58 protein-coding genes (2 of these 58 running past the window's edge) are annotated in these 56547 nt (G+C 54.7%); 34 read left to right on the top strand and 24 right to left on the bottom strand.

Features of this window, described 5'->3' with window-relative positions; all coding sequences use genetic code 11:
- Together BUB27_RS02140 and BUB27_RS02135 are read right to left on the bottom strand one after the other, a co-directional pair.
- Window positions 1-4278: the 5' portion of an RHS repeat-associated core domain-containing protein gene (locus BUB27_RS02140; RefSeq protein ID WP_143157896.1), read on the bottom strand. 1455 nt of this gene lie to the left of the window's left edge; only the first 4278 of its 5733 coding nucleotides appear in the window; its start codon is at window positions 4276-4278; its stop codon lies beyond the left edge, outside the window.
- Window positions 4279-4637: 359 nt separating this feature from the next.
- On the bottom strand, window positions 4638-4967 hold the full coding sequence (locus BUB27_RS02135; protein WP_143157895.1) for a hypothetical protein: 330 nt from the start codon (window positions 4965-4967) through the stop codon (window positions 4638-4640).
- A 431-nt stretch (window positions 4968-5398) separates the two neighbouring features.
- On the opposite strand from BUB27_RS02135, the gene BUB27_RS02130 reads away from it, so the two are divergent.
- Complete coding sequence (locus BUB27_RS02130; RefSeq protein ID WP_159434740.1) at window positions 5399-5719, top strand: IS30 family transposase; 321 nt, start codon at window positions 5399-5401, stop codon at window positions 5717-5719.
- Between the two features lie 551 nt (window positions 5720-6270).
- Here BUB27_RS02130 and BUB27_RS02125 read toward each other — a convergent pair.
- From BUB27_RS02125 to BUB27_RS02080, 10 genes are all read right to left on the bottom strand, one after another.
- Window positions 6271-6657, bottom strand: coding sequence for a hypothetical protein (locus BUB27_RS02125; RefSeq protein ID WP_143157893.1), 387 nt, complete (start codon window positions 6655-6657; stop codon window positions 6271-6273).
- Between the two features lie 426 nt (window positions 6658-7083).
- Window positions 7084-7497, bottom strand: a complete 414-nt coding sequence (locus BUB27_RS02120; protein WP_143157892.1) for a hypothetical protein — start codon at window positions 7495-7497, stop codon at window positions 7084-7086.
- A gap of 627 nt (window positions 7498-8124) precedes the next feature.
- The gene (locus tag BUB27_RS02115) at window positions 8125-8895 is read right to left on the bottom strand and encodes a hypothetical protein (RefSeq protein WP_143157891.1); all 771 of its coding nucleotides are present in this window, start codon (window positions 8893-8895) and stop codon (window positions 8125-8127) included.
- A 161-nt stretch (window positions 8896-9056) separates the two neighbouring features.
- Window positions 9057-9605 carry a hypothetical protein gene (locus BUB27_RS02110; protein WP_143157890.1) on the bottom strand — a complete coding sequence of 183 codons (549 nt, stop codon included), beginning with the start codon at window positions 9603-9605 and terminating at the stop codon, window positions 9057-9059.
- 18 nt (window positions 9606-9623) lie between these two features.
- A complete protein-coding gene (locus BUB27_RS02105) occupies window positions 9624-9860 on the bottom strand; it encodes a hypothetical protein (protein ID WP_143157889.1) in 237 nt (78 codons plus the stop codon).
- A gap of 43 nt (window positions 9861-9903) precedes the next feature.
- The gene (locus BUB27_RS02100) at window positions 9904-11565 is read right to left on the bottom strand and encodes a portal protein (RefSeq protein ID WP_143157888.1); all 1662 of its coding nucleotides are present in this window, start codon (window positions 11563-11565) and stop codon (window positions 9904-9906) included.
- A gap of 211 nt (window positions 11566-11776) precedes the next feature.
- Window positions 11777-11962 carry a hypothetical protein gene (locus tag BUB27_RS02095; RefSeq protein WP_143157887.1) on the bottom strand — a complete coding sequence of 62 codons (186 nt, stop codon included), beginning with the start codon at window positions 11960-11962 and terminating at the stop codon, window positions 11777-11779.
- A complete protein-coding gene (locus BUB27_RS02090) occupies window positions 11959-12309 on the bottom strand; it encodes a hypothetical protein (RefSeq protein ID WP_143157886.1) in 351 nt (116 codons plus the stop codon). The genes BUB27_RS02095 and BUB27_RS02090 overlap by 4 nt, the downstream gene beginning before the upstream one ends.
- 19 nt (window positions 12310-12328) lie before the next feature.
- Window positions 12329-13936, bottom strand: a complete 1608-nt coding sequence (locus BUB27_RS02085; RefSeq protein ID WP_143157885.1) for a terminase large subunit — start codon at window positions 13934-13936, stop codon at window positions 12329-12331.
- 324 nt (window positions 13937-14260) lie between these two features.
- Complete coding sequence (locus tag BUB27_RS02080) at window positions 14261-14656, bottom strand: terminase small subunit (protein WP_268793963.1); 396 nt, start codon at window positions 14654-14656, stop codon at window positions 14261-14263.
- 556 nt (window positions 14657-15212) lie between these two features.
- Here BUB27_RS02080 and BUB27_RS02075 point away from each other — a divergent pair.
- From BUB27_RS02075 to BUB27_RS02045, 7 genes are all read left to right on the top strand, one after another.
- Window positions 15213-15641, top strand: a complete 429-nt coding sequence (locus BUB27_RS02075; protein ID WP_143157883.1) for a hypothetical protein — start codon at window positions 15213-15215, stop codon at window positions 15639-15641.
- 835 nt (window positions 15642-16476) lie between these two features.
- The gene (locus tag BUB27_RS02070) at window positions 16477-16929 is read left to right on the top strand and encodes a hypothetical protein (RefSeq protein ID WP_143157882.1); all 453 of its coding nucleotides are present in this window, start codon (window positions 16477-16479) and stop codon (window positions 16927-16929) included.
- A gap of 3 nt (window positions 16930-16932) precedes the next feature.
- A complete protein-coding gene (locus tag BUB27_RS02065; RefSeq protein ID WP_143157881.1) occupies window positions 16933-17373 on the top strand; it encodes a hypothetical protein in 441 nt (146 codons plus the stop codon).
- A 12-nt stretch (window positions 17374-17385) separates the two neighbouring features.
- On the top strand, window positions 17386-17838 hold the full coding sequence (locus BUB27_RS02060; protein ID WP_143157880.1) for a hypothetical protein: 453 nt from the start codon (window positions 17386-17388) through the stop codon (window positions 17836-17838).
- Between the two features lie 62 nt (window positions 17839-17900).
- Entirely contained in the window at window positions 17901-18440 is a 540-nt protein-coding gene (locus BUB27_RS02055; RefSeq protein ID WP_143157879.1) for a hypothetical protein, read from the top strand.
- Window positions 18441-18455: 15 nt separating this feature from the next.
- Complete coding sequence (locus tag BUB27_RS02050; protein WP_143157878.1) at window positions 18456-18698, top strand: hypothetical protein; 243 nt, start codon at window positions 18456-18458, stop codon at window positions 18696-18698.
- Window positions 18699-18700: 2 nt separating this feature from the next.
- On the top strand, window positions 18701-18964 hold the full coding sequence (locus BUB27_RS02045) for a hypothetical protein (protein WP_143157877.1): 264 nt from the start codon (window positions 18701-18703) through the stop codon (window positions 18962-18964).
- Between the two features lie 509 nt (window positions 18965-19473).
- Here the strand turns inward: BUB27_RS02045 and BUB27_RS02040 are convergent.
- The 5 genes from BUB27_RS02040 to BUB27_RS02020 all read right to left on the bottom strand — a co-directional run bounded on the left by BUB27_RS02040 (window position 19474) and on the right by BUB27_RS02020 (window position 22560).
- Complete coding sequence (locus BUB27_RS02040; protein WP_143157876.1) at window positions 19474-19689, bottom strand: TFIIB-type zinc ribbon-containing protein; 216 nt, start codon at window positions 19687-19689, stop codon at window positions 19474-19476.
- Window positions 19690-19761: 72 nt separating this feature from the next.
- Entirely contained in the window at window positions 19762-20301 is a 540-nt protein-coding gene (locus BUB27_RS02035; RefSeq protein ID WP_143157875.1) for a hypothetical protein, read from the bottom strand.
- Window positions 20302-20522: 221 nt separating this feature from the next.
- Entirely contained in the window at window positions 20523-21104 is a 582-nt protein-coding gene (locus BUB27_RS02030) for a lipoyl domain-containing protein (RefSeq protein ID WP_159434739.1), read from the bottom strand.
- A 62-nt stretch (window positions 21105-21166) separates the two neighbouring features.
- Complete coding sequence (locus BUB27_RS02025; RefSeq protein ID WP_143157873.1) at window positions 21167-21517, bottom strand: hypothetical protein; 351 nt, start codon at window positions 21515-21517, stop codon at window positions 21167-21169.
- A 428-nt stretch (window positions 21518-21945) separates the two neighbouring features.
- Window positions 21946-22560, bottom strand: a complete 615-nt coding sequence (locus BUB27_RS02020; RefSeq protein ID WP_143157872.1) for a PEP-CTERM sorting domain-containing protein — start codon at window positions 22558-22560, stop codon at window positions 21946-21948.
- A gap of 153 nt (window positions 22561-22713) precedes the next feature.
- Here BUB27_RS02020 and BUB27_RS02015 point away from each other — a divergent pair, with 153 nt between their 5' ends.
- Window positions 22714-23790 carry a substrate-binding domain-containing protein gene (locus BUB27_RS02015; RefSeq protein ID WP_143157871.1) on the top strand — a complete coding sequence of 359 codons (1077 nt, stop codon included), beginning with the start codon at window positions 22714-22716 and terminating at the stop codon, window positions 23788-23790.
- Between the two features lie 419 nt (window positions 23791-24209).
- Here BUB27_RS02015 and BUB27_RS02010 read toward each other — a convergent pair whose 3' ends face one another.
- Window positions 24210-24980, bottom strand: coding sequence for a PEP-CTERM sorting domain-containing protein (locus BUB27_RS02010; RefSeq protein ID WP_159434738.1), 771 nt, complete (start codon window positions 24978-24980; stop codon window positions 24210-24212).
- Between the two features lie 353 nt (window positions 24981-25333).
- Between BUB27_RS02010 and BUB27_RS02005 the strand changes: the two genes are divergently transcribed.
- The 4 genes from BUB27_RS02005 to BUB27_RS01990 all read left to right on the top strand — a co-directional run bounded on the left by BUB27_RS02005 (window position 25334) and on the right by BUB27_RS01990 (window position 29588).
- Complete coding sequence (locus tag BUB27_RS02005; protein WP_143157869.1) at window positions 25334-26422, top strand: substrate-binding domain-containing protein; 1089 nt, start codon at window positions 25334-25336, stop codon at window positions 26420-26422.
- Between the two features lie 721 nt (window positions 26423-27143).
- Window positions 27144-27848, top strand: a complete 705-nt coding sequence (locus tag BUB27_RS02000; RefSeq protein WP_159434737.1) for a hypothetical protein — start codon at window positions 27144-27146, stop codon at window positions 27846-27848.
- Between the two features lie 416 nt (window positions 27849-28264).
- Complete coding sequence (locus BUB27_RS01995; RefSeq protein ID WP_159434736.1) at window positions 28265-28654, top strand: hypothetical protein; 390 nt, start codon at window positions 28265-28267, stop codon at window positions 28652-28654.
- A gap of 496 nt (window positions 28655-29150) precedes the next feature.
- Complete coding sequence (locus tag BUB27_RS01990; protein WP_143157866.1) at window positions 29151-29588, top strand: hypothetical protein; 438 nt, start codon at window positions 29151-29153, stop codon at window positions 29586-29588.
- A gap of 422 nt (window positions 29589-30010) precedes the next feature.
- Here BUB27_RS01990 and BUB27_RS01985 read toward each other — a convergent pair whose 3' ends face one another.
- A complete protein-coding gene (locus BUB27_RS01985; protein WP_143157865.1) occupies window positions 30011-30235 on the bottom strand; it encodes a hypothetical protein in 225 nt (74 codons plus the stop codon).
- A gap of 642 nt (window positions 30236-30877) precedes the next feature.
- On the opposite strand from BUB27_RS01985, the gene BUB27_RS01980 reads away from it, so the two are divergent.
- From BUB27_RS01980 to BUB27_RS01945, 8 genes are all read left to right on the top strand, one after another.
- Window positions 30878-31261 (top strand): hypothetical protein, encoded by a 384-nt coding sequence (locus tag BUB27_RS01980; protein WP_143157864.1) that lies wholly within the window; start codon window positions 30878-30880, stop codon window positions 31259-31261.
- 80 nt (window positions 31262-31341) lie between these two features.
- Window positions 31342-31683 (top strand): hypothetical protein, encoded by a 342-nt coding sequence (locus BUB27_RS01975; protein WP_143157863.1) that lies wholly within the window; start codon window positions 31342-31344, stop codon window positions 31681-31683.
- Window positions 31684-31995: a hypothetical protein gene (locus tag BUB27_RS01970; protein ID WP_143157862.1), complete on the top strand. Its 312-nt coding sequence runs from the start codon at window positions 31684-31686 to the stop codon at window positions 31993-31995.
- 129 nt (window positions 31996-32124) lie between these two features.
- Window positions 32125-32397: a hypothetical protein gene (locus BUB27_RS01965; RefSeq protein WP_143157861.1), complete on the top strand. Its 273-nt coding sequence runs from the start codon at window positions 32125-32127 to the stop codon at window positions 32395-32397.
- Between the two features lie 1011 nt (window positions 32398-33408).
- Complete coding sequence (locus BUB27_RS01960; protein ID WP_143157860.1) at window positions 33409-33882, top strand: hypothetical protein; 474 nt, start codon at window positions 33409-33411, stop codon at window positions 33880-33882.
- A gap of 57 nt (window positions 33883-33939) precedes the next feature.
- Entirely contained in the window at window positions 33940-34347 is a 408-nt protein-coding gene (locus BUB27_RS01955) for a hypothetical protein (RefSeq protein WP_143157859.1), read from the top strand.
- Between the two features lie 14 nt (window positions 34348-34361).
- Window positions 34362-34826, top strand: coding sequence for a hypothetical protein (locus tag BUB27_RS01950; RefSeq protein WP_143157858.1), 465 nt, complete (start codon window positions 34362-34364; stop codon window positions 34824-34826).
- Between the two features lie 120 nt (window positions 34827-34946).
- On the top strand, window positions 34947-35501 hold the full coding sequence (locus BUB27_RS01945; RefSeq protein WP_143157857.1) for a hypothetical protein: 555 nt from the start codon (window positions 34947-34949) through the stop codon (window positions 35499-35501).
- A 380-nt stretch (window positions 35502-35881) separates the two neighbouring features.
- On the opposite strand, the gene BUB27_RS01940 is transcribed toward BUB27_RS01945, so the two are convergent.
- Entirely contained in the window at window positions 35882-36925 is a 1044-nt protein-coding gene (locus BUB27_RS01940) for a hypothetical protein (RefSeq protein ID WP_143157856.1), read from the bottom strand.
- 2064 nt (window positions 36926-38989) lie between these two features.
- On the opposite strand from BUB27_RS01940, the gene BUB27_RS01935 reads away from it, so the two are divergent.
- The 6 genes from BUB27_RS01935 (at window position 38990) to BUB27_RS01905 (ending at window position 43003) form a co-directional block, all read left to right on the top strand.
- Window positions 38990-39655: an outer membrane protein gene (locus BUB27_RS01935; protein ID WP_159434735.1), complete on the top strand. Its 666-nt coding sequence runs from the start codon at window positions 38990-38992 to the stop codon at window positions 39653-39655.
- A gap of 1017 nt (window positions 39656-40672) precedes the next feature.
- On the top strand, window positions 40673-40993 hold the full coding sequence (locus BUB27_RS01925) for a hypothetical protein (RefSeq protein ID WP_143157853.1): 321 nt from the start codon (window positions 40673-40675) through the stop codon (window positions 40991-40993).
- A gap of 100 nt (window positions 40994-41093) precedes the next feature.
- Window positions 41094-41528, top strand: coding sequence for a hypothetical protein (locus BUB27_RS01920; RefSeq protein ID WP_143157852.1), 435 nt, complete (start codon window positions 41094-41096; stop codon window positions 41526-41528).
- Between the two features lie 47 nt (window positions 41529-41575).
- On the top strand, window positions 41576-42034 hold the full coding sequence (locus BUB27_RS01915) for a hypothetical protein (protein WP_143157851.1): 459 nt from the start codon (window positions 41576-41578) through the stop codon (window positions 42032-42034).
- A gap of 52 nt (window positions 42035-42086) precedes the next feature.
- Entirely contained in the window at window positions 42087-42470 is a 384-nt protein-coding gene (locus BUB27_RS01910; RefSeq protein ID WP_143157850.1) for a hypothetical protein, read from the top strand.
- Between the two features lie 92 nt (window positions 42471-42562).
- A complete protein-coding gene (locus BUB27_RS01905) occupies window positions 42563-43003 on the top strand; it encodes a hypothetical protein (protein ID WP_143157849.1) in 441 nt (146 codons plus the stop codon).
- 1047 nt (window positions 43004-44050) lie between these two features.
- Here the strand turns inward: BUB27_RS01905 and BUB27_RS01900 are convergent.
- Window positions 44051-45193, bottom strand: a complete 1143-nt coding sequence (locus BUB27_RS01900) for a hypothetical protein (protein ID WP_143157848.1) — start codon at window positions 45191-45193, stop codon at window positions 44051-44053.
- A gap of 366 nt (window positions 45194-45559) precedes the next feature.
- Here BUB27_RS01900 and BUB27_RS01895 point away from each other — a divergent pair, with 366 nt between their 5' ends.
- Together BUB27_RS01895 and BUB27_RS01890 are read left to right on the top strand one after the other, a co-directional pair.
- On the top strand, window positions 45560-46477 hold the full coding sequence (locus BUB27_RS01895; protein WP_159434734.1) for a hypothetical protein: 918 nt from the start codon (window positions 45560-45562) through the stop codon (window positions 46475-46477).
- Window positions 46474-46935: a hypothetical protein gene (locus BUB27_RS01890; protein WP_143157846.1), complete on the top strand. Its 462-nt coding sequence runs from the start codon at window positions 46474-46476 to the stop codon at window positions 46933-46935. Before BUB27_RS01895 ends, BUB27_RS01890 begins: the two co-directional genes overlap by 4 nt.
- 652 nt (window positions 46936-47587) lie before the next feature.
- Here the strand turns inward: BUB27_RS01890 and BUB27_RS01885 are convergent.
- Window positions 47588-48526 carry a hypothetical protein gene (locus BUB27_RS01885; RefSeq protein WP_143157845.1) on the bottom strand — a complete coding sequence of 313 codons (939 nt, stop codon included), beginning with the start codon at window positions 48524-48526 and terminating at the stop codon, window positions 47588-47590.
- A gap of 422 nt (window positions 48527-48948) precedes the next feature.
- Between BUB27_RS01885 and BUB27_RS01880 the strand changes: the two genes are divergently transcribed.
- On the top strand, window positions 48949-49236 hold the full coding sequence (locus BUB27_RS01880) for a hypothetical protein (protein WP_143157844.1): 288 nt from the start codon (window positions 48949-48951) through the stop codon (window positions 49234-49236).
- Between the two features lie 30 nt (window positions 49237-49266).
- On the top strand, window positions 49267-49611 hold the full coding sequence (locus BUB27_RS01875; protein ID WP_143157843.1) for a hypothetical protein: 345 nt from the start codon (window positions 49267-49269) through the stop codon (window positions 49609-49611).
- Between the two features lie 656 nt (window positions 49612-50267).
- Here the strand turns inward: BUB27_RS01875 and BUB27_RS01870 are convergent.
- On the bottom strand, window positions 50268-50948 hold the full coding sequence (locus tag BUB27_RS01870; protein ID WP_143157842.1) for a PEP-CTERM sorting domain-containing protein: 681 nt from the start codon (window positions 50946-50948) through the stop codon (window positions 50268-50270).
- Window positions 50949-51083: 135 nt separating this feature from the next.
- On the opposite strand from BUB27_RS01870, the gene BUB27_RS01865 reads away from it, so the two are divergent.
- Together BUB27_RS01865 and BUB27_RS19210 are read left to right on the top strand one after the other, a co-directional pair.
- Entirely contained in the window at window positions 51084-52193 is a 1110-nt protein-coding gene (locus BUB27_RS01865; protein ID WP_143157841.1) for a substrate-binding domain-containing protein, read from the top strand.
- 88 nt (window positions 52194-52281) lie between these two features.
- The gene (locus tag BUB27_RS19210) at window positions 52282-53745 is read left to right on the top strand and encodes a tetratricopeptide repeat-containing sulfotransferase family protein (RefSeq protein ID WP_327289311.1); all 1464 of its coding nucleotides are present in this window, start codon (window positions 52282-52284) and stop codon (window positions 53743-53745) included.
- Window positions 53746-54813: 1068 nt separating this feature from the next.
- Here BUB27_RS19210 and BUB27_RS01855 read toward each other — a convergent pair.
- Window positions 54814-55785 (bottom strand): alpha/beta hydrolase family protein, encoded by a 972-nt coding sequence (locus tag BUB27_RS01855; RefSeq protein WP_234991651.1) that lies wholly within the window; start codon window positions 55783-55785, stop codon window positions 54814-54816.
- A gap of 209 nt (window positions 55786-55994) precedes the next feature.
- Here BUB27_RS01855 and BUB27_RS01850 point away from each other — a divergent pair, with 209 nt between their 5' ends.
- Window positions 55995-56547 carry the 5' portion of an AraC family transcriptional regulator gene (locus tag BUB27_RS01850; protein ID WP_143157839.1) on the top strand. It continues 350 nt past the right edge of the window, so the window shows 553 of its 903 coding nt (coding positions 1-553); the start codon lies at window positions 55995-55997; the stop codon falls past the right edge of the window.

Below are 56547 nucleotides of genomic sequence, written 5' to 3'. Positions count from 1 at the left end.
GGCGGTGCGGCCAAGCGAGTCAAATGACTTGAACTCTTTCTGGCCGGAGGGCAGGGATTTCTCCGTGATGCCGCCTACCAGGTCATAGGCGTAGCTGGTGACACGGCTGGTGCCTCCACCGGAGGGTGACTCGGTGCAGGTGGAGAGCCTATTGAGCGAGTCATAGGTGCAGGTGAGAGTGCGGCCTGTCTGGCCGTAGGTCTGGAGCAGGGTATTGCCTGCCAGATCATAGGCCGTGGTGTGGGTGACGCCATTCGAGGTCTCGCTGAGGACGCGGTCGAGCGCATCATAGGTCTGGGAGACATTGCGGATTTCCTGGTTGGCGCTGGACTCGTTCGGGTAGACGACGGATTTCTGGCGGCCAGCCAGGTCATAGCTCATCTGGCGGTTGTCCGGATGGGTGGTGGTATTGTCCGGATCATACTCGACAGTCTGGAGGCGGAAGATCTCATCATACTCGTAAGCGATCTTCTGGCCCTTCGGGTCGATGGTGTGGGTCAGCAGGGCCGCATCGTAGTAGGAGTACTCGGTCTTCTTGCGCGCAGCGTCATCCGCATTCCAGACTTTTTCCAGCAGGCGGTTGAAGCCATCGTAGACGAAGCCGGTGACGTGGTCTTTCTCTAAATCACCAATCTCATCTCTGGCAGCGATCACTTGGACGAGATTGCCCACGGCATCATAGCTGTTTTCCACCACGATATCGTCCGCGTGAACCGTACCGTCCACCGGCTTGGTGGTCGGGTTGGTGGTGGTGGCGGCGAGGCGGCCAAGGGAGTCGTAGGTATTGAGGGTGACGTTGCCATTGGCATCGGTCAGCTTGGTGACGTTGCCGGCGGCATTGTACTCGCTCTTGGTGATGATGGCGGAGAGACCTAGCCCATCGATCGGCGCCAGCGGGGCGTGGGTCTCCACGGCGCGGAAGGCATCGTCATAATAGACGGTGCTGATATGGCCGCGCGGGTTGACGGTGTGGACCACATTGCCCACTTCATCATACTCGGTGGTCGAGGTGGGGCGTCTGGTCTGGCCGGTCTCGTAGTCAAAGACAGCGGGCTGGAGCTCCTGCACCAGGCGGTTCCGGGCATCGTAGACGTAATCCCAGCGCTTGTTGAGCGGATTGATCATGGCAGCCTTGTTGCCATTAGGCGTGTACTCGGTGAGGGTGACCGGGCGCTGGGTGCTCTGGCTGGTTGCATCATAGACCTCCGGTCCGATGGCTTTGACCGCGCGTCCAGCGGCATCGTACTCGACGTCATTGATGCGGGAGAAGTAGCCTCCCTGACCATTGTGGTCCGTCTGCTCCTCCGTCTGGTGCACGAAGCCCGTGGAGGTGTAGCGGCTGTAGACCTCAGAAGTGAGGGTAGAGTCCGTAGCTTGATAGGCCTTGGTCACCATGGTGGCGCGGTTGAGTCCGTCGTAGTCCGTGAGGACGGATTGCTTCTGCTCGGTGCCTACAGAGGTGGCTGTAAAGGTCATTCCATCCTGACTCTCAGTGATCTGGAAAGGATTTCTCCAGGTGGTAACGGTGAGGGCATTGCCTACCGCATCATAGGTGGTGAGTGACTTGCTGAAGTAGCCGTTCGTCTTGTCGTACTCCTTGTAGCTCTCCACCGGGCGGTAGAGGTCATCGTACTTGGCGTAGGTCCTGTAGCCTCTCGGGTCTGTGGCTTTGGTCGGCTTGAAGCCGGAGACATTGAAGGCGGATCCGCCGGCATTGTCCCCATAGAACATGCTGGAGACGTAGCCCGAGCCAGCATCTGGAGTAGTGTCTGGCAAGGTGTTCTCCTTTGGAGTGATCACCTTGGTCGGACGCACGAGGTAGTCATACTCCGTGACGGTGATATAGCCGCGGGTGTCTGTGGCAGCAACCGGGACGTTGAGATTGTTGTAGGTGACCGAAGAAATGAGGTCGGTATTTGTATCAATGCCGCTGAAGGTATTGCTGGTGGCATTGTAGCTCAGGTTTCGGTTCATGTCCCTGACGGTCGTCACAAGGCGGTTGCCAGCGTCGTAGACATAGCCGGTCTTGAGGCCCAGCTCATCGATATCCATGACTTTGTTACTGCGGTAGTCGTAGACCATCTGCTTGCTGGAGCCGTCCGGGTTGACCACTTTCACCAGGCGGTTAAGCGCATCGTAGTGGAAGTAGGTGGTATTCCCCTCTGGATCGGTCACGCTGAGCTTGTTGCCATTGCGGTCATAGGTGTAGGAGGAGATGAGGTCTCCGCTATCAATGGAACTGTTCCCATTCATATCCACCGCACTGCGCTGCACGCGTCCGTTAGAGTCCGCCTCATAGAGAGTGACGATGTCACTCACCCAGGCCGGGTCGTCCAGTTCAGGATTCGTGGCGAATGCCTTGACTTTGCTGCTAGACATGAAGGCGGCGAAGCCATTCTGGCCGTAGGCAAAGACTTTTTCGCTCATTTTGACACCCGCCGCATTGGTCACCACCTCATCGGTCCGCAGGCCATTGGCTGCGATGGTGTAGTTGGTCTTGCGGCCCAGTGCGTCCTCGATCTCCTTCATGACCCTGGTGGCAGAGTCATACTGGTAGTTACGCACTACATTGCCACCTGACGTGATTTTGGTTTCGCTATTCGGGTCGCCGTAGACAGAGAATCCTGATCCTCCAAAGTTTGACACTTCAGCAGGGGCCGGGTCCGTGTAATTGTAAGTAGTGGTATTCCCACTGAAGTCTACGACACTCTGCAAGGCGTAGCCAGCGCTTGGAGAGAAGGCTAAGGACTCGGTTCCACCTCCGTCATAAGCGATTGTCATCGTCTGATATCCAATGACGTGAGTCTTAGAAACCTGCTCGCTGTATACGTAGTCTAGATCTGGATCCTGGAATTCATTCACTGCGAATCCACCCCAAGTGTAGGTCGTGACATTTCCCTCCACATCCGCAACCATGGTCTGCCGGGCAACAGGCTCTATGCCGTCGTCGGTAGCCTCCACCAGATGTGTCCCACTGACACCCATGATACGGCCACCTGGAGTCTGGATATTTGAGACATCCCTAGGCAAACCGATGACTGGAACATTTCCTTTGAAGAAACCGATATACTCCAGTTGATTCTTTCCGTCCTTGAAAATAGGAGCGTACCTTGCCTCACGGACAAAACTACTACGGGACTCATCAAAGGCATAAGAAATCGAAGTCTCATTTCCATAGGCATCCTTGATGCTAGACAAGTTCACATGACAGGTATCGACTGAATACTGTTCATAAGAGCCATTTACCTCAGCCCATGCACGGATGTCATAGAACTGTCCGTTTTCTGATTCTAGAGGGGTATCTCTCGGATCATCCTCTACTGCTGCACTATATTTGTATTCGGCTGTTTGAATACCGCCACGGGTTACCGAGGCAAGCAGACTATCCGCAGGGTAGGCTTCTGCATCTCCACTTATGACGGCCCCGGAAGCGCCCTGGTAGCCATAGTTCACTGTATTTCCTTTTGGATCCACCACAGAAGTGACTCTTCCGTTCGTATCCTGATGTATCGCAATTCCCAGTGAAGGTCGGCTCGCCACGTAGATCTCAGCTGGTATCAGGTTGATCTCATCACGATAAGTATAGACAAGTTGCTCACCATAACGGTCAGTTACATTATTCAATCGCGAGTAGGTCTTCTTCGTATATTGCTTTGAACCATGCCTTCTATTGTTAGAAAGTAACTGATCGTAAGTAGAATTATCAAATCGAAGGGTCGTCCCAAACTTCTTCTTAAAGACATACTCTCCTCCGTCTAGCTCTAAAGTCGCCAGATAATTCTGCAATTGGTTACTGGCACTAGGCATAGGCATGAAGCGTGGTGCTCCGTTGTTATAGCCGATTACAAACTGATAACTCATACCATGCTCATCAATCACCGTAGCCGTATTGGCCTGCCCCTGGACCAAGCCTTTTTCCTTACGGGTCTGCTTATCCATCAAGGCCACTAGGTTTTCATACTGATCTACTTGCTCTGACAGAATGATTCGCGGACTCAGATTAGAACTCCAACCGGCCCCAAACGCCAAGTCCGGACGTTCCTCCGCCAAGAGCCCACCGTAAACGCCTCTCCCCTGAGAGTCCTCAGCACTACTCCAGGTGAATGGAGAAGCATTACGCCTGACTGCGAGAACCAACTCACTGGCTGGCACGGGAATGTAGAGATCCGTGGTAGAATGGCTGAAGTCACGAGTAAGAGCGTCAACGTAAGATTCCTCAGGCTCCTCATCGCTTTCCGCCTCGGACTGAGGCTTGCCGTCTCCTACCGGGCGCCCCAACAAACTGATCTTGCGATACTTAGCTCCAGAGGCTTCGTCGGCATTAACGGTCTTGTTGATGAACTTCGTAGGATCTGTCCCATTATCATAAACTAGTTCAATCGCTTTCTCATAGTTTACTGTATCATTATCATAATATAAGGACAGACAATTCCAGAGGAAAAGACAAGCCGCATCTCTCGTCCTGTTAGCCTTTAAACTCCACTCCTTCCACCACCCCTCCGGGGTGGCTTGAGGGGGGATCCTGTTCCCGGGGTGGCGCTTGCACGGGCAAGCTTACCGCCGCGCTACTTTCCATCACCCCTCCGGGGTGTGGACCTTGAGTAGGCAACTAATCATCTACGATGAGAATGAGACCATTAACAAGTAACATCAAGTATATCTTCCGAACTTAAGTTGAGAGCATTTACAATTTCAGACAACAGATTGTTTGGGTATGTTTTTCTGGGATCCACTGCTATAGCCGTATATTTATTCTGGGGAGCCATTACATAACGAAATAGTGCGCATTCAAATCTAGGAGCCACCAAATAGATCAGCTCTGTATCCCCCATTCCATCCGTCCAAAACGTCTGTACATGGAAGTTATTTATCTTTGCGATCTCTTCAGGAAGCAAAGTGAGGTAGCCAATTATTTCATCCGCCCCAAATGTACACTCCTTTCGGTCTGTTTGAATCAGTTTCTGCATATCACCTTAATACGGTCGCGCCCCTCTTATTTTTTGTACGCATCATTTATCACTTAAAGTGACACACAATTTCTGTGGTAAGGACAAGCAACATCACTCGCCCTGTTAGCCTTTGAACTCCTCTCCTTCCACCACTCCTCCGGGGTGGGTTCTGTGTGAGGGATCCTGGTCCCGGGGTGGCGCTTGCATGGGCAAGCTTACCGCCGCGCTACTTTCCATCACCCCTCCGGGGTGTTTCCGGGAGAGATGGAACGGGGAGATGTAGGATTTGCGCGACCCCGTTGGGGTCGTTTGTCGGGAGGGTCTGGGTCCCAGGGTAGCGGCCCGCTGGTCCGCAACCGCTGGGCTAACATGCGGAACCCCTTTGGGGTTCGACACTGCATCAAGCTGGTAATCTGAAGGAAAAAGTTTTCGCGTACGTTATTACGTGCGTGTCCTTTTATTATGCCCTCAAAAAATTCAAGACCAGGACGATCACCTATGACAATGGCACCGAGTTTTCAAATTTCCGGGAAGTCGCCAGCGCAACAGGTTCGAAGCCCTTCTTCTGCAACCCCTACCATGCCTGGGAGAAGGGGCTGGTAGAGAACACCATTGGTCTTATCAGGGAATACTTCCCTAAAAAAACAGGCAACCACCTGCCCATCGCCCCTGAAATCTACCAGCAGGTTCAGGAGGAAATCAACCAACGCCCGCGCAAGACCATGGGCTTCAGGACTCCTGATTCATTCATCAAACACTTGGCCGGATGACCACAGAACATCAACCTAACAAAACTATGAATTCGTGTTGCAGCTTGAATGTTAATCCGCACTGTCTCTTTAATACGCTAACAAAAATCCTACGACATCAATTCGGCAAGATCATACGGTCTCAAATCGGTGCGTAACAGCAAGATCATACGATCTCAAATTGGTGCGTAACAGATAACCGGAAGCACGGGCGACCGATGGCGTCGTAAAAAACAGGGCCGCATCCACCATCACACAGTGGGTGCGGCCTTCCGCATCATAAAAAACGGCTCATCGAGAGCCTGTGCCATGCCTCGGAAAATCCCGGGGTCTGGGGCAGAGCCCCATCGCCTGAACGCAAAAAGCATCATACCACCTCACTGTGTATGATGCTTCTGGAACCAGATTCTTATGAAAGCGTGGTAATCCCACAAAAATCCCACAAAAATCCTACGACATCAATTCGGCAAGATCATACGATCTCAAATTGGTGCGTAACAACTTCGTCGCTATCCATTACGGGGCATTGTGCAAACTAAGCGCAAGGCCCTCGCCAGGGGGCTTAATCGCCATCAGATAGTAAGAACCCCCGCTATCGGAGATTGCCCTTCAAAAGCAACTTCCGTCTCGTAGTGAAGAGGGAAAAGCGTCACTTTCTCTTTTCCAATTCGCTGACAGATCACCTTCAAACTCGATTCGATCATGTCCGGGAGATTGAGGTTGAGCACATGCTCGGTTCCATCAACAAAAAGACCGACAGCGTAATATGATTCAAGCCCAATCAAATAGCCTTCGAACGCGGTTCCGTCGGCCGCGACGAAATTAGCCTTAATGAACAAGGTTGGCTCATCCTTTGGCAGAGGTTGCCACTTGGTAAGTGGCTCGTGTTTTTCCTGCGCATCATCCCATTTCCAAACTGGATATTCTCGAAACGCGGTTGGTGATAGTCGTTTTCCCATAAGGTTTATCTAATTTTCCCGTGTTCTCGCAGCACTACATAATAAAAGACAATTCCCGAGGAAAAGACAAGCTGCATCTTCACGTATTCTGTTAGCCTTACCTCTTCTGATCCTTCCACCACCCCTCCGGGGTGGTTGTGTTGGGGGGCCTGTTCCCGGGGTGGCGCTTGCTCGGGCAAGCTTACCGCCGCGCTACTTTCCATCACCCCTCCGGGGTGTTTCTGGGAGAGATGGAACGGGGAGATGTAGGATTTACGCGACCCCGTTGGGGTCGTTTGTTGGGAGGGTCTGGGTCCCAGGGTAGCGGCCCGCTGGTCCGCAACCGCTGGGCTAACATGCGGAACCCCTTTGGGGTTCGCCACTGCATCAAGCTGGTAATCTGAAGGAAAAAGTTTCCGCGTACGTTATTACGTGCGTGTCCTTTTATTATTGTACCGTAATTTCTATAGGACCATTGTCAGCAGACAGCTTGTGTTTCACCCCGTTCACTATGACATGATGAATATCTGTGGACTGCCATTTCACCTCGTGATCAGATTCCGCGGTATGAAATACAACTCGAGACGTTTTAACGCTTTTGCTTCCACCACCACTGACGCTATCACTCATTGAAAACTGGCTTTGGCCCTCAGGAAAAGTTCCAGATACCATCAAGACCGCGACAGCCTCATCATTAATCTTTAGAACCCACGTATTGGGTGACTTCCCATTTGCCAAAACGATCACATAATCCAGATTAGGAGTTTTTTCATTATCACAGCCAAGTAATGCAAAGCACATTATGAGCAACAACTGGATCCAGCTTTTATTCATAATCATCGTGGGTAGTGTAGGTGTCATAGCCATCATCAATAAAAGGACAGTCAATTCCCGAGGAAAAGACAAGTCGCATCTTCACTCATGCTGTTAGCCTTTGAACTTCATTCCTTCCACCACCCCTCCGGGGTGTAGACCTTGGACAGATGCTGACTCATGCAGCGGGAGATGTAGGATTTACGCGACCCCGTTGGGGTCGTTTGTCGGGAGGGTCTGGGTCCCAGGGTAGCGGCCCGCTGGTCCGCAACCGCTGGGCTAACATGCGGAACCCCTTTGGGGTTCTCCTCTGCATCAAGCTGGTAATCTGACGCGGAGAGTTTTTGGGAGTATGTCCTAGGTGTTCGACGCGTAGATTACGATCCACCTAGTGAGGTTCCGTCTCGCCAGACTGCCTACTGCCTACTGCCTACTGCCTACTGCCTACTGCCTACTGCCTACTGCCTACTGCCTACTGCCTACTGCCTACTGCCTACTGCCTACTGCCTACTGCCTACTGCCTACTGCCTACTGCCTACTGCCTACTGCCTACTGCCTACTGCCTACTGCCTACTGCCTACTGATCACTCCCCAAGGGACAAACAAATCACCCCGGCCACGGGGAGTGGTCGGGGTGATGGCTTGGAGTTTCTTCTATCTTGTTAGGAAGAAATCCTACCCCTGCTGGAGCTGGGCGACTTTGCGCTGGATGCTTTGGTGCTGGGGGTGACTGCTGTCCCAGAAGGCGGCGTGGTCCGGGTGGGTGGGGCTGCTCATGATGTTCTGGGCTTCCTGCTTGCCGCCGGTGAACTGGCTGCCGGGGATGCCCTGGCTGGCCTGGTGGAAGCTGCCTTCGCTGAGTTTGCTGCTGACGGCGGCCATGAGCTTGACGAATTCCACGTTCTCGGTGAAGTCGGCGCGTTCCAGGTTCACGCCGGCGATGGAGGAGAAGACATCGTAGACTTTCTGTGCGTTCTGCAGCTTGGCGTCGAACTCGTGACCCCACTCGCGGCGGAGTTCGCCCACGGCCTGCTGGCGCGCTTTGGTGAGCGTGCCCTCGGCCTCCTGCGCCTGGCTGCTCAGGTACTCGAGGTGCTTGTCCAGGATGGCCTGAGCCTGGGCGGGAGTGGCATTGATGCCGTGGGCCAGCTGCTGGTAGTGCTCCAGCGCGCCCTCGGGCATTTCCACTCCGGCAGGCAGTTCCTCCGGCAGCTGCAGCTCGTAGCCGCCAGCTTCCAGCGGGATGTCATTGGCGCGGCGGAATGTTTCTACGGCCTTCTGGTCGGCCTCCTCGCCGAGATCGGGCACACGGCGCATGCGCTCGAGATTGGCGTAGCTGCGCGCCAAGTCCTCCGGGGTTTTGAATTTGCTCAGTGTCTTGCGGTAGTCGGCCAGCGATTCCTGCTCCAGCCAGTCCGGGTGGAATTCTCCGTTCTCCCCGGTCACGCTGAGTGGTACCGATTCTGCGGCAGGCTCTGCGGAATCTCCAGAGTCACTGTTAGATACGGATGCCTGCTCTGCGCCAGCTTCCTCCGCAGCGGGATTCGCGCCGCCGCCCTCGCCACCGAGCAGGGCTCCTGCGGCGCTGTATAGTGGGGTAAAGTATCTCACAGAGCCACCTCCTCACCATTGGCCGCTTGCTCGCGGTAGGCCTTCTTGCTGAGGCCGTATTTCTTCTGGAAGGTCTTGTGGTGCATGTTCTCCAGGTCCTCTTCTAGCTCTGCAGTTTCGCACGGCAGATTCACTGCTGGCTCGCCGCCTTCATTTTCGGTGCTGCTGTTAGCCTCTGTCTCTTCACCGCTGGCGGGGCTGTCCTCCGCGTGGGTGAAGAGCTCTGTGCCACCTGCTCCGTCTGTGCTGCCTGCTCCGTCTGTCCCGCCGGGAATGTCTCCCTGCGGGGTCTCTCCTGCCGTGCCGGCAGCTTGCCTCTCATGGTCATGTTCTAACATATCTGCTTCTTGCTTATCCTGCTCCGCATGCTCTGTGTCCTGCTGCAGGAGGTCCGCGTAGACGCGGACTGCGGTCTGGCGGGACTTGCGGTAGCATGCTTCAAATTCCTCATCGCTCGCATGCGCGACCATCCAGCGGAAGTACGCCGGGGTCAGGGTGCCCTCATCGGGATTACGCAGCGGCTTGGCTGCTGTTGTCTTACTCATCGCTTTCTGTCTTGGGTTTCATTTCTCAAACTCCCCAGCGGCCACCTGGCCGAGGAAGTGAATCACTGACTTTTGTCCGTCGTGGTAGAGCACGCGCTTGGTATCGAAGTCATTCATCGGCGCCGAGGGGACATCCAGGCAGAGATGCCTGATCACGATGTCTACCATGGCCTTGCCCGCGTCTGACTGCAGGCACTGCTTGACTGCCTTCACCTTGCGCTTGTGCTCCCAGCACGAAGTATCCGTTCTTTCCATACTCATTTAAAAAATTGCCACAGCTCTGCGGCTGGAGATCCTGCTAGAGCATGGCCTGGATGGCCTGGGCGGGATCGATCCCCGCCTTGCCCACGGCTTCCGCCGCCTGCCCCATCTGGGCCATCTGCTCTGCCTGCTGCTGGGCCTGGGCGCGCTGCTCGCGCAGCTGCTCCATTTCCTCCAGCTTGACGAGCCAGCGCTCCGGGAAGCCCTCATTGCGCGCCATGTCGCGCACCATGCCATCGAAATCAAAGTTATCTAACACACCGGGGTCATACTGGGCGATCATGGCGGCGCGCTGCATCACGCGATCCAGGCCCATGGTCTCCAGCTGCTTGATGGCGAGCGCCAGCTTGGACTGGTACTCGATGACCGGGGTATCCAGCGCCACCAGGCCCTCCTCTCCCGTCTCGCGCGCCAGTCCCTCCGGCGCCGGCGGGAAGTAGTCCTCCCGCAGCAGCAGGCTGAACATGCGCTGCATCAGCGGCTCCATGTCCGAGACAAACTGCACGAAGGAAGGGGCGAACATGAGCAGCTTCTCCGACTCCCGCGCCGCCACCTCCGTGGCTGTCATCTGCTTCTGCAGCTGGGCAAACATCTGGAACAAAGGCACGTGGAAGAACATCTCGATCTGCTCGTGCTCCTGCTCGATAAGGAACTGCCCGGCCTGGAAGCTGCCGCCGGTGCCCCACTCACGCGGGAATCCCATGGCCGCGGCCTTCTCAGAGACCACGGTGCGGCCGCCGGCGCGCATGTCCACATTGTGCTTCTGGTCCGCCAGCTCCAGCACGCGGGGCAGCGCCGCTGTCTCGCCCAGCAGCTTGAGGATCTTCTTCATGAAGTTCGCCGAGAGCACATTTGGCATGGCATTGTAGGCGGGGGAGAAGCCCCAGGGATGATTCCCCCAGCGCTCGTAGCGGGTGACCAGGAAGGGAAACTCGTAGAAGCCCCCCTCCTCCACCACCTGCTCATCCGTGCAGCAGATGTAGTGGGAGAGGTAGGCGCGGCTGTCCAGCTTGCCCGGATCGTGCTCCCTGTTAGGCTGGACCACGTGGATGAAGCGGTACTTGCTGGTCAGCTCACGGGAGTCCCCCGCCATGGCCTGCTCATACACGCTACGCAGCTTGGCGCCCAGCTGGTCCTTGCCGAACTTGTCCGCCGCCTGCATGACGGTGTACTCCAGCTCGCGCGAGAGCGTATTCACCACGCCGTCCTCATCCTCCGCCACGGTGTAGGTGCCGATCTCCACGTACTGGAAGTTCAGCGGCTTGCTCTTCCCCTTGTTGAGGAAAAGGCAGCCGGTGCCCAGGGTGGAGCGGTCGCGGAAGACGCTATTGATCACCGTGTAGAAATTACTCTGGCTAAGCATGCGGATGGCTACCTCCGTGCATTCCTTGAACCACGACTTGTGCTGCTCACTGCCGGACTCCCTGACTGAGGTGGCAAAGGCGAACCACTGCTCATTCATCGGCGTGATGTAGGACATGTGCCCCTGCGCCAGTACATTGGCGGAGCTGATGCCCTTGGTATCGTGGATGCGCGAGCGGTACACATTGCCCGGCGGATCCTGCCTGTCCATGACATGCGCGCGGTGCGGGGTGAACCACTCCTGCACGCGCTGCCAGCGGGTGTCCCATGCCGTACGCTCGCCGGCCCTCGCCTCATGCTCTGCTATCAATTGCCGAGCTTTGCTACTCTCCTCCATTCCCTGAATTTTTCTTTCTCTCTACTTACAAGTCTAAGCACACATGGCTTCCGGCCTGATAGACACTGGCATCCGCCCTCATCACTCCGGCATCCGCCCACGTACTTCTGTCTGGCTGCATCCCCTCTAGATGCTGCTCCGGCTCACTGCGGGTCCACACATGACCCAGCCGCAGCCGTTTTCTCTTTAACTAACAAAAACAATCCACCGCCTACTCGCCGCCGAGCAGCTTCTTGCGGTTCGGATTGTACTCGGACTGGTCCAGCATGGTGGCGCGCACGCCCTTCTTCTGCCGTTCCTCCTGGTCCACCTGCCTGCGCAGGTCTAACAATTCCCTGCCAGTCTGCTTGACTGGAGGAGCCGCCGGTGGCGGTGCTTTTGGTTTGGGTGTTTTCATACCTTGAAACTCTCCATTGAATGCAATTTGAACACACCGCGCCGCTCGTAGGAAAGATACGGAAGCGCGTAAGGCAGCAGGCTCAGCAACTCGCGCATCTCACCCACTGCTAGATGAATATGCCAGCAATCTGGGTATGACGTCAACTCATTAAATTCCGCCCCGTCTGCGGCCCGCGCATCAGTACAGTCGCAGATGGCCTCCGCCCCCCAGCTGGTGCAGACCGGGCGCACCATGGCAAACATGCTGGGCGAGGCGTAGACGTAGCCGTGGTGCACGTGCCAGGCCATGTCCTGCATGAGATCCTGCGCGCCCTCGCCGATCTCCGCGTAGAGCTGCAGCGCCATTTCCCAGGGTGTTAGAGTGCTATTCATAGAGGTCATTCAGTACCATGTTAGATCGTGTACCGGCCTGCGCCTCCATTTCCAGGCTGGAGCTACCCGGCACCAGGCCGCGCTCGTCCGCCTCTGCAAAGGTGCGGAAGGCATCGCATGGATGGGAGTAGATATCGTGGATGGGCTCCCGGCTCTGGCCCTCGTTTTCCATCGGCCTGTAGCGGTAGTTCGCCAGCGCATCCAGGAAGGAAACGCGCTTGCTACCGAACTGATAGACCCGGCCCAGATTCCCCGCATGCAGCACCATCTGGGGAAAGCGCTCGCGCACGTACTCGATCCCCATGTGCACGCGCGGGATCTTCGGCACCACGCGCACCTGGCGCAGGCCGCATTCCTCCAGCGACTCCGCGATGGACTTGTTGTAGGTCTTCCCCAGCCGCTGCCAGCCGCCATCGTGCGGCAGGTAGTGCGCCTCGATAAAGGCCTCGTTGTCGCGCTCCCACTGCTGCAGCCAGCGGGCGTAGTGCTCCAGTGTCTCGCCGCGGCCCATCATGCCATCATAGACGCGCAGCTGCAGGCCTACCCGCTGGATCAGGATGATGGACATCAGGTCGCTTTTCCCCAGATCCCAGAAGGAGAAAAAGGACTGCCGCACCCGCGGGTAGCGGATCACCCGGCCCTCCACCCGCGCCCGGTCCAGGTACTCGCCATAGACCGCGCCATCCACGGGCGAAAGGAAGATCTCCTCCAGCACGGAGGGGAATTCCTCATAGCGCTTCTCCCGCTTAGGCCAGGCCCGCTTGTAGTACCAGAGCCGCTGGTGGCCGGAGAGCTCCACCCCGTAGCGGCTCTCCAGCTGGGCGAAGTACTGCGCGCATTCCTCGGAGATCTGGCTCTGCTCCCCCTCCCACACGTAGGCCTCATCCAGCCACCAGGGGAAGAAGTACACCCGCCAGTCGCGCTGGCTGCGCTGCTCCTCCGCGATCTGCAGGGCCGGCTCCACCACATCTGTGTAGAGCCTGCCCGTCTTGCCCCCGCGCCAGGTGGACTCTACCACGGTGATGCCCTCCTTCGCCGAGGGCAGCGCGCCGTCCGCTATCTTGTCCGAGCGGCGCGGGTCCTCGAACTGGATCGCGCCCCACTCGGAGATCCACAGCATCTGGTGGGTGCCGCCGCGGGCGTTCTTCCCCGCATAGACGGTGGAGGCCACCTCGTCCCCCTGGGCGGCACGGCAGCGCAGCGTGAACTCCCCGTTGTTATCCACCAGCACGCGGTAGCAATCCCGCAGCGCCTTCGGCAGGTTCTCCCAGGCAAAGAGCAGCTTGCCGAGCTTCTTCACCGCGTCCTCCTTATTCTGGTCCACGATGCCGATCTTGTAGCCCGCGCGGAACAACTGCATGTCCAGGCAGATCAGCGCCAGCAGGGTGGAAAAGCCCAGCTGGCGCGCCTTCAGGATAGCCACCGCCATTTCCCCCCGCTCATACAGCGCCCGCAGGATCTCCTCCTGCTCCTCACGCGGCTCAAACAGCACTTTAGGCCGGTCGTCCGCCGGCTCTATGTAGTACAAATTCCAGAACCGCCATCGCCAGTCCCCCAGCCGCGCCTCACACAGCGCCGCCACCTCATCGTTCCAGGTCATGTATTGTCTATTCTTTAAGTGTTAGATAAGTTTTTCGGCCATCCCGGCCAGCTTGGTGTAGGAAGTTGCCATTGGCACCTTTGCGAACAGCCGTCCTGTTTGATGGTTAGGTATCGTAGCTAGTAGGGAGTAGTAAGTAGCCTCTCCGGGTAAACCTGAGAGCATTGGCTCATGCTAGCCGCATACTTGAAGCATAGAGAAATTTTCCTCAGGAAATTTCCGCTACTCGCTACTCCCTACCTGCTACAGATCCTACCCACCATTACTCCCTAACAAACCCGCAAGGGCTCCATCTAGCCGGAATCAGTAATCAGTAATCAGTAATCAGTAATCGCCCCTCGGGCTCCCCAACCTCATCTTGCCGATCAAGTCTGCGAGGCCGAGATCCACGTCCACCTCCTCCGGTTCGTTGTAGCCCATCATCCGAGCCTCATCCACTAACAGACCGCGCTTCACCGAGTCGGAAACATCCGGGTCATTCACCATCTCGTGGCGGATCCTGCGGATCTCCTGCCGCGTGAGATAGCCGTCCTTCTCCTGCTCCCTGCGCAGCCGCTGCAAATGCTCCATCACCTTCTCCTGTTTCAATAGTTTGCTGGCCGCACTCACCGCCGCCTCACCCCGGGACTCATAGCCCGCCTCCTCATAAGCACGCCCGGCCGCCATCCCAGAAAGATAAAGCTCCACAAACCGCGCCTGCCGCACATTCACACCTCCCATCACCACCATCCTACCCTAGGCCCGCGCCGCATGGCAACAGGGAAAAGTCGCCCCTTGCGGGGAGTATTGAGTATCAAGAATGCAGTATACAGAACGGCATGATGAAACTTGTCTCCACCACGAAATACACAGCCCCTACGGGGCATGACGGATTACAAATGACTGATTGCTGGCTAGATGAAGCTATGTTCCTCCACCCCTCCGGGGTGGTGTGTGGGTGGGGCGGGTACCCGGGGTTGGCGCTCACTGCGTTCGCTGACCCCGGGCTCTGTTCCCTCATCCCTCCGGGATGCTTGCTAGAGAACCTCAACGGGGTTCCGGTCCTTAGCCCGGCGGTTGCGAACCGAAGGATCGCTACCCCGGGAATAAAACCAAAATAGAACACGACCCCAACGCGGGTCGCGGATGTTTCATCTAGCAGGGATCCAGCTAGCCAGCCTTTTTCCTTTCTCCTTTATCCTCATCACTGCCCGCAGGGTTCCCCCTGCGGGCACCTAACACTTCTTGCTGGCATGGGGGGAGGTTTTCTCCTAGAATGCGGATTGTGCCCGACCCTGTGAAATACTATCGACTGCTGCGCCGCTCCCATCTGGTGCTGCTGGGGATGTGGGTCTTGCTGGGCCTGTACACGCTGGCCAGAGTGACCGGTGCCGAGCCAACCGATCCCTTCTTTATGGTCTTTGCTGCGGTGCTGACGTCACTGGCGGCGCTCCCTCTGCTCGCCTTCCGGCACAAGAAGGCCTTCGCCCTGCTCACGGTATTTTCCTCTGTCTTTTTCACCGGCCTGTTCCTGCTATTCGCTATCCCCTCGGCATCGCTTTACTGGTACTACAAAAGCATCGACTCCTATTATTTCGTGGAGAGTGACTCGTTCACCCGGACCATTACCTTCCTGCTTGTAATCGCCCTCTGGCCTGCCCTGCTCTATCAGAGCCTCCGCTACCTCCGCCTCATCCGCACCAAGAGCGGATTTACGATATGTTAGAGGGAAGTGGGGAGGAAAAAGGATAGAGGCCTGCGAGATGCAACCTAGCTATATGAAGCCCTGCTTGAGGGAACGTGGCCCCTGCGGGGCATTACTGATTACTAATGACTGATTACTGATCCCGGCTTGATGAAACTTTTTTACCACGAATTTCGCGAATTTCACGAATGCGGGCTAGATGGAACCAAGCCCCCTGCGGGGCATTACTGATTGGTGATTACAAATTACTGATCCCGGCTAGATGGAGCCCTGCCTGATGAAGCTATGTTCCTCCACCCCTCCGGGGTGGTGTGTGGGTGGGGCGGGTTCCCGGGGTTGGCGCTCACTGCGTTCGCTGACCCCAGGCTCTGTTCCCTCATCCCTCCGGGATGAAGCGCCCGCTGGGCGCTTGTCATGGGTCAATGGTCAGAAGTCATCGGGGTTTCATCCCGTCAGCCTTTTTCCTTTGTCCTTTATCCTTCCCACTCCCCGCAGGGGCGAACCCCAAGGGGGTTCCGTACGTTAGCCCGGCGGTTGCGAGCCGAAGGATCGCTACCCCGGGAAGAGGATTTAAAGAAAGAAACGACCCCAACGCGGGTCGCGTAAGTCTCATCTAGCCGGGTTCCACCATCCCGGTCTTCGCCCATTCAGTAATCTAAAAAAATCTGTCTAATCTGTGGCCAGAAATGCTTCATCTAGAACGATTCGTGAGATTCGTGGTAAAAAGGTTTCATCATGCTGGCCCCAATGACTCCTGACCCTTGACCAATGACTCCCCGCAGGGGAACCCTGCGGGGTTATCCTTGCCAAGCGGGTGGCTCTGGGCAGTATGTGAGGAGTCGTTACCTAGCAGTTCATGGAAGAAGCACGTTACTACATCAAAGGTCAGGAAGAGATCGGCCTGGTCGATTCCTCATCGCTCCACCAGCGCATCCTCAACCATTCACTGCAGGCTAATAGTCTGGTCAGGCTGGAGGACACCACCCAGTGGATCAAACTCGGCAGTCTGCAAGTCTGGAGAAATGCCAAGGCTCCACACATAGGGCAGCTCATGGACGAGCTCCCAGCCGAATCCTATGTCCAGGTAGAGGACAAGCTGGAGATTTCCATCACGATCTTCGCCTACATTGCCTTCCTGATCGCCTTCATCATTCTGGTACTGGGGATCAGCCACGGAGCTTTGACGCCAGCCCTCTTCCAAGCCGCGTCCGCAGTGCTCTCCGGTCTGCTGCTGCTTGCCGTGGCCCGCATTCTCCGCTACCTGCGCACCCTCGTGGAGCAGGGCAAGGCGAGGGCTCAGGAAGACTAAGCCATGAAAAACCTCCTCACATTCTGCCTGCTCCTCCTCAGCTTGCTTCCCATCCACGCGGGGCAGGATGAGGCCATTACCAAATTCTATCAAAAGCTCCAGCAGCACCGGATCAGCAAGGACATTCAATACAAGGGCCCCGCTAGTGTCGCCATACGAAAGCTCCTGCATGAGGTGGGTGCCGAAAAGCTAGGCATCACCCGCGTGCGATTCGATCACCTCATCATCCCCGAGCCCCTCCAGCAAGAGGCTGGCGGCTTTGCCGAGGGTGAACCCAAGCTCCGGGAGATCGAACTTCACTTTACCACAGGCGTACCCGCGCACCAGGTCATGGATCAAATCACTCGTCAATGCGGCTGGCACGTCGCCGAAATCAAGGACGGCATCCTCGTGATCAACACCCGCTACCGGCCGGATGCAGAAGACACTCCACAACCACAGTAATTACTTTTCACCTTGCCTAAAAAGCCTCCAAGCAAGCAGCAGCGCTACGAGCGCCTGACGCAGAGCTACCTGATGCTGCTCGCCATATGGACACTGCTGGTGACCATAGGCTTGCCATCCATCTTTGAGAAGCCGGTGGGCTGCCTGATTCTCGTCCTCATCACCCTACTGCTCTACATCCCCCTGATGACACGCGAGGACAAGAAGCTCAGCGCCCAGATACTGTTAGGCACTTGCGCACTCGTCTGCCTGCTGGCCGTGCTGTTCACCTTACCCCAGCTCATCAATGGCATCCGCGCCATGTGCCGGCATTTCTATCAGGAGGCCGTAATCACCGCCATGATCAGCACCGCGCCCCTCACCCTGATCTTCGCGCCCTTCGTGATCTCCCTCAAGCGCAGCCTCCAGTACCTGCGCACGCCGGAGGAACAGTCTATCTCACCCAGTGGGGACGAGGCTGCTTGACTCAGCGCCATGAAGCCCCTCTAGTGGCGGCCCTCATTCCCAACAGAACAGAAACCAACGAAATGAAGAAACTCGTCTCCAGCATCCTGCTGACCGCCGCCCTCACCGCCAGTGCCATCGCCCAGACCGCCTCCGATGCGGCCAAGGGATATTTCTCCACCTATCAGAAAAAAGAGTACGGCAAGAGCGCGGAGTACTTCCACCCGGAAGCTCTGGACCTCTTCCGCCAGATGCTTTCCTTCGGCAAAAGCCTGCCCGAGGAGAAAGCCACTGCCTTCTACAGAGACTTTTTCGGCCCGGAGGCCACCAAGGAATCTATCGAGAAGCTCGATAACCAGGCCTACTTCAGCCAGTTCATCGGCTCCATCATGAAGCTAATCCTGGAACCCGCCAATGTAGAATACACCAAGGCAGAAGTGCTCGGTGAAGTGAAGGAAGGGGAAGTCACCCACGTGCTGGTCAGACTTCACCTTAGCTCCAATGGTGTGGAATCCCAGGCCATGGAAGTGATCTCCTTCAAACAATACAAAGGCGAATGGAAGACGCTGCTCACCGAGAAGTTCGAAAGCATCGCCGAGTCCCTGCAGGAGAGCTTCCGTTAAGATACTGACTGAAGCATGAGCGAAGATACCCAGACAGAGAGCCAGCACAACGAGCCCTCATTGATCGAGATCCTACTCGGCCTTACGGGCTGCGGTATCTTCCTGCTCGGGCTCGTCTACACCTGCATCGTATTCATCAGCACAGGTTTCAACCTGACGGCCCTCATGGTGCTGGGCTTCTCCTTCACCGCCGCCATCATTTGCTTCGCGCTGCTGAGCGTCATCGGCCGCCTGCGCCGGCTGGATCAGAAATGGTGAGTGTGGATCCGGAATATTACCAGCGCTTCCAGCGCTCTGCCATGCTACTAGGCTTTCTCAACGCATTTGTTGCGTCGATAGGTCTGCCTGTCACGATCAGTTTACTGCTACTCTTACCACTCATGATCGCCTTCGCCGTGCACATCAGCAAGATGTTCTGGAAAGACCGCGGCCTGCTCGCTAGCTCTCCCTATTTCATCATCGGTTTCTTCGCTGGAACCTTCGTCGGTCATGGCATCCGCCTCTCCCTGCACTACCTCGCGTAGGGCAGGATAAGCCCCATCTCTCGTTCCCCCCTTCCACCACCCCTCCGGGGTAAAGCGCTCACAGGGCGCTTGTCATGGGTCAAAGGTCAGGAGTCATTGGGGCCGGCTAGATGAAGCATACGCGACCCGCGTTGGGGTCGTATTCTTATTTTAACCCTATTCCCGGGGTAGCGATCCTGCGGCTCGCAACCGCCGGGCTAAGGTCCGGAACCCCTTTGGGGTTCGCCCCTGCGGGGAGTGGGAAGGATAAAGGACAAAGTAAAAAGGCTTGCGGGATGAAACCCCGATGACCCATGACAAGCGCCCAGCGGAGGCTTCATACCGGAGGTACTCTATCTGTAATCCGTAATCACGAATCAGTAATTCCCCGCAGGGGCTCACCCCAGGAACCCGCCCCTAACAACATACCACCCCGGAGGGGTGGAGGAACCTTACGCAACTAGCCGGGCTTTTTCCTTTCTCCTCTATCCTTCTTACTCCCCGCAGGGGCTCCCCCTCAGGGGCCGGACTTAATCGAAGATATCGATCACGCGCTCCCACCAGCTTTCCTTGCGGTCGTCTTCGTGCTGGCCGTCGCGGTGGACCTGATGGCGGCCGGAGCGGTCCAGGATCTTGTCTAACTCACCGGCATCCAGCCAGATACCACGGCACTTCTGGCAGTAGTCGATCTCCACATCATTGCGGGAGCCTATCGTCAAAGGGGTCATGCATTTCGGGCAATTCATCGTCTCTTTCTTGTAGTTTCTTTTATTCGTTTCATGCAGCGGCCCGGATGGCCAGCCTGCAGTGGATTTTTTCTATTCCGTATCGACAGGAAGCATCATCAGCAGGCCCATGCGGCAAAGCGTCATCCAGCCCCAGCCAATCGCTAGGAAATAAATGCCTGCCATTTGAAAATACATCAGGTCAGCGGGTAACAGGATATCCAGTAGCAGCACGGCCAGCGAAATCAGCAGAGGCACCATCACCATCCACCGGCTCTCACGCTGAATTACCGTTACGAGCTCATGTTCAAAGCCCTCGTCCACCTTGATCATCTCCTTGGCCGCCTTGATCACAGATCGCTTGCGGAAGACATCAATGGCAAATCCCATCAAGGTCTTGGTGAAGAAGCGCTTCATGCCGTAGGCCATCACGCGTGAGATCCAGATCGAATTGCCAATGCCCATAAATAGCAACCCGGTAAAGAGCGCCCAGAACCAGCCCTTGCCAAGCAGCCAAGTAAGCATCATGAAACCTAGCAGCCCCGCGATAAAGTAGAGCCAGGTGTAAAGCTGCAGTGGCAGATCCTCCCTGAGCGGTGCGTATGCTCCCGCTTTGGCCATTGGTTTCTTCATGGTTTTATCACTCTGCTTCATTGTACTCTCGCTGGGATGTTAATTTCCTTCCTCCACCCTTCCGGGATGCTTGCTAGAGAACCCCAAGGGGGTTCCGGCCTTTAGCCCGGCGGTTGCGAGCCGAAGGATCGCTACCCCGGGAATAGGGTTAAAATATGAATACGACCCCAACGCGGGTCGCGTATGACGCTCCATCTGGCCCGATTGTTCCCTTCATGATTCTATTCGATCCTCCCGATAACCGTGCCAAACGCAGCTTCGGTGCCTTCCTCTTGCAGGATGCGTAGCGTGCCATTGGCAAAGGATTCCAGATCTAATGTCGCCTTGTCCGTCTCAATGAAGGCAATGTTCTGCCCTATTTTCACCTCGTCGCCATCATTCACCGTCCAGCGTACCAGCTTATAGGTCTTCTCTCCCGTTCCCAGATCCGGTAAAACAACATCCTCTCCAGTCTGCGCCTTAGCCTCCTCACTGTCTGCCACACACGATTTCTCCACTGTTAGCTTTTCCCTTTCTCCTTTTTCCTGAGAACTCCCCTCCTCCTGCATCGCCAGCATGAGGAGAAGGCGTTCACGCTCTGACATGAAAGACTGAAGCATGATCAAGATACCTAACAAACTGACGGATAGCAGGATCCCCACTCTATCACCTCCGCCGATCCACAGTGAGAACACCAGGTTGAGGAACATGAACCCTACGATCCAGTACGTGCGCTTGATCATCTTCTGGGTCTCCTGCAGTTTGTTCTCCAGCAGGTCCGGCCTACGTAGCAACCGGCGGTTCTCCGCCAGCTTCGTTTCCATGTAGGCTGTTCGTTTCCGGGTGCTAATCGCTGTTTCCCGGGCTATGCTTTGTTCCGTTTCGTTCATTGGGATTCTTCTGTTTTTGGGAGGGCCGTCTTCTTCACGCCCACCTCATGCTGCATGAGTTTCATCAGGGACAGAGTTCGCTTCTCACTTCTCAGCGAAGAGCACTGGATAAATATCATCAGTAGCATGAGCGCTCCAAAATAGTAGTCATTACCGTCACGCCCATTTACCAATCGCCAGACCATAAAACCTAGCATCAAAGCAAGGATAAGAAGAACGTAGAAGCGTATGACCTTGAGGGTTTTCTGGTTCTCCTCGATCCGCGCATCTAGCATCTTCGGGTCCCGCCACAGGCCCTGCAGCTCCCGAAATTCGTTAAGGTTTTTAGTTTGCTCCGTATCGTTCATTGGGATTCTTGGTGGTTTTCTTTATCTGCTTGAGCCAATTTCAATACCATAGGTTTCATCAAACAAGCAATCTGTTCCAATCTGAGTAATCTGTGGTTAGAGGCCCCATCAACCCGGGCTCCATCCTGCCCGTATTCGTTCGATTCGTGAAATTCGTGGTGGAAAACGTTCCATCAACCCGGGTTCCATCAAGCCAGCCTTTCTGTCCCTTCCGTGCATTCTGTGGTGAGAAAAGCTTCATCAGTCCACGCTCCATCAAACATGCCCCAATGACTCTTGACCCATGCCAAGCCCGCAGGGAGGGCTCCTATCAGTAATGCCCCGCAGGGGCCCTACACCTCATAAAAAATGAGGGCCGCCCTCTCCAGAGCGGCCCTCACACGCATTACACATACCTAATCGGCATGAGAAATTGTTAGCGCGTCCGATTATCTTCTGCGGCGCAGGAGAAAACCTACGCCGGCAAGACCGATCAATGCTGTGCTGGATGGCTCTGGTACCGCCACGGTAACCACGCTACCCTCGATCAAGAGACCGTTGCCTGCGGCATTGTTTGGCCCCAGTTCAAAGAAGCTCACCGCACCACTACCAGTCTCGGTGATTTCGAAGCTCACGGTCACGGAGCTTACGTTGTCCAGCCCGCTGGCATCCCAGGTCTGGGAGCCGAAGGCGTTGAATGTCTGGGTGCCGAGGGAATTGCCGTTCACGAAGGCTTCCACATCCACCTCAGCGGTTCCAGCAGTCTGGCCGAAGATATAGTTGTTCCAGGTGATGCTGCTCAGGTCGAACTCAGAGCCGGCCACGGCCGCGAACTCCACGGACTCAGTGATCGTGGTCTGCAGGCTGCCTCCAGCCATGCCGTACCAGTAACGGGTTCCATTCCAGCCGCCGTTATCAAAGTTATTTGTGAAGGTGTCTACCGCGGCATCTGTATCCACAGTCCACAGTCCACCACCGGTGGAGTACTGGTCATAGAGCACTGCGGCCTGTGCGCCGCTGGCCACTACACCAGAGAGGATTGTTATGAGTATTGTTTTTTTCATCTCGTTTACGTGTTTTTACGGAGGGGGTCTTCGGCGCACAAACGCCAGAAAACTGCCACCCTCCGCCTCCTATATCCTTCATAGACCACTCTGGATCAACACCCAGACTCATTGACATAGTGCTATCATTATGATAGCACTCATGCCTCCACTATGGCCGCCCCCAAGTTCCAGCACCACACCAAGCCCACTCTCCTGGCCCGCCAGATCCAGCAGGACATCCTGCGCGGACAATGGGTGGACACCCTTCCCGGCTACCGCCAGCTTGCCGCCCACTATGACAGCAGCCACCGCACGACCATGGCCGCCATCCACTTACTGGAATCCCAGGGCGTCCTCTCTGGCCAGACCCCGGGCAGACGCCGCCGGATCATCCCCACCAGCTCTCATAGACCGCAGCTGCAGAAGCTGCTCATACTCCTGGAGCACCATAGCGAACTGAATCTTGATTCCCGGGAGTTCATCCACGGCATCAGCGAGTACTGGAAGAACCGCGGCGGACACGTGGAATGGAAGGAAGCCCCCATGCGCCGCACCAGAAATGCGAAATCCTCAGTCCAGCGCCTAATCCGGGAGCACCAGCCGCTCGCCATCATGGTCTTTGGGGGAACCATCGGCTGGCTCAGCGAGCTGGTGGCCACCGGCATCCCCGTCTTCTGTGATGGCGGCGAGACCACTCTGCTCAAGGATCAGATTTGCGCCACGGGCTACTCCATCGAGAAGGCCGCCTCCACCCTGCTCACCAAGCTCCGGCAGATGGGCCACACCCGTATCCTCTTCCCCTACTACGGGAAGCACGACGATCTACTCGGCTACCTGAGAGACGGCTACACCACCAGCCTGGGAGACCTTTACAGCCAGTCGGAAATCGAAGCCTTCACCCCGGTCTTTGCGGAGCTCGTGCCCGAGGTCTGGCTCAGCTACTGGCGCACCCATCTCAGCAAGACCCAACCCACCGCCGTGATCTGTCACACCCAGCAATCCCTGCTCTCCCTCTATGGTTTCTGCAGCATGGCCGGCATCCGCACCCCGCAGGATCTCTCGGTCTCCGTGCTCGGCTACGAGCCCCGCTTCGAATGGCTCTGGCCAAAGCCCCACGGCTACTCCTTCCCCACCCGGAAAGCCATCCGCCTCTTCCAGCGCTGGGTGGAAAACGGCTTCCCCAGAGGCATCTTCAAAAACTATCCTCTCGAGGAAGTCCCAGGCGACTCGCTACGCCTAGGTGAGTAAGTTAGTAAGGGGGTAAGTGAGTAGGTGAGTAGGTGAGTACGTAAGTTGTCCTGTCCGATGGTGCGGAACCGTAGCCAGTAGCGAGTAGGTAGTAGCCTCTCCGGATAAACCGGAGAGCAGGCACGCAAGCAGTCGGGATCGATCAGGCATAGAAGAAATTTCCCACGGAAATTTCCGCTACCCGCTACTCCCTACCTGCTACGCCCCCTACCCACCCTTGATACCGCCTACTCCCCGCAGGGGCTCATCTAGCAGGCCCCAATGACCCCTGACCAATGACAAGCCCGCAGGGCTCCTCCACGCCGTAGCTCTTCCGGTTGAAATCATCTGCCATCACCCCATCGCGTAGCAGGATGAAAGCAACAAAAAGCCCCCGCCAGCGGACTGGCGGAGGCTCCTCAACTTGCTGCTAGAAAAGCTTAGCGGCGGCGGCGCATCAGCGCGAGCGCACCGAAGGAAAACAGAAGCGTGCTGGTGCCCGGCTCAGGCACGGCAGACGCGGTGAAATCTGAGACACTGATGTCATCCAGGTACACGCCTTTCACGTTGTTGCCACTCGTCAGGTTCACGTTGGAGCCTGAGTTGTCATTGATGGCGATGCGGAAAAGCACCTCTTCGCCACTGGCCAGCGTGCCCAGGGAGGACAAGTCATAGCTGTCAGAGGCGTGGCTCTCATCGAAGCCCAGTGCACCATCAAAGCCGAACTCGCCGCTGGCATTGCCCGGGTTGGTGTACGCGGCCTGATTGATAGAAAGCGTGCTGCCCAGTGCGGAACTCCAGTTGGCACCGTTGTCCAGGCTGTAGTAGACATTCACAAAAATACCCATCGCCCCGCCGGAGCCAGCACTCGTGAAGCCACCCACTGTCGTAGAGAAAGACGCGCCGCTGAAATCGATCCCGTCTGCACCGGCAGTCAGGCCGAACTGCACGTAGTCAGCCGCACTAGAGGCCGGGCTGCTGCCGTTCGTTATCTGACCCGGCACATAGGCACGCACCATCGTGGTGGTGGTGAAGTCTCCGTAAATGGAGTTGCTGCCGAGTCCTGTCTCTGCGAGATCAGTCACGCTGAATCCGCTACCTGAAGTCGTAGCCGAAAGATCCTGCGCCTCGAAGTCGAAGCTCAATGAGGCAGCCTGCAGCAGCCCTGTCGTCGCGAGCAGTACGCCCGCCTGGAGTAGTTGGTTTTTCATAATCATGTGTTTTGTTTTTCCCGGGCAGCCCCACCTGCACGATTCACATACGCTCAGAGACAGACGGCAAAATGCCCAATCCCATGACTAGCTCATCCACCACGCCTCCACCCACCCGATTCTGGATTATAATCTGCATAAAAGGATTCCCAGAAAGACCACATTAACCTACCGAGTCCGCGCACACGCCCCCCTCTTCTCATCCCCCATATAAAAAGGATTTCCAGCTAGACAGCACCCACATCTGCAAACATGATTATCCAGATACATTGGCGATAGAATCCCGCACATCGCCCGGTACAGTAGCTGACGTTTTTCTCTCATCACTCCACACCCACGCTCCACCGCACGCCATGAAAAAACTGCCCATCCACAGCACCCTGGACCTCATCATGGACGCCCTCCGGGACGAATGTGCCCAAGGCACCTGGCAGGACAAGCTCCCCGGCGCCCGCGTGCTGGCCCAGCACCTCGGCACCAGCGCCCCCACCGTGCAGAAAGCCCTGGCCCGGCTGGCCCAGGAAGGCGTGCTCGTCAAGCCCGGCGCCCGCCGCGCCTACCAGATCTCCCCGGACTGGCAGCAAAAGGGCAGCAAGACCAAGCGCTCCAAGCAAAAGACCCTCCTCATCCTCACCCACATGGAGGCGGACGAGATCCCGGACTCCTCCCGCCACACCCTCCAGCTCATCAAGTCCAGGATGCTGCAGAAAGGCTGGCAGGTGCACTCCCAGGTCATCAACTTCGTCCACGTCAAGACCCCCCAGAAAGCCTGGGACCAGTCCATCCAGGCAGACGAAAACACCGTCATCCTCACCCTCTTCGGCAGGCCTGCCATCGCCGAGTGGGCCGCGCGCCACGGCCACAAGATCATCTTCCTCGGCGGCATCGTGGATAACATCAAAGTCCCGCTCGTCGCCGTCAATGTCTCCAACCTCGCCCAGCGCGCCATGGACCTGCTCGTCTCCCAGGGTCACTCAAAGATCGTCCTGCCGCTCAATGACCGCACGGACAGCTTCAAAGAAAAACTCCGCCTCATCACCCGCCAGGCCGTGGAGTCCGCCGGCGGCGTCTACAGCCAGGCCTACCACAACCCCGAGAGCCCCTATTTCATGCCGGAAGTCGTCAAAGGCATGGTCCAGACCATGACCAAAGGCAGCCTCCCCACCGCCATCGTCTGCATCGACTGGAAGGAAATGCTCGCCGTGCAGAGCTGCCTCTGCCAGGCCGGCCTCCGCATCCCGCAGGACGTCTCCCTCGTCCTGCTCTTCGACCAGCCGGACGTCGAGTGGTTCGAGCCCCCGCTCACCCGCTTCCGCTCACCCTCCGAAGGCCTCGCCACCGCCGTCTGCAACTACCTGCTCAAAGGCCAGCTGGATGAATCCACCATCAGCGTCCCCGCTGAGTTCATCCCCGGCCGGTCGATCGCGCCTGCTAGGAAGTGAGTAGGTTGGTAAGTGGGTAAGTTGGTAAGTTGGTAAGTGAGTAAGTGAGTTGCCCTGTTAGAACATTCGAGACCGTAGCCAGTAGCGAGTAGCCTCTCCGGATAGACCGGAGAACAGGCACGCAAGCAGGCAGGATCAATCAGGCATAGAAGAAATTTCCCACGGAAATTTCCGCTACTCGCTACAGCCCCTGCGGGGAAAATTGAGAATCGGGAATACAGAATCAAGTCCGGGACAACGAAACGAAGCCCTGAGGGCTTTTGGTTGGTCAGGAGTCATTGGGGTTGGCCTCCGAGGACGTCATCTGTTAGGTCATTCGGTACCGTAGCCAGTAGCGAGTAGGTAGTAGCCTCTCCGGATAAACCGGAGAGCAGGCACGCAAGCAGCCAAGATGTGTCAGGCAAAGAAAATTTCCTCAATGGAAATTTCCGCTACTCGCTACTCCCTACCTGCTACGCTCCCTACCTTCCCTTGATACCGCCTACTCCCCGCAGGGGCTCATCTAGCAGGCCCCAATGACTCATGACCATTGACCCATGACAAGCGCCCTGTGGGCGCTCTACCCCAACGGGGTTCCGGATCTCAGCCCGGTGGTTGCGAGCCGTAGGATCGCTACCCCGGGAATATCCCCCACACAAAACACGACCCCAACGCGGGTCGCGCAGGATTCGTCTAGCAACGCTTCATCTAGCCCGCATTCGTGCAATTTGTGAGATTAGTGGTGGAAAAAACAAGCCACCCTCAGCCGTTTCACCTAGCCTGGCTCCATCAACTTGGGTTGCATCTAGCCAGCCCTTCTGTCCTTTTCGTGTATTCTGTGGTCAGAAACGCCTTATCTAACAACCAATACATCCATGAACCCAAGCTCGACTACGGCACTTTAGGTAAGGTCGTTTCTAATTTACAATTGCTTCGTGACGGGGAAGCTTACACAAGGATACAGGCTGGAAATCAGATACTTATCCAGCACTTGATTTTTGAAAACACTATAATAATCTTTGTTTTAAGACGTTTACATAAGTGTATGGCTGTAGGTAGAAAAATAGTGGTGAGAACGTTAATGGTACTTTTTGTAATCTACATTGGATGGGGGGCGTGTTCATTCAGTAGTAAAGTTAAAGTTTATGACGAAGTAGGATTAAATGAGACTCAGATAAACCAACTAATTGAGTTTGCTGATTCTATCGACAGTTTTCCTAATGAAGCTATTGTTAAATTAAGAAGAGATGCATTTCTAAGACCTTGGACTAAATCTGAACTGTTCATACATATTTCAGGCGATTCAAACGAGGTTGTGGTAACATCTGGATTCCAGAGTGGTGGTTTCTTTGGTGCTGGTAAAACTTTCGTAGCTAGGTGGATAGAAGATAAATGGATTATAGAATATGATGAACATGATGAACACACGCTAAGGTGGATCAGTTAAACGTACATCAAAATGAATAGGAGTGACTATCGTAGCAGTTGAACCCAGCAACCTGAAAAAGTGGCATATACCCCATGAAACTCGAAAGCCTCATACAAGGGCAGCAACACCTTTGACTGAGCCAGGAATCCTTTGATGCTGTACACAGCCTACAGCTGGTGTTAGGTGTATCTTGATGTCGTTAATGCGAAACTACAGCTGTGATCTAGAGCTGGGCTATAACGCCATAGATCAGACAAAAGTATATTTTCGCATAGCGGCGTATAAAAGTTAGTTTACAGAGTTCCACTAGAGCATTTATCCTTTGGTTTTAGATCTGAAATATATCCATCAAAGCTATGAAGTTGTGTTTGTTAGTCTTTTGTATCCAATTCGTATTCATCTCTGCCATCAATGGAGCTGGCTTTAAGGAGACGATGCGCAAGGTTGCTGAATCAAAAGTGAATTGTATTATAGTTACTCCCGAAGTCATACAAAGACATGGATCAATAAAGGTGCCTAAGCATGTTACAAGCCACAAAGTTGCAACGATTTGGGGAGATAGGTGTGAGGCATTAATAAAAGAGATGCAGAAATCTTATGAACGACTTCCATTTGATAAGGCTGCTGATGGCTCAGTCCTCATCATATTTCTTATGGAGGATCAACCGACTACTAGAGAGTTTATAATGTATGCAGACTATTACGATGAAGGCGTCATGCTGCGAATCGGGGGCAACCACTACATGACAACCAAGGAATTTAATAGAATCCTCCAAAAGGAATTATTAGATCTATCAAAAGGTGACAATAAAGAAGGAAAATGAACCGGCGCGATTAACGCCCACAGGTCAAGTCGTTTCTAATTTACAAATGCTTCGTGATAGGGGAGCTTACAGGAAGCCGTGGTACCGAGTGCCAGAGCGACCATGAGCAGCTGATAGATGGATACTGTTTTTCGGCGCGTTCGATCGTGCGGAACCGTAGCCAGTAGCGAGTAGGTAGTAGCCTCTCCGGATAAACCGGAGAGCAGGCACGCAAGCAGGCAGAATCGATCAGGCACAGAAGAAATTTCCCGCGGGAATTTCCGCTACCCGCTACTCCCTACCTGCTACGCCCCCTACCCACCCTTGATACCGCCTACTCCCCGCAGGGACCGGGTTTCATCATGCTGGAATCAGTCATCGACACGCCAAGCGCAAACCATTATGCTTCATGGTGTATATCGTTATTGCTGCCTAGCTCTCACGACCCTCAAGCCGCTGCGGAATGCCTGAGGGAAATAGACTAATCATACAGTTGGGCAAAAACTGAAAACACATCATGAAAAAATACATCTACGTTATCGCCTTTCTTCTTTCATTGGCAACGCCTTCGTGGTCGGACGAACTACCAGAGGGTGAGTTCATATTAACTCTAGAAGATAAGGGGCTAGTCGACTTACCTACAATTGCAACCATAAACACTAGAGATGGTAAGCCCTCTACGCTGAACTTTGAGCATAACCAGAAAAGTCATCGTGTTCCTATACACTTCAAAGAATTGGAGGGAGGTGTTAGTCGTCCTACCAAGTATTACAGTTTCAATGCAGTCGCCGTGGCAGATGATGCTTCATGGTCTATTGTCCTTTCGGGGATAGTAGGTAACAAAGGAGTGATGAGTGGCGTATTCCTGACTCATGAGTCTCTAACCGAAGTCGCCAATAGGGGAGTAAGTACGAGAAAATACTCTATGACTCTTACTCCTGTTAAGAAAAAATAGACTCAACAAGCCGACTGACACCAAAGGTCGGATTGACGCTAGATTCGAATTGTTCGCTGTAGGGGGGATCTTACAATTAAACTTTATGGAGTTTGTTCTAATCGCTCAAGTTAACGAATTCGCTGAAGCATTAAATGCAGTAAAATTACTGCATGATAATGCAGTAGAACATGCAGGAGCGGAGGGTTCGATATGCTATGGCATAGTTGTAGAATCGTGTATGGCGGAAAAAGCAGTCGAGGTTTTGAGCCGACATTTGCAAGAGTTTGAATCTTTAACCTTGCTCGATTAGTAATGTAAATTGGGATACACATTGCCCCCAATGCACAAGCTGACCCGCTCATCTTGTGTGTCCCCAGCAACCTAAGAAAGTGCCCCCCATGAAACTCAAAAGTTTCATGCAGGGTGGATATTTTGTCAGCTTACTTATACCAGACAGTGACTATAGCCAACATCTTGCCAAAGGAAGAATCTATAGAGATTATTTCAAGCTGAGGATTATTGTTGATCCATTCTAGCGCTTGTTGACGAGCTTGTTCAATGCGATCACGGTCAAATGCTGCTGTATGCAGGCCATTCTTGGTAGCTTCAAAATGAGCATACTTAACTGGTCTAGGAAGCGGTGGTGGTGATGAAGCCGAACTCATGCTTATTTGTCAGCGACGGAGTCGGTAGTGTCCAGCATCATTCGCGCTTGGTGTAGGGTGAAAGCTGAAGACATGTTAGACTTGTGTGTCGCCTATGAGCGAGGGGAAGTGAGAGAGCGACTTTGGCTCGTTTTGGATTGTTCCTTGATCGGAGAGGCGTACATGCTGTAGATCTAGCACAAAAGTTGAATCAAGGAGGGTGTAGTAAAAAATGTCAAAATTAAAAGCCAATCTGATAATTGGGAGCATATTGTTCATTTGCCAATCATGTTGTAAGAATGTGATGACAGACCAGCAGGCAGAAGAATCATGTTGTAAGAATCTGCTGACAGATCAGGAGACAGAAGAAATAATACGTTCTGTTTCGGAGTATACAAAAGATAGGGGTACACTTTCTATACCATTTGCCCCAAAACTAAAAAATGAAATTGGAGATCACGTCGAGGTGGTAGGCGGAACAGAGCGGGACAACCAAACAAATATGAAGTGAACAGACGCCACCAGCGAAGGAACTGGACCCACTTCAACTCCTCTCTCCAGCAAGAATCCCAAGATCGCACCTGAGAGAGTGCTCTTATTGTTAGACCTTGATCTTTCTCGATTTGGTTTGTTCCTTGATCGGGTGGGCTTACACAGCTACTCATGAATACCCGTATGAACAGAGTTTTGATAATATGCCTCGTGGTGATGATCCTAGTATTCGCCGGACAAAGTGTCTTCCTGGTTCACTTGGTACGAGACTCTGAGAAGAAAGATGAACGCCTGGTTGAGATGATCGCGACAATGGAGATGGCGCGCGTTCTGTCTGGGTCGCCAACAAATGAGCTAGAAAGAAAAGATCTAGGGTATCCTGAACTCGAAGACGTATTACTTGAGGAGCGGAACACTACGATAGACTTTATGATAGACTATGCCCCGAGGAATAAATTCTTTGAATCCTACATGTGGAGTTTCGATCATGAAGATAATTCAAAATCTTTGTCCCCTAAAGCGAAAGAGTACATGGAGACGCTAACCAGCCCCTAAAAACACCATAGAAAATTTGTCTCAGTGTAAGGTAGTTCTGGAATGTTACTAGCTGAGATCCATACAACTTTACCTCAGCAATGTTAGCTTTAAAAAATAGTATCAGTATTGCCATGCTGCTTACTCTGATTGGCATCACTCAAGTACAGAGTGAAGACAAATCCGGTAAGGCCACGCAAACAAATGATCAACAAGCCTTACTACAACTACAGATTAAGATAGAGAAGAACGATAATGGGGAAGTTACCTCTGTATACAGCTATTATCTGAAAGACGGGAAAGAAGTCCTTCACGGTGTGAAGTATACTTTCAAAAAAGTCATTAAACATAACTTGGAAGTAGAATCTGAGAGGAGGGATTATTACATACATGGCGAATATAGAGGTTTCCAAACTAGCGATAAAAAAACCATCGGACATTGAATGAATACATTCCCTCTAAAAATGCGAGATTACTGGAAACCCATCGGCTTTTTCATCTCTCTCCTGCTTGGGGTGGTTTTCACTTTCATGCCCTGGGGTGACGAGGGAGGTTTCCATGGAGTCGGCGTGCCGATCCCCCATGTCATCTGGGACAAGGGTAAAGATTATGTGAGTATCATCGGCATTCCTTTGAATATCCTCCTCTTCGTGGGCCTGTGGGCGCTTATCGTGCTGGCCGTGGCGACCTACTCGTTCCTCAAGAAATTACTCTCACGTAAATCAAGCCTGCCTAACAATCCAGAGACCCAGTGATGGAGAATGATCACAAGGTGAACGCGCGCTGGCATTAGATTTTGACACCCTTCAAGCGAAAGACTAGCAACGACACTGTCGTTTCACCCATCCCTTTCACAAATCACCGTCTCCCCTATCCATCAAACCATGAACATACTTTTGCGCATAGAAAATCCTAATCATGTTCCAGACAATATGGGTTTTGAAGAGGTTGTTGATGATGTATGGGTCTACGATTTCAACGATCTGATCACCGTAGATGAGGCTCTTATTCAGGTTTGTGAGCTGGCTCCTTTAGTTATTGGTGGAATGAAATTTTTTCATATCGCTTTGGAGCATGAACTGAATGAATATCTTCGATTTACACCCCAGCAATTAGAAGATTTGTCTCAGTGTAAGGTAGTTCTGGAATGTTACTAGCTGCGTGTCGCATCTGGCATTAGATTTTGGCATCCCTCAACTGGCGAACTAACAAGACTCTGACGTTGATATGGCTGATGATTTGTCAACTGGGTTCGCGGGTATTTTTCTAGCATGGCTTTGTTAGATCGAGTTTGGGGTAACGGCAGAGTAGAGGCGGGGAACGTGGCGGGCGTGGTGTGCTATTCGCGCAGACGTGGTATGCTGATATGCGAGGACTGATTACCTCAGTTTTTTGTCTTCACCTGGTGGCCTTGGTACCTCTCTCGAATCGAGCGCTCACGCCGTGTGTCCACGGGCTAGCTCATAACGTCATCGGGTGCCGGCCTTGCGCCTGTTGTTTTGTTTCGCGGTTTCCCCACCTCTATTCTGCCGTTGGGATTTGTTCTGTCAGGTTGCTTTATCGGTTTTGTACGGAGACTTCGTCTCCTCCTTTAAGCGGACTTTGTTTTTTGGAACCGCCCCCCGCCCCGGTAAGGGGTGGTTTATGGGTGGGGGCGGGTTCCCGGGGTTGGCGCTCCCGTTGGTCGCTGACCCCGCGCTGTGTTCCCTCATCCCTCCGGGATGCATTCTAGAGAACCCCAAAGGGGTTCCGTATGTTAGCCCGGCGGTTGCGACCCAAAGGATCGCTACCCCGGGAATAAGGTTAAAATAAAAATACGACCCCAACGCGGGTCGCGCAGGCTTCATCTAGCAAGGCTCCATCTAGCCCCATTCGTGCAATTCGTGAGATTCGTGGTTCAAAAGACGAGCTCTCCCACAGTCGCGCCACCAAGCAGGGCTCCATCTAGCCAGCCCTTCTGTCTCTTCCGTGTATTCTGTGGTGGAAATGCTTCAGCGTGCCGGAATCAGTCATCAGTAATCACAAATCAGTAATACCTCGCAGGGGTCTACCCCAACGCGGGTGCGTGGATCTTTAGATCGCTTATCCCAAAAGCTCCCAAATGGCTCACTCTGGCGACACCAAGAATAGCCTGTTCTTTTTGAGGATAAAGTACGAAGATCCACCTTATGCAGATGCTTTTCCGGAATTTCCTAGGAGCCTTGATGCTGCTTTTTCTGTCTTCCTGCGGTGTCGAGAAAGGAACTGATCAAGCATACAAGGCTGACTTGAACACATACGTCACCTTATCGGTCTCAAATGTCCGGCATGAGAATGATCTCATCACTTTCGACCTGGAAATTAAGAATGTTTCTTCAGAGCCGATAGAAATCAGCGATCATGGGGTTCAACTAGAAAAAGCATTGCTCAGCTCGGTCAGCATCGACGGCAAGCAGCATGCGCTAGAGAGTATACCATTCCCATTCAAACTGACAGCTGGAGAAGCGGAGGTGATCTCATGCAGCCAAGTGTTAGTCCCAGGTACTTCCATCCATGGACCCATCACTATCACCTTGGGGGTAATGAGCTGGAAGAAAGGAAGTACCGACTGGCACGAACGCGCTGAAGGCTGGACCTTGGAAGCAAAATATTCTCTGAAATAAGAATAGGACTACCCTCATTACCCACCTACCCTGCTTGCTATTCAGAAACATCCTAACATGAAGTGCCTTTATCTCACGCTGCTGGCGATGGTGTTCGCCATGATCAGTACTTGCAAACATGCCCCCAGCGAGGTGGAACTCGACCAGAGTTACTTCGAGCGATTTGAAATCGACCGGGATCGCTTCGGGCTGAGAGACGGCAAGGGCCTGGAGAGCGAAGTGACGACTACCTGCCAGTTCCATCTGGACCGAGAGCAATGGATGGAATTCCAAAAACACACCGAGGAGAAAGGCTTCAGCTCCTGGCAGAAAGGAGGCGTCAACTTCGGCCACTTGAATATCGGTGGTGCTGTGGAGGAGCAGATCTACTATTCAAAGAGACCCCAGGAGGGCAGCGGGAAAGATCTCATACTTTGCTACGATAAGGAGGCTCAGACGCTTTACTTCATCCTCTTCGGCTACTAGTGATTAATCCGGACATGAGCCATTTCACCGCACGATTCACCATCTCTGCAACGGACCTGTTTGCCCGCAAGTACGGCGGCACGGTTCGTTTCTGTGATGACGAGGAGTGGCGGATCGAGGCCGACTGGTGGAACGGGAAATACCGCCTCACTCATGACACCCTGCCCGAGATCCAGGACCAAAGCTCATTCTTCTCGCGCACCACGGATTTCAAGCAGCAAGGCGTCTTGCTCTGCTCCACCTATGAGCGCATGGGGGCTACGAACTGCCTCAGGACAGATGGCGTGAACACCTACTACAAGTTCACAAAAAAGGATGGGGACAGCTGGTACTACCAGAGTGAGGAGCTCGCCGTCTACATCCCTGCGAGGGACCATGAAGCGAGCATGGAAGTGATCTACCACCAGCCAGCCGACAAATGGAAATACGCCCTCCTCGCCCTGATGTCCTACCTAAACATCCAGCACATGGATGAATAGGCCGGCTTATTTGTTTTACGGGGTATCAGCTGTGCTCTAGAGTCAGCGTTCCTCTCTCTATTTGAGACAGGACCGAAGCATTTCTGAACCCCGTGTTGGCGTGACTCCCTAAGTGAAGCAATGAAACAGACACTCCCGATCATATTCTTCATGTATCTGCAGACGGCAGCCTTTCTGGCTGGCGAGCCATTACCGAGATCATTCAATGAAACTGCGGGCTGGTCTCAATGGCGCTGCGGCGATCTTGTTTTCCAGCAAACACGCTCCAGTAAAACGAGGAATCTAGCCCTCTTTGATGGTGAGGGTAAGTTTGTGTTAGAGGGATCTATCCTTAGTATCTACAAAGTCACGAAGAGCCAATTCATCGTTCACTCAGCTGCAGACTTTAGTGGGGAAATTTCAAACAGGCTCTCTGTTATTAGTCTCCAGAATGGGGCTTGGAGTGTGAAGCAGTTGTTTTTTTCTTCACTGAGCATGATTGAATTCAATGGTTTCACCGAGGAAGGCTGGGAGTTTAAGTTTACGCCTTTGGAACGGCATCCAAATAAAGAGCCTGAACAGTTTGTTGCGAGACCACCTCTCTTTCTCTTGATTGATAAAAAGCTACAGCTATCGCACCGCGATGACATCAAGGATAAAACCAAACCTGAAAAGGATCCCTTTGCAGACGAATGAGAGGCCACCAAAGGTACCACTCCCCTTCCTCCACCCCTCCGGGGTAAAGCGCCCGCGGGGCGCTTGTCATTGCCCCTTCGGGGAGAATTAAGAATCGGGAACACAGAATCAAGTCTGGGACAATGGAACGAAGTCCTGAGGGATTTTGGTTGGCCATGAGTCATTGGGGTTGGCCTCCGAAGGCGCTACCTGTTAGATCATTCGAAACCGTAGCCAGTAGCGAGTAGGAAGTAGCCTCTCCGGGTAAACCGGAGAGCTGGCACGCAAGCAGACAGGAGGGTTCAGGCATCGAAGAAATTTCCCCCAAGGAAATTTCCGCTACCCGCTACTCCCTACCTGCTACGCCCCCTACCTTCCCTTGATCCATGCCCCTCCGGGGCCTACTCCTGGTAAGGTAACCCCGGCGGCACACGTCCTAACATATCTAGATAAAAATCCAGCTGGCTGTCATCCAGTTGTCCCTGCTCGTGTAGGTTCTCCACCCTGGATCTCAGCCCGGTCTTGGCGTACCGCTGCATCTCCGGGTGGACCTCATGGAGCAGATCGATCGCGGTCCCCAGACTGTCCACGCTGATCCCTTCCGATCTGAACATCTTGAACACCACCTGCAGATGAAACTCCGGCCGGCGGTCCTGCAGGTCCTTCAGACGCTCCAGCACATAGAGGAAATTGGCAATGTCCATTTCAGCCATCGCCTCAGCCATCACACCGCTCATATAGGACTGGCTCACCCCGGAGTCCAGGCCGCGCTCAAACTGCTCCACCGGATCCCGCAGCGTGGCGATCAAGGTCATTTTAAACCGATCCGGAAAATGGTCGCGGCTCAGGTCCAGCCCCTTCACCAGCTTCTCCGCCAGCACTGGCGAGTATTCCCTGAATTCATAGATCATCATGCCCAGCTGGCCGACATCCCCCTTCTCCAGCTTACCGTCCTCAGGGATGCGTGAGAGCAGCTCATCCACCAGGTCCTCATTGATCGCCTTACGTCTCACCCGCGGCACCAGGTCTGCCCAGATCCCCTCCGGCACCTTATCAAAGCCGCTGAGCTCGGGCTCCTCCCCTTCCGGGAAGGTTAAATTCATCTTCCTCAGTCCGAGCACGATCTCGTCACTCAGCTCCGGCGAGTGCCTCTCCACCCAGCTCAGCGTGACCCCTAGGTCAATGGCCTCTTGCGGGCTCAGAGTTCTCCCCTGCTGGATGCAGTCCAGCACTTCATCCACAACCTCCGCGCCGTACTGGAACTTCCGCGCCCTTTGCCTCAGCTCCTTCAGCCGCTCCCCCATCAGCGCCTCCTTCGGCTCCTCGCCCAGCTGCACCTCCGGCTGCTCCTCTGCTTCATCGGCGGGAGTCTGCTCCGCGGGCGCCTCCTCGGCCGCCGGCTCTGCCTGCTGCTCACTAGCCTCCACAGAGGTATCCCGATACACCCAGTGCAGCGCAGCCATAAAGAAAATCAGGATGAAAACTTTCATAATATCCACACACAGAATTCAGCATGCCCTCCCGCGGAGAACTCCGCCGGAAAACACACCCCATGCACATACCACACAGCACCACCCATTGCAATAACTCATCTAGAATAGGTGCCTTAGGGAGGATTTAGAATCAAGCCCCTGCGGGGTATGACTGATTACAAATTACGGATGACTGATCCCGGCACGATGAAGCATGGCCCCTGCGGGGAGTGGCAAGGATAGAGGAGAAAGGAAAAAGGCCTGCTTGATGGAGCGGCTGTGGGAGAGCTCGTATTTTTGAACCACGAATCTCACGAATTGCACGAATACTGGGCTGATGGAACCCGGCACGATGGAGCGTGTCTAACCACAGAATACACGGAAGAGACAGAAGGGCTGGCTAGATGGAACCCTGCCTGATGAAGCCTGGCCCCTACGGGGAGTGGGAAGGATAGAGGAGAAAGGAAAAAGGCCTGCTAAATGGAACCCGGCACGATGAAGCATCCGCGACCCGCGTTGGGGTCGTGTGTTGTGTGGTGGATATTCCCGGGGTAGCGATCCTCCGGCTCGCAACCGCCGGGCTAACATACGGAACCCCGTTGGGGTAGAGCGCCCACAGGGCGCTTGTCATGGGTCAAGGGTCATAAGTCATTGGGGCCTGCTAGATGAGCCCCTGCGGGGAGTAGGCGGTATCAAGGGAAGGTAGGGAGCGTAGCTGGTAGGGAGCGTAGCTGGTAGGGAGCGTAGCTGGTAGGGAGTAGCGGGTAGCGGAAATTTTCGTGGGAAATTTCTTCTATACCTGATTCATGCTGCCTGTTTGCATGCCTGCTCTCCGGTTTATCCGGAGAGGCTACTCGCTACTGGCTACGGTACCGAATGATCTAAGCGGAAACTCAAGCCCAATGACTCCTGACCCTTGACCCATGACAAGCCCGCAGGGCTCCTATCAGTCATGCCCCGCAGGGGCCACACAAACATCCCCGCCAGCTCACACGGAGGAACTGGCGGGGATGTCATCTTTGGGGTGGTATATAGGGGAGAATAAATTTCCGTAACTTGACCTTAATCATGCCCAAAGAAACATATCGGGTCAACGCAGCTGTACCCCGACTAAATAGTCGGGGTATTTTCCTCATCCCCCTCCACCATGGGCCCGCCAGCTCATCCGCCACACCAGCTACTGAGTACAAAGAACTTAACTGCGTTCCACACACAGAGCCTAACACCACCAACTATCAACTAGCCGGATAAGCAGACCACCATCTCCATGCCAGGCACAGCGTTTTGAGTATTACGTGTTACGTCAGCCCGCCATGTTCCATCAAGCAGGCTCCCAATGACACTTGACTCATGACAAGCCCGCAGGGCTTCTATCAGTCATGCCCCGTAGGGGCCTCGCTTCATCAATCCGGCAATCTGTCCCAATCTGAATAATCTGTGGCTATAAAAGCTTCATCGTGCCGGGTTCCATCTAGCCCGCATTCGTGAGATTCGTGCTATTCGTGGTGGAAATGCTTCATCGAGCCGGGTTCCATCGTGCTGGACTGCTTACTTCACACTTTCTCCTGATCACTCCCCGCAGGGGCCATGTTTCATCGTGCCGGAATCAGTAATCCGTAATTAGTAATCAGTAATGCCCCGCCCCATAGGGGCCCCCTGAACACCCCCGCCAGACAGCTACACACGCGGAGCCACTGACGAGGATGTCTTTTGGTGGTATTTTGGGGGGAATCTGAAAATTGCTAGACAGCCTCTCTCTAATGCCTGCTGCGCTTCCTCACGTCTATAGGTAGACACCCCCACAGGGGGAAAAACACACACAGACCGGAGATAAACCGATCGAAGGCAAACCACCTAACACAAACATAATCGGCTGACCACTAAATAGTTAAATAAACTTCTCCACCACACCCTCTATCCACTCCCTCTCGCGGATAGATGACACACTCGCACACTCCGCTAAAAAAATAGCATTAAGCCACATTTCAGGATTGTCATAATCTGAGCCCTCTTGTTAGTAATCTAGCCGATATGAATATGAAAAACATCATCTTGCCTTTGGCTCTCGGTATGACCGCGACAGCGTTCGCCGGTGAGAGCTACTCAGCAAAATCCGCCAAGGAAGTCATCCCACCAGCACCTGAGTGCAGCCTTCAGTGGTTCCTCGGCGCCTCCGCAGGCTACCTCACAGATGCGGATGAAGAAATGTACCACCTTCAGTTCGGCGTAGAAAAGATCTGCCCTAACAAGTGCTCCCACGCTCTCTTCCTGGAAGTAGGCTTCACAGAGCTCGACGACTCCGTGGACTTCGGCCCACAGGTCACCTCCAACCTTCCTGACCAGCCATTCGGCGAGTACGACCTGGAGACCCAGATCGTGCCGATCACTCTCAACTACAAGTACGAGTGCTCCCTCACCCAGAACCTTAACTGGTACATCGGTGCAGGCGCAGGTATCGCCCTCGTGGACATGGACATCGACTCCGTGGAAACCAGCGACAGCGAGTCCTTCGACGACGAAGTTTTCTACGCCCAGGCATTCGCCGGCCTCACATACAACTTCAGTGAGTCCTTCGAAGCATTCGGCGGCGTACGCTACATCTACATGGATGACGCAGACCTCACCGGTCTCTCCGAAATCGACGACAAAGGCGACATCGACGGTGATGTCCTCGTCGAGCTCGGTCTCCGCTACAACTTCTAATCACTAGAAGTCAACCGTCTAACCATCTCCACAAGGCCTGCACCCGCAGGCCTTGTTTGTTTTCCGGCGGGAGTTGCCAGCTTGCTAGCGAGTAAAGCACCCTGAGCGATGATTCGGAACCGTAGCCAGTAGCGGGTAGGTAGTAGCCTCTCCGGACAAGCCGGAGAGTGATCACGCAGGCAAGGCGGTTAGACACAGTACAAAAGAAATTTCCGTGGGGAATTTCCGCTACTTGCTACTCCCTACCCGCTACGGCCCCTACCCACCCTCGCCCCATGCCGAAGGAAAGAACCCCAAGGGGGTTCCGGATCTCAGCCCGGTAGGCGCTTGTCCTTAATCAAGGATCATTGGGAGCCTGCTTGATGAAGCATGGACCCTGCGGGGAGTGTTCAGTATCAAGTAAGCAGTTTGCAGCCCTGCTAGATGAAGCCCTGCATGGTGAAACGTTTTCCACCACGAATGACACGAATCTCACGAATGGAAGCCCTGCGGGGAGTGGGGAGGATAGAGGAGAAAGGATAAAGGCCGATAAGATGGAACCCATCCCTCCGGGATGCTCACTAGAGAACCCCAACGGGGTTCCGTACCTTAGCCCGCGGGTTGCGAGCCGAAGGGTCGCTACCCCGGGAATAGGATTAAAAAAAACAACACGACCCCAACGCGGGTCGCGTAAGTTTCATCGTAGAGGGTGCCATCAAGCAGGAAACATCCCGTAGGGAGACTATTTGTAATTAGTAATCACGAATTAGGAATTCCCCGCAGGGGCTCACCCCGGGAACCCGCCTCTATTGAAATACCACCCCGGAGGAGTGGAGGAAGGATATTCACCACACTTGTCTCCTTCATCCCTCATGATGACCCGCAACTAGACGGCCTGCTTGAACCATGTTAATAGATAGTGCACCTATGACCTCAATGTTGCCCATTACCCCAATGGCCAGGTCATCAGGTTAACCATTGTGCGACCAACGCCTTCAAGAGCTTCATGGTGTCGCCCCTCCGATCAAGATGGAAGTTATGCAGAACAAGCGAAAACATAAAATCTGGACAGCTCGTGCTATCAAAACGGTAGTCATTTACCTGCTGGGATTTTTCTTACTTTTCGGGAAAAATCATTATGCGTGGTATCCTGGCATTACTTCCTACAAATTACGTTTTTCTTCCTCAGAAGACATCGTGGATCCTAGTTTTTTTTCTAACGCTGCCTATGCAGTGTATTTCCCCATGCGCGAATTGCTAAGTAGCTATCCGGTGAATTTGTGCAATAGCCGTGACCGTCGGCTCGAACATATCAATCAACAGCGAATCAAAGAGGCTCTTGAAGCAGGCAGCCAATGACGACCCCAATGTTGCCCATACCCCCAATGGTCAGATGATTGATAGATTTAATTTGTTCTCATCCAGGGGAAGCGTACAATCCTGACAACCCATTTGCTAGATGATGAAGACAACCATCTTTTTTCTATTAAGTTTTGCCTTATTCACCCCACTACTGGTGGCTGATGACAGAATCGACGAGGTGGAAATGAAACATCTTGGCGGCTTTGAAGTGCCGTTCCATTTCTTTCTGAAAGAAAAAGGGTATATCCCGATCGTCTATCTAAACTCCTATCCAGTTAAGCCAAGAAAGCTAAATCTGGAGGAGAAGCAAAAGCTTTATATACTGCTACGTTCTGCTGAGGCGGCCAGCTTCGATAAGCATCAACAAGATTACTTCCTATCTAGAGACTGTGATTTATTCAAACTGCTGACGCTAAATATCGAGTTACCAGATAGCGAAATAGAGAAGACTGAGCTAAAAGTTGGAGTGATAGCGAAAATCTTACTATCATCGATTGCAGAGGAATCAGCGCTACCGCTCCTGAAAAAATGAACTCACATGCTGTCCGTCGTCTCCATCATGCCTTTCACTCTTAAATCATGAAACATTCTCTCATCTTTAGCGGGTTTTCGCTTTGCATCCTATCTGTCTCCTGCAAGCCAAGTGAACCTACGGCAGAGAAATCCTCATGCTGCCACGAACCTGCCAGCCATGAGGAGAAGGCGGTGAGCACACCGGGCGAATTAGCGACCTTAGCTGAAGCGATCAAAGAGATCCACTTCAGGTCTGTTTCTATAGACAGCTATTCAGCTGTCGACGTGAGCTTGGCGGACGCTGTTAAGCCTCTGGAAAAAAAGTACAATGATCAAATCGGCGGCTTTGACAGCAAACTCAAATTGAAATTTGTCGTCCATGGTGCCGATGAGCAGAAGCTGACATTAGTCGTGAAGAATATGGATCTCTACCACGTGCTAGACATTCTCTGCATTCAGTCGCAGTATTCCTACCTCATCAACGAAGAAACGATGGAGATTCTGTTTTTACCGATTACTGACTAGTGTGAACCTCCCACTAAGCAAGCTAATCCAATACACTTCTAATATTTTAAGCATGAAACTCCCCACAGCTCTAGCCATCTGGCTTCTTCTCACCCATCTAGCGTTTTCAAATGAGACCGTTCGCTGGAAATCCTCTGTGGCTAAAATCAAGATGGTGGACGACCAAACCGTCATCGACATGGAGACCCAGAAGGATGATAGCCTCAAGGTCAGCATCACCATTTCCAAAATGGAAAAGAATGGAGAAGAGTATTTCGTTTACTCACACCCATTCATCAAAGATGTGAAGGCAACCTCCACGCTCAAAATTCCCCCTGGAAGGTACATGCTGAAAATCAGGAATGATCTCACCGACAAGGTCTATGTCCAGAAAACCATCGTCTTCACGGACAAGTCCTTACGGACTTACCGTCTAAGAATCAAAGACAAGCAATAAACCCCAGCAAGGAGATAGACCCACCCACTCTTCCAATAGTTGGGTAAACTCTTTCTTGAAAGATATAACCCTAATTAAGCCACACAATTTCCATGAAAGCCTATCAATTCTGTTTACCTGTTTTTATTCTATGCTGGCTTGGACAAATGTACCTAGCTGCGGAGCCAAAACCATTGGGTGAAGTTTGGCTTTTACCTAAAGCATTCAAAGCTGCTGAGAAGATAGAATATCTAAATGAAAGTCAGGGAAAGGAACAGGTATTGCATGTGTTGGTCAATCACGGTGCTAAAACTGCCTCCGCCAAGGACATGAGAAGTAAAGTGCAAGAGATCGCTATCTACTACGCGAATAAAAATGTCATGAGGTATCCTGTACGCAATGGAATTATCTTGTTAGATGTCACTGACAGCAATCATGATCTCACCATACTCATTACTCTTGACCTAAAAACATTTGAAGAAGCCATTCTTCGCGGAGGTAGTCAGTACAAAGGTCCAAGCAATTTTGACAAGTTTATGATGAAGTCCAAATAGAAGAGAGTATGTCAACAAAGCTAAAACAGCACCATGTTTAAAGCCACCTCCACCCCTTAGGGATGTGGTGCCCTCCGGCCTTGGGAGTCTGCTTGATGGAGCCCCTACGCGGAGAATTGAGAATCGAGAATACAGAATCGATCTCCTGCTAGATGAAACTTACGCGACCCGTGTTGGGGTTGGCCCCTGCGGGGAGTAAAAAGGATAGAGGTTAGAGGAACAAGCCCGGCTTGATGAAACCTGTTCCACCACCCCTCCAGGGTGGTTTTGTTAGGAGGGACGGATTCCCGGGGTTGCACTTGCCAAGGCAAGCTTACCACCGCGCTCTGCTCCATCATCCCTCCGGGATGTTTCCTGCTTGATGGCACCCTCTACGATGAAACTTACGCGACCCACGTTGGGGTCGCCTTCTGTTTTTAATCCTATTCCCGGGGTAGCGACCCTTCGGCTCGCAACCCGCGGGCTAAGGTACGGAACCCCGTTGGGGTAGGCCCCTGCGGGGAATTACTGATTCGTGATTACGGATGACTGATTCCGCCTAGATGAAACCCCAATGACTCATGACCAACCAAATGCCCTCAGGGCTTCGTTCCATTGTCCCAGACTTGATTCTGCATTCCCGATTCTTAATTCTCCCTGTAGGGGCAATGACAAGCGCCCATAGGGCGCTCCATCCCGTAGGGATGATGGAACAGAGCCCGGGGTAAAGCGCAGCGTACCCCGGGAACCCGCCTCTTTTGTAATACCACCCCGGAGGGGTGGAGGAAGGGTGTCACTGCCTGTTGGTAAGTCAGCCAATGACCAGCCCTCAGGGCTTCATTCCATCGTCCCAGGCTTGATTCTGTAGTCTTGACTCTCAATTCTCCCCGCAGGGGATCATTCGTGAGATTCGTGCTATTCGTGGTGGAAAAAGCTCCATCGTGCTGGGTTCCATCTTATCGGCCTCTATCCTTTTTCCTCTATCCTTTTTCCTCTATCCTTTTTCCTCTATCCTTTTTCCTCTATCCTTCTTACTCCCCGCAGGGGCCACTTCTCCCCGCAGGGGGCCTACTTCAGCTTGAAGATCTCCGGGTTCAGGTACTGGGGCTTTACGAAGCTACGGTGCTTCCTGTCCTCCTCGGTCAGCGGGCTCACCACCAGCGCGGGCAGCTGCGGGATGCCCGAGCCGTCCTTGTAGTCGCTACTCTTGCGCATCACCATCGCCCCGGCGGAGAAGAGACCGCCCATATCGCCGATTAGTACATCGATCTTGTACGAGCGCCCCTGGCTCAGGCTGAAAGGCTTGCCTTCGTACAAGGCGGCGCCCGGCTTGCCCGGCACATTGATCGAGCCACGGCGCGTGCGCTTCTCACCCGTGAATCCCTTGTCAGAGGCATCCAGCACGATCTTTCCATCGATCGCGATCACCAGCACATTGTCCCCCCAGCCTATCAGCCGGTGCGTGCCCGATGTCTGCGCCACCACGTCCCCGGAGTAATGCACCAGCCACAGCCCGGGCTTTGTCTCCGGAGCCTGGAATGCCTGGCCCGCCTCCACATCCGGAATCCCCTTGAAGACGATCGAGGATGTGTACAGCTCCACCGGTGAGGTGAAGTGCTTGTAGCGCGCGGGCGCCTTCCACGTACGGCCCCGGGTAAAGGCCTGGATGATCTTTGTATACGGTCCCTGGTCCAGCTTCTTCAGTCCCGTGGGCTTGCCAGAGCGGTCACGCTTGAAATCATAGAAAGTCCCACGCAGTCCGCTGTTAGGGTTCGTGCTGCCGAAGGAACTGAAACCTCCGCCGCCAGCACCGCTGCCCACGCCATTGCCCCAGCCGCTGCCGAAGTCCTCAGAATCTCCAAAATCCAGCGAGGGTGTATCCAGATCCACGCTCGTCACCGGCACGGCCAGTTCCGTCACACTTGTCGAGGCGATCACGCGGCTGAGCGTCTTCGATGGCGCCGAGGGCTTGCGCTCCACCTGGTTCACAATCTCCGGCTTTTCCACCCGCTCCTCCGCATCCTGAGACCCGGCAAAGGTAATGATCTCCGGAGTCTCCTTCACCTCCGTCGTCAGGAAAATCACCGCCATCACCAGCCCCAGCAAGACGCAGAACAACAGCGCCATCATCACCGAAATCATCGTTGAATTTCTTCTCTCCGCCTCGAGCGCTCTCAAGGCTTCATCACTTAACTTGGCATGGTAACTCATAATCTCAGGGATAGGCTGTGCAACGACACGGGTGCAAAATTCTTTGCTCCTCGAAAACGAATAAGACAGCTTTACCCTGCCCAAGCCCTCAGCGTCAACCCCTCTCCTCTCCCCCCGTGTCATAACCCCCTGATCCACGGCCCCGTGTGGCCAGTAATCTGCTAGAGGGAACGCGAGAAGGAAGCACTCAGCGCGCTTCATCTAGCAGAGCTTCACCAAGCCCACCCTTCTGTCCTTTCCGTGTGTTCCGTGGTGGGCTATAAGCAGCCCGATTCTCGGTTCTAGATTCCCGATTCTAAATTCTTCCCCTTATCGGGTCTTTTGGCTTCCCACTCTCGGCAGGGGTTCCATCATGGCGGGCGTCGTATGCACCGCGTGACTCACATCCTCTTCCGCATCCACCTGGGCCTGAGCGTTCTCTGGTTCACGTTGCTATTCCGTCTGGAAGACCCGCCGCTCCAAGAGCTGGTGGGCGAATCCCTTTTCAGCACGATCACCATCACTCTCAGCACCCCCCTGCTCATCTTCACTGCCTTGCATGACTGGGGACTCAGCCACCCCACCAACCCACTCCGGGAGGCGCTCACCTTTACCATCTGCACGCCGCTCAACTCCCTTGTCGCCGCCTGGCTTCTCTCCCTCGTCTACCGCCACTTTATCAAGCCCGATCCCCTACCTGAAACCCCGGACACCACCCTGATCCCCACCAGCCCCAATCCCGTTCACCCTAACAAGTTAAAAGCACCAGCTGCAGAGCAAGACCACTTCCCACCCCGCCCACAGCCAAGCCCCGCTCCATTCACCACCGAGCACGTCTACATGCTTGCGCTGCTAGGCAAGGCTGGTGCCGAGAAGGCCATGATCCAGTGGGCAGTCGCGCGTCTGGAAGAAGGCTGCGAGGGAGAATCCACCATCCTGCTCGCCGGCGCGGATCACGAGGACGAAGACACCATCGGTTACCTCTTTCACAAAGCCTTGCAGGAAAGTAGCTTCACTCCACCATTAGACGATGAGGAAGCAGCCTGGCTTGAGCAGCAGATCTGCCGGGAAATGCTCGCCGGCCACCTCACACCACAGCTAGGCCTGGATTACCTGCTCCGTGCCTGCACCCAATGCGGCTACTCCGATATTCTCCACAAGTGGGAAAAGCTCTATGATGCAATCGACATGCTCAGAAGTGAAGGCCAGAACTACGACAGCCACGCGGGCATGACCCTCGCCACCATCGACGACCACATCCTCCAGCAAGCCCGCCAAGTGCTCGACGAATCCCAGCAGCCATGATCCGCAAAGCCTTCTCCATCATCCTGCTCCTGCTCGCGCTCAGCCCGGTTGTCATCAACCTCTGCGGGTGGCACCTCTTCGCGTACTACCAGCAAGGAGACAAAGACTACATCATCGGAGCGGTATCCGGGGGAATTCATCTAGCCAAAGCAGACCACACGGACTTTTCCTCAGAGGACCAGCTTGGCATCGATCAGGCACTAGGCATCCAATACCATGAACTTCTCAAGTCCGGTTCCTTGCTCATCTACGCCGAAGGACTCGAAGATCCCTATGGTGCTTCTAGCCCTCTCCACAACTTTATTCTCTTCCCCATCGATAAACACGATCCCGCTGATGCGGCTGAATACGCCTTCGTCACCTTCCCGCAGCTCCTGCTGATCGCCTTCACCCTTCTCATCATCCTGCTTCTCAACCACGGCGAGCTCAACAAAGGCCGCAAAGCGAAGAAGGCGTGAGGGATGTAGCGCCCTCTGGCCGCTTGAACGTGCGTTATTGGTTAATGGTTATTCGTTAATGGGCCGGCTTGATGGCACCCTCTACGATGAAACTTACGCGACCCGCGTTGGGGTCGTGTTCTATTTTCTATCCTTTTCCCGGGGTAGCGATCCTTCGGCTCGCAACCGCCGGGCTAAGGTACGGAACCCCGTTGGGGTAGCGCCCTCCGGCCGCTTGTCATGGGTCAAGGGAGGGTAGGGGCTGTAGCAGGTAGGGAGTAGCGGGTAGCAGAAATTTCCAGTGGGAAATTTCTTTGGTACTGTGTCTAACCTTCTTGTCTGCGTAAGCGCTCACCGGTTTATCCGGTGATGCTACTTCCTACCCGCTACTGGCTACGGTTCCGAATGATCCTGCCGGCTTCTTCTCGCGTGGGCGTACCCCAATGACTCCTGACCATTGACCCATGACCAGCCCGCAGGGCTTCGTTCCGTTTAGCCAGCGAACCCCAACGGGGTTCCGTCGTCTAGCCCGGGGTCAGCGACCAGAAGGAGCGCCACCCCGGGAATAAGATTATAAAAACAATACGACCCCAACGCGGGTCGCGTATGCTTCATCTAGCCCGCTTCTTGATTCTCAATTCTTAATTCTCCCCGGCAGGGGCCCTCCATACCTCTACGGAAGAAAGGGCGACATGCCCGTACCCAGCTCCTCCAGCATGAAGAGAACCTCCCGGTAGTGCTCATCATCCACAAAGCCCATGTAAAACTTGGCGTTCGTCCTCAGCACCACTGGTGTCCGCCCCATCGACCAATATTTGGGCAGCGGATTGGCATCAATCTCAGCATGACGTTTTGAGCTGAGACCTTTCGAGCCTTTCGGGTTAAACCTCATCTCCCGATATGCCTTGATCTCTTTCTGGACATGCTCCAGCACCAGCTCGCGGTAGGCGGCATCACTCATCTCAGGCAGGAATTCCAGCTCCGCGCGGTACTTCAGCTTGTGTGTCTTCACCTCTCCATTCAGGACCACCGGACTTACCGAGCGGTTCCAGCTCACCTCAAACTTTGCCTCCACCACAATCTTGTTTCCCTCCCGCCGCAGGTCCCACTTGTCCTTTCCCAGTGCATACCGGTATGCGGGCAGGTAATACTTTTCTAACATAGCCTCCAGCAGTTCCGCTTGCGCAGCATCGTCCTTCTTGTCCGCCTCCACCCCCTGGATCTTTGTCTGGCCATCCACATTTCTCTCCACCGAGAATCCCTTCTCCACATGGAAATAGACAAAGAACTCCCCATTCTCTCCGCCACCGAAGGGATCCCCATAGCGGAACTGCAGCTTGAGCTCGGAGCCATCCGCCTTCATTCCTGTCTTGATAGGGTCAGCTAAGCTCTCCTTCGGAACCAGCTCCACCTGGCGTGTATCCAGACTTCCCCTCACCTCGCCCAGCCTTAGCTCTATCAGCAGGCCTCCATCCACTTCGCGGATCTCATAGGCATACTTACCATGATCCTTCTGCACATGCTTCGCACGCAACGCGAAATGCTCCACCTCCGCCCCCACCGGCAGCAACGCCATCACCCAGACAAGCAAACAACCAACAAACTTCATCATACCCATCACCTAAACCTGAAACACCCCCGCACACAACCCCATTCCTCCACCTGAGCACGTGTTATTGGTTAATGGTTATTCGTTAATTGGCCGGCATGATGGAACCCCTGCGGGGAGAATCGGGAACCGCTCTCCTGCTTGACGATGCCCTGCTAGATGAAACTTACGCGACCCGCGTTGGGGTCGTGTTATTTTTAATACTCTTCCCGGGGTAGCGACCCTTCGGCTTGCAACCCGCGGGCTAAGGTACGGAACCCCGTTGGGGTAGGCCCCTGCGGGGCATTACTGATTGGTGATTACGGATTACAGATCGAATCCCTGCGGGATGTAGCGCCGGCGGGCGCAATCACTGCGGTGATTTCCGGTTTTCTCATGTGCTATCTGTGCTAGAGTTTAGGTGTAGAAATGGAGGATGTTTTTCTATGAGCCTTATTGCCTTGGTACTATTCTGGATCATCGTCGCTCTGGCGTTTGTCTCCATCTTGCCGCTCAAGCTGGACAAGGCCATGAGGTCTTGGCCTCTGTTCATCCCAGCCGTGGCGATCATCCTATTCCTGGTCCGCGAGGTGATTTTAAACCGCTTGTATCCGGTGGAAAGCGTACCTATCCGGATCGACCTCCCACTCGTGGCGGCAGCGGTGATTGTGACCTTCATCGCCGCTCTGATCCGCTGCATGCTGATCCGCGCGAGGACGCACCATCGCTCATGATTTTTTGAGCAAAGTGGGAGATGTACGGCCATGCGTGTTTCTGTTACCCTGCCCCGGATGGAGTCTCTTCAGGAGCAAAGGAAAACGAAGTGGCGTAAGTTCGCTGTCATCACCTTCTGGGTGGTCGCCACCTACGTGCTGATTTTTTTCCTGCTGTTTAAGGTCGAGCACCCACTTGGGCATCGCGATATCACCTTATGCCGCATCCGCCCGCAGCTCGCAGAGCACATCCATTCTGAGGCGCTTAGCAGCAGTCTCTATGCTGTCTATTTCCCCATGAGAGAGTGGCTTGGCTCCTATCCGGTGAATCTCTACAATTCTCGTGACCGCAGGTATGAGCACATCAACCAGCAACGCCTGAAACAATATCGATGACCCAGCTGTGATAAATCCATTCCTCCACCTGAGCTTACGTTATTGGTTAATGCTTATTCATTAATGGGCCAGCATGATGGAACCCTGCGGGGAGAATTCAGTATCAAGAATAAAGAATCGAGAATCATGCTTGATGATGCCCGGCTTGATGAAACCTGTTCTTCCACCCCTCCGGGGTGGGTTTATATTTTGGCCGGGGTTCCCGGGGTGGCGCTCCCTCTGGTCGCTGACCCCGCGCTACCTTCTATCACCCCTCCGGGGTGTTTCCTTCTAGCCGAATCAGTAATGCCCCGCAGGGGCCAAGTTTCATCTAGCCGGTAATCCATCCCAATCTGTGATATCTGTGGTTAGAAACGCTTCATCAAGCTGGGTTCCATCAGCCCAGTATTCGTGAGATTCGTGTAATTCGTGGTTCAAAATACGAGCTCTCCCGCAGGGGCCCATCTAGCCAGCCCTTTCCGTCTTTTCCGTCTTTTCCGTCTTTTCCGTCCCTTCCGTGTATTCCGTGGTGGAATACGTTTCATCTAGCCCGCTTCTCGATTCCCGATTCTTGATACTCAATTCTCCCCGCAGGGGTCAAAAAAAGAGCCGTTGGCCAATCACCAACGACTCTCAACTTACACAAACTAATATGTTAGAACAAACACGATAGCGTATTAGCGGCGGCGTCTGGCTAGCAGCGCCAGACCGGCGAGACCGATCAGTGAGGTGGATGCCGGCTCAGGGACAGCGGCGGTGGCATCCAGCACGAAGTCATCGTAGTAGTACTGCGCGGAGACATTGCCCACGGCGCCCGGCTTCTCCAGCCTGAGATAGATCTTCTGGCCGTTGGCCCCGGCATTGGCGATGTCCGCACCACTCACATTCAAAGTGACAATGTCATCGGTGATTGTGTAGGTGGTGGAGGCCAGGATGCCTGTGGCGGTGGTGGAGGTACCGTCACCGAATCCCAGGGAGACGCTCGGCAGGGTGCCGCTGTTCTGGGTAGCGCCGCTGTCCAGGTCAAAGCTCAGCGAGTAGTCGTTGCCGGAGTCCCAGTTCGAGGAGAGCACGATGTTCGCATTACCTGTCTGGTAGCGGAAGCCCAGGTAGAGGTGGTTCGCATCCGTGTAGGAGCCGGGGCTGGTCTCATTCACTGAGATACTGGTCGGGCCGCCGATACGGAAGAAGGTATCGAAGTTATCCAGCGTGCCATCACCGTCATTGACCAGGCTTCCGGTGGTCAGGCCATCAAAGTTCTCTGACCAGATGGTAGCCGCGGAGCTCGTGAGCGGAAGTAGCGGAGCCAGCATGCCTGCCAGCAATATCTTGGGTGTGTGGAGTGTATGGAGTTTCATTATGTGTATTTTCAAGAGTTCACCCTAACCAACAGAAGATCAGGGCATTCCCAGAATAAGGAACCCCAGTAGCCGCACAAGATTCCCGCCTGCTTTTCCACTAGACTCCTGAGGAATCTAGATGGAAAATACCCATTGCCCGTAGAGCCTGCTCTATACTCACCCCACTCACGACTCCTCATGCGCCCCATCAAGAAAGACTCACTCGCCAAACGCCTGGCAGACCAGCTGGAGCAGGACATCCTGCAGGGTATCTGGAAAGACCAGCTGCCCGGCCGCAGTGTCATGGCCCAGCACTACGAGGTCAGTGTCAAAACCTACCTCGCCGCCCTCGCCATCCTGCAGGCCGCCGGCCATATCTCCGCCACCACCCGTGGCCGGCCCTTCCAGATCCTCACCAAAGCCGACAGCCAGGCCCGCAGCCAGCAGCAGCACAATCTCATCATCATCCACACCTCGCGGGCGCCTCTCACCGCAGAGCACGCCAGCCTGCTGCACGAGATCCAGACCTACTGGGAGTCCCACGCCGGCACCGCCACCAAAGTGGCGCTCGACTACAAGAACCTGGGCAATGCGGACAAGCGCATCGCGGAGATTATCCACCGCCATTCCGCCGACGCCGCCGTGCTGCTGAATGCCCCGCTGGCCATCTCCGGGGAATGCTACCAGCGCATCCCCACCTTCCAGATCGGCGGACTCAAGCCAGACACCCCGAAACTCAGCACTGTAGGCTGCGGATTTGCCGAGGAGATCGAGCGCTTCGCCCGCCTGCTCATCCAGTGGGGCCACCGCAGGATCCTCATCCCCGTCTACGATGAGACCTCCCATCCCATCTGCCTGAGCGGGCTGCAGGCCGCCTATGATGACAGCCCGCCGCCGGAGGACATCGAGCTGCTGCTGCCCGTCTTCTTCAGCTCCCACCCGGACGCCTGGAAGAAATTCTGGAAAGACACACTCTCCAGCCTGGAGCCCACCGCCGTCATCGTCATGGATGACGTGCGCCTGCTCTCCCTCTACAGCTTCTGCCAGCAGGCAGGCATCCGGATACCGCGGGACCTCTCCGTCATCCTCTTCAGCTACAATCCGAAGCTTGAATGGATCTCCCCCCGCCCCACCATGGGAGTCATCCCCACCCAGAAAATGCTCGCCCAGTTCAAGCACTGGTTCGAGACCCACTACAAACCCCTCGGCTCCAAAACCTTCCCCCTCGACCACCTCTGGGGAGAAAGCATCAGCAAGATCTAACACCAGCACCAGCCATCATTCACCAGCCGTTAGAGCTTCACCTAACAGAATTTTCACAGCACATTTTCATCACCAAGAACACACTTTCATGAGCGCCGAACCCAAAGCCCCCTCAGGATCCCAAAAGAAGAACCCTAACGCCTGGATGGAATACGCCGCCATACTCGCCAAGGCCGGCTACACCAAGCAAGTCCAGATCGCCCTCGGCAAGGCGCTGCCGCTCGTCCCCGCCGCCATGCGCAGCCAGTTCCACTGCCAGAGCGGCCGCATCTACCGCCTATCCTGGCAGCTGGACCACGCCCTCGCCAGCTTCAGCAAGGCGCTCAAGGACCCCCAGCACAAAGTCCACGCCCTCACTGGCCTGGCTGAGTGCTACGAGCGCCGCAGCCAGCTGGACAAAGCCGCCGAGCTGCTAGAAGGCATCCCCACCCAGCCAGACGGCAGCCTGGTCCACGCCCGCATCCTGCGCCGCCTCGGCCGCGTGGAGGAAGCCGAGAAATTGTTAGGCACCATCCCCGCCCAGGGCCCCCGCATCCCGGAGTCCCTCACCGCCCGCGTTTGGCACGAGCGCTACCTGCTCGCCGACCAATCAGGAGACTACCCGCTAGCCTGGAGCCACCTGGAGCAGTGCAAGCAGACCATCCGCCAGTCCTGGCAGGGGCCCCAGCTCGCCGCCATGCTCACCCAGCGGCGCCACGCCATGGCCGTCATGCTGGCCACCCTGCAGCAGCTCCAGCCAGAGACCGTGGAGCGCTGGATCAGTGAGAACGCCGCGCTCGGCCAGCCCCCGCACGGCTTCATCCTGGGCCTGCCGCGCTCCGGCACCACCCTCGTGGAAAAGCTCCTCTCCCAGCAGGCAGACATCGTCACCACGGATGAGCGGGACACCCTCGCCCGCACCGTCTTCGAGCCCCTCTCCACCCGCATCACCACCACCGCAGATCCGCAGGCGGATGCCGCCCACTTCCTCAGCACCCTGGACTCCCTCAGCCCCGCCTTCATCAAGAGCGGCACCAAGCACTACTACCAGGAGCTCGACAAACAGCTCCCCCAGAAAACCGCCGGCCGCCCCGTGCTGGACAAGAACCCCGGCTACTCGGAATCCGCCCTCCTCATCGCCCGGCTCTGCCCCGGCGCCCGCATCATCTACCCGCAGCGCGATCCCCGCGCCGTCTTCTCCTCCATCTGGGCACTCTTCCCCGAGCAGCCCAGCGAGATCAGCATCTTCTGGCTGCAGCAGGACACCCTCGCCGAGTGGATGAACCACACCCGCCAGGTCTGGCAGCACCTCCGCCGCCTCCTCCCCGCCAGCCTCTGGACCGAAGTCCACTACGAGGACCTCGTCACCCGACCGCAGGAAGAAGCCACCCGCCTGTCCACCTTCCTAGGTCTCCCCTCTAACAAACCCGCCAAAGCCAGCCCGCAGATCGAGCGCAGCCCCAGCTACGCGGAAATCTCCCAAGCCCCCCACCAGCACTCCATCGAAAAATGGAAACACTACGCCACCCAGCTCGCACCCGGCCTGGAGCGGCTGGCGGAGGGAGAAGGATAAAGGAGAAAGGAACAAGCCCGGCTAGTTGAAACTTGTTCTACCACCCCTCCGGGGTGGTTTTGTTAGGAGGACCTGATTCCCGGGGTTGCGCTCCCGCTGGTCGCTGACCCCGCGCTCTGCTCCCTCATCCCTACGGGATGTTTCCTGCTTGATGGCACCCTCTACGATGGAACTTACGCGACCCGCGTTGGGGTAGGCCCCTGCGGGGCATTACTGATTACAAATTACTGATTACTGATAGCATCCCTACGGGATGTTTCCTGCTTGATGGTACCCTCTACGATGAAACTTACGCGACCCGCGTTGGGGTAGGCCCCTGCGGGGCATTACTGATTACAAATTACTGATTACTGATAGCATCCCTACGGGATGTTTCCTGCTTGATGGTACCCTCTACGATGAAACTTACGCGACCCGCGTTGGGGTCGTCTTCTTTTTTTGATCCTTTTCCCGGGGTAGCGATCCTTTGGCTCGCAACCGCCGGGCTAAGGTACGGACCCCCCTTGGGGTTCGCCCCTGCGGGTTTGTCAGGGGGCAATGGTGGGTAGGATCCGTAGCAGGTAGGAAGTAGCAAGTAGCGGAAATTTCCCCAAGGAAAATTTCATCCATGCTTTATCTATCCAGTCTGCATGTGTGGCTGATCTCCGGTTTATCCGGAGAGGCTACTTCCTACTCGCTACTGGCTACGGTACCGAACCATCTAAGCGGAAACTCAAGCCCATTGACTCCTGACCTTTGACCCATGACAAGCCCGCAGGGCTTCGTTCCATCTAGCCAGTAATCCATCCCAATCTGAGTAATCTGTGGCTAGAAAAGCTTCATCAGGCCGGGTTTCATCCAGACCGCATTCGTGAGATTCGTGTCATTCGTGGTGGAAATGCTTCATCTCGCTAGGCTTCATCTAGCAGGTATCAGTAATCAGTAATTAGTCATCAGTCATGCCACGCAGGGGCCAGCCTTCTGTCTCTTCCGTGTATTCCGTGGTTAGAAACGCTTCATCTCGCTAGGCTTCATCATGCCGGCATCAGTCATCAGTAATCACCAATCAGTAATGCCCCGCAAGGGACCCTACTTCATGTACCTGTCAAAGAAGGGCAGGATCTTCTCCGGGTGGCGGCCGAAGTAGTTGTAGCCATCCTTGAAGCGGCGGGTCGTGCCCTCGATCCACAGCAGCTCCTTCTCCTCGCTTCCTAACAGGTCAAATGTTTTCTGGGCATCCTCCGGGTTGCGGGTCCAGGCGTCATCCAGCACCTGCAGCATGAGCACAGGCATCTTGACCCCCTCCGCAAAGAGGTGGGGAGTCATCTCCGCAGCCACAAAGGCCCCCATCTTCAGCAGCTCCAGATCGATCAGCTCCTGGTACTGGCTGATCCCCTGCAGCTCTGAGAAGGCATCAAAGATAGCCGCCATGGAGACCACCATCGGGCTGCACATGCACTTCACATTCTCAAACAGCTCAGGCCGGCGGTAGATCGCCTCGTACTGGGAGTTCCCCCCCATGCACTGGCTGTACAAGCCCACCTTCATCTGGCCCAGCTCGGGGTGGCCATCCACATACTTTTTGACCCCTACACAGTCGCGCCACTCCCAGCGGCCGATGCCACTGAGACCGCCATTCGCAGCGCTGCTGTTGCCGTGGTTGCGGATGTCATAGGCCAGCACATTGTAGCCGGCATCCGTGAGGTGCTTCATCTGGATCACGAAGTCGATCTCCACCGCATCAAAGGCGCTCCACGGCAGCCCCAGGTGACCCGGGTAACCGGCGCGGCACATCGGCAAGGCATGGTTGAAAATCACCAGCTTGTCACTCTGGCCACCCTTCGCCGGGATGTACCATCCCTCCAGCGGCGTGCCGTCATCCGAGGGGAAATAAATATCCCTCCAGCCCGTCATGCCATAATCGTCCGGCGTCTTGTGCAGCACACTGCGCAGCGGTTTCACGATGTTCGCCAGGCCCTGCACCTTGGCATAGTCTTCTTCTGAAATTGTCTCAAGCTGCGCCAGAGCCTTCTCCATTCTCTCTTTGGGTATTCTACTCATCGATTTATTTGGGTTCCATGACTGGCGGCCGGCGGGCACACGCTGCCCGAATCGGCCTCCGTCATTCATTATTACACAATACCATCACAGATACGCTTTATAATAGATCATTCATGGTGTATAATTGCCTATTACTCCAGATAAGCGCAAAAGGACTTCACCACAGAACTGCTTAACTTAACATAGCCATCACCGCACCAGAAGAGAAAATGATGTCCCCAGATTCAGAAAGCACCAGCTACGCCAGACGCATCCTGCAGCGCATGGAGGACCCGGCACACCCGCTGCCCGCCATCCCCGGACTCAGCTTCTTCCGCTTCGATGAACCTGCCGAGCCGGAGAGCTACCTGTTAGAGCCCAGCATCTGCTTCATCCTCCAGGGCACCAAGCGCATCCACCTGGGGGAAAATGTCTACAGCTATGATAGCGACCACTTCCTCGTCACCCCCATCGACCTGCCCACCATTGCAGAGATCCAGCGTGCCAGCACAGACCAGCCCTACCTCGGACTGGCCCTGCAGCTCGACCCCAAGCTAGCGCTCCAGTACATCATCCAGGAGAAACTTCCCAGAGCCCCCCTCCCCAGCGATCACGCCGGGCTGGCCACCGCCCCGCTCACCGCCCCCATGCGCAACGCCCTGCACAGGCTGTTAGACCTGATCGACGAGCCAGAGCACATCTCCGCACTCGCTCCACTCATCCAGCAGGAAATCCTCTACCGCGCACTCACCAGCCCCGCAGGCCCCAGCCTGCTGCAGACCA

This window comes from Rubritalea squalenifaciens DSM 18772 (genome assembly GCF_900141815.1).
GTDB classification, from domain to species: Bacteria; Verrucomicrobiota; Verrucomicrobiia; order Verrucomicrobiales; family Akkermansiaceae; genus Rubritalea; species Rubritalea squalenifaciens.
Note: the sequence above shows the minus strand (reverse complement) of the source record. Positions and strands in the feature narration are given on the sequence as shown.

What these genes read in the sequence shown, in the direction of transcription:
- BUB27_RS02135 (WP_143157895.1), bottom strand. Translation starts at nt 4,967, where the DNA reads ATGCAGAAACTGATTCAAACAGACCGAAAGGAGTGTACATTTGGGGCG.
- BUB27_RS02125 (WP_143157893.1), bottom strand. Translation starts at nt 6,657, where the DNA reads ATGGGAAAACGACTATCACCAACCGCGTTTCGAGAATATCCAGTTTGG.
- BUB27_RS02120 (WP_143157892.1), bottom strand. Translation starts at nt 7,497, where the DNA reads ATGACACCTACACTACCCACGATGATTATGAATAAAAGCTGGATCCAG.
- BUB27_RS02110 (WP_143157890.1), bottom strand. Translation starts at nt 9,605, where the DNA reads ATGAGTAAGACAACAGCAGCCAAGCCGCTGCGTAATCCCGATGAGGGC.
- BUB27_RS02105 (WP_143157889.1), bottom strand. Translation starts at nt 9,860, where the DNA reads ATGGAAAGAACGGATACTTCGTGCTGGGAGCACAAGCGCAAGGTGAAG.
- BUB27_RS02100 (WP_143157888.1), bottom strand. Translation starts at nt 11,565, where the DNA reads ATGGAGGAGAGTAGCAAAGCTCGGCAATTGATAGCAGAGCATGAGGCG.
- BUB27_RS02095 (WP_143157887.1), bottom strand. Translation starts at nt 11,962, where the DNA reads ATGAAAACACCCAAACCAAAAGCACCGCCACCGGCGGCTCCTCCAGTC.
- BUB27_RS02090 (WP_143157886.1), bottom strand. Translation starts at nt 12,309, where the DNA reads ATGGCGCTGCAGCTCTACGCGGAGATCGGCGAGGGCGCGCAGGATCTC.
- BUB27_RS02085 (WP_143157885.1), bottom strand. Translation starts at nt 13,936, where the DNA reads ATGACCTGGAACGATGAGGTGGCGGCGCTGTGTGAGGCGCGGCTGGGG.
- BUB27_RS02080 (WP_268793963.1), bottom strand. Translation starts at nt 14,656, where the DNA reads ATGGGAGGTGTGAATGTGCGGCAGGCGCGGTTTGTGGAGCTTTATCTT.
- BUB27_RS02070 (WP_143157882.1), top strand. Translation starts at nt 16,477, where the DNA reads ATGGAAGAAGCACGTTACTACATCAAAGGTCAGGAAGAGATCGGCCTG.
- BUB27_RS02065 (WP_143157881.1), top strand. Translation starts at nt 16,933, where the DNA reads ATGAAAAACCTCCTCACATTCTGCCTGCTCCTCCTCAGCTTGCTTCCC.
- BUB27_RS02055 (WP_143157879.1), top strand. Translation starts at nt 17,901, where the DNA reads ATGAAGAAACTCGTCTCCAGCATCCTGCTGACCGCCGCCCTCACCGCC.
- BUB27_RS02050 (WP_143157878.1), top strand. Translation starts at nt 18,456, where the DNA reads ATGAGCGAAGATACCCAGACAGAGAGCCAGCACAACGAGCCCTCATTG.
- BUB27_RS02040 (WP_143157876.1), bottom strand. Translation starts at nt 19,689, where the DNA reads ATGAATTGCCCGAAATGCATGACCCCTTTGACGATAGGCTCCCGCAAT.
- BUB27_RS02035 (WP_143157875.1), bottom strand. Translation starts at nt 20,301, where the DNA reads ATGAAGAAACCAATGGCCAAAGCGGGAGCATACGCACCGCTCAGGGAG.
- BUB27_RS02030 (WP_159434739.1), bottom strand. Translation starts at nt 21,104, where the DNA reads ATGGAAACGAAGCTGGCGGAGAACCGCCGGTTGCTACGTAGGCCGGAC.
- BUB27_RS02025 (WP_143157873.1), bottom strand. Translation starts at nt 21,517, where the DNA reads ATGAACGATACGGAGCAAACTAAAAACCTTAACGAATTTCGGGAGCTG.
- BUB27_RS02020 (WP_143157872.1), bottom strand. Translation starts at nt 22,560, where the DNA reads ATGAAAAAAACAATACTCATAACAATCCTCTCTGGTGTAGTGGCCAGC.
- BUB27_RS02015 (WP_143157871.1), top strand. Translation starts at nt 22,714, where the DNA reads ATGGCCGCCCCCAAGTTCCAGCACCACACCAAGCCCACTCTCCTGGCC.
- BUB27_RS02010 (WP_159434738.1), bottom strand. Translation starts at nt 24,980, where the DNA reads ATGAAAAACCAACTACTCCAGGCGGGCGTACTGCTCGCGACGACAGGG.
- BUB27_RS02005 (WP_143157869.1), top strand. Translation starts at nt 25,334, where the DNA reads ATGAAAAAACTGCCCATCCACAGCACCCTGGACCTCATCATGGACGCC.
- BUB27_RS01995 (WP_159434736.1), top strand. Translation starts at nt 28,265, where the DNA reads ATGCGCAAGGTTGCTGAATCAAAAGTGAATTGTATTATAGTTACTCCC.
- BUB27_RS01990 (WP_143157866.1), top strand. Translation starts at nt 29,151, where the DNA reads ATGAAAAAATACATCTACGTTATCGCCTTTCTTCTTTCATTGGCAACG.
- BUB27_RS01985 (WP_143157865.1), bottom strand. Translation starts at nt 30,235, where the DNA reads ATGAGTTCGGCTTCATCACCACCACCGCTTCCTAGACCAGTTAAGTAT.
- BUB27_RS01980 (WP_143157864.1), top strand. Translation starts at nt 30,878, where the DNA reads ATGAATACCCGTATGAACAGAGTTTTGATAATATGCCTCGTGGTGATG.
- BUB27_RS01975 (WP_143157863.1), top strand. Translation starts at nt 31,342, where the DNA reads ATGTTAGCTTTAAAAAATAGTATCAGTATTGCCATGCTGCTTACTCTG.
- BUB27_RS01970 (WP_143157862.1), top strand. Translation starts at nt 31,684, where the DNA reads ATGAATACATTCCCTCTAAAAATGCGAGATTACTGGAAACCCATCGGC.
- BUB27_RS01965 (WP_143157861.1), top strand. Translation starts at nt 32,125, where the DNA reads ATGAACATACTTTTGCGCATAGAAAATCCTAATCATGTTCCAGACAAT.
- BUB27_RS01960 (WP_143157860.1), top strand. Translation starts at nt 33,409, where the DNA reads ATGCAGATGCTTTTCCGGAATTTCCTAGGAGCCTTGATGCTGCTTTTT.
- BUB27_RS01955 (WP_143157859.1), top strand. Translation starts at nt 33,940, where the DNA reads ATGAAGTGCCTTTATCTCACGCTGCTGGCGATGGTGTTCGCCATGATC.
- BUB27_RS01950 (WP_143157858.1), top strand. Translation starts at nt 34,362, where the DNA reads ATGAGCCATTTCACCGCACGATTCACCATCTCTGCAACGGACCTGTTT.
- BUB27_RS01945 (WP_143157857.1), top strand. Translation starts at nt 34,947, where the DNA reads ATGAAACAGACACTCCCGATCATATTCTTCATGTATCTGCAGACGGCA.
- BUB27_RS01935 (WP_159434735.1), top strand. Translation starts at nt 38,990, where the DNA reads ATGAAAAACATCATCTTGCCTTTGGCTCTCGGTATGACCGCGACAGCG.
- BUB27_RS01925 (WP_143157853.1), top strand. Translation starts at nt 40,673, where the DNA reads ATGCAGAACAAGCGAAAACATAAAATCTGGACAGCTCGTGCTATCAAA.
- BUB27_RS01920 (WP_143157852.1), top strand. Translation starts at nt 41,094, where the DNA reads ATGATGAAGACAACCATCTTTTTTCTATTAAGTTTTGCCTTATTCACC.
- BUB27_RS01915 (WP_143157851.1), top strand. Translation starts at nt 41,576, where the DNA reads ATGAAACATTCTCTCATCTTTAGCGGGTTTTCGCTTTGCATCCTATCT.
- BUB27_RS01910 (WP_143157850.1), top strand. Translation starts at nt 42,087, where the DNA reads ATGAAACTCCCCACAGCTCTAGCCATCTGGCTTCTTCTCACCCATCTA.
- BUB27_RS01905 (WP_143157849.1), top strand. Translation starts at nt 42,563, where the DNA reads ATGAAAGCCTATCAATTCTGTTTACCTGTTTTTATTCTATGCTGGCTT.
- BUB27_RS01900 (WP_143157848.1), bottom strand. Translation starts at nt 45,193, where the DNA reads ATGAGTTACCATGCCAAGTTAAGTGATGAAGCCTTGAGAGCGCTCGAG.
- BUB27_RS01895 (WP_159434734.1), top strand. Translation starts at nt 45,560, where the DNA reads ATGCACCGCGTGACTCACATCCTCTTCCGCATCCACCTGGGCCTGAGC.
- BUB27_RS01890 (WP_143157846.1), top strand. Translation starts at nt 46,474, where the DNA reads ATGATCCGCAAAGCCTTCTCCATCATCCTGCTCCTGCTCGCGCTCAGC.
- BUB27_RS01885 (WP_143157845.1), bottom strand. Translation starts at nt 48,526, where the DNA reads ATGATGAAGTTTGTTGGTTGTTTGCTTGTCTGGGTGATGGCGTTGCTG.
- BUB27_RS01880 (WP_143157844.1), top strand. Translation starts at nt 48,949, where the DNA reads ATGAGCCTTATTGCCTTGGTACTATTCTGGATCATCGTCGCTCTGGCG.
- BUB27_RS01875 (WP_143157843.1), top strand. Translation starts at nt 49,267, where the DNA reads ATGCGTGTTTCTGTTACCCTGCCCCGGATGGAGTCTCTTCAGGAGCAA.
- BUB27_RS01870 (WP_143157842.1), bottom strand. Translation starts at nt 50,948, where the DNA reads ATGAAACTCCATACACTCCACACACCCAAGATATTGCTGGCAGGCATG.
- BUB27_RS19210 (WP_327289311.1), top strand. Translation starts at nt 52,282, where the DNA reads ATGAGCGCCGAACCCAAAGCCCCCTCAGGATCCCAAAAGAAGAACCCT.
- BUB27_RS01855 (WP_234991651.1), bottom strand. Translation starts at nt 55,785, where the DNA reads ATGAGTAGAATACCCAAAGAGAGAATGGAGAAGGCTCTGGCGCAGCTT.